57 protein-coding genes and 1 pseudogene (2 of these 58 cut by a window edge) are annotated in these 57,671 nt (G+C 44.2%); 5 read left to right on the top strand and 53 right to left on the bottom strand.

Annotated elements, in window-relative coordinates:
* The 33 genes and pseudogenes from atpD to FS608_RS13815 all read right to left on the bottom strand — a co-directional run.
* On the bottom strand, nucleotides 1-150 hold the beginning of the coding sequence (gene atpD / locus FS608_RS13655; RefSeq protein ID WP_144551631.1) for a F0F1 ATP synthase subunit beta. It extends 1,272 nt beyond the left edge of the window; the window shows 150 of its 1,422 coding nt (coding positions 1-150); its start codon is at nucleotides 148-150; the stop codon falls past the left edge of the window.
* Between the two features lie 196 nt (nucleotides 151-346).
* Complete coding sequence (gene atpG, locus FS608_RS13660; protein ID WP_144551634.1) at nucleotides 347-1,204, bottom strand: ATP synthase F1 subunit gamma; 858 nt, start codon at nucleotides 1,202-1,204, stop codon at nucleotides 347-349.
* Between the two features lie 101 nt (nucleotides 1,205-1,305).
* Nucleotides 1,306-2,817, bottom strand: a complete 1,512-nt coding sequence (atpA, locus tag FS608_RS13665; RefSeq protein WP_026568221.1) for a F0F1 ATP synthase subunit alpha — start codon at nucleotides 2,815-2,817, stop codon at nucleotides 1,306-1,308.
* 25 nt (nucleotides 2,818-2,842) lie between these two features.
* Nucleotides 2,843-3,379, bottom strand: coding sequence for a F0F1 ATP synthase subunit delta (locus FS608_RS13670; RefSeq protein WP_144551637.1), 537 nt, complete (start codon nucleotides 3,377-3,379; stop codon nucleotides 2,843-2,845).
* On the bottom strand, nucleotides 3,376-3,906 hold the full coding sequence (locus tag FS608_RS13675) for a F0F1 ATP synthase subunit B (RefSeq protein ID WP_144551640.1): 531 nt from the start codon (nucleotides 3,904-3,906) through the stop codon (nucleotides 3,376-3,378). Before FS608_RS13675 ends, FS608_RS13670 begins: the two co-directional genes overlap by 4 nt.
* Before the next feature lie 98 nt (nucleotides 3,907-4,004).
* Nucleotides 4,005-4,217, bottom strand: a complete 213-nt coding sequence (atpE, locus tag FS608_RS13680) for a F0F1 ATP synthase subunit C (protein ID WP_373561650.1) — start codon at nucleotides 4,215-4,217, stop codon at nucleotides 4,005-4,007.
* An 87-nt stretch (nucleotides 4,218-4,304) separates the two neighbouring features.
* Complete coding sequence (gene atpB, locus FS608_RS13685) at nucleotides 4,305-5,018, bottom strand: F0F1 ATP synthase subunit A (protein WP_026568217.1); 714 nt, start codon at nucleotides 5,016-5,018, stop codon at nucleotides 4,305-4,307.
* 22 nt (nucleotides 5,019-5,040) lie between these two features.
* The gene (locus FS608_RS13690; RefSeq protein WP_144551643.1) at nucleotides 5,041-5,415 is read right to left on the bottom strand and encodes an ATP synthase subunit I; all 375 of its coding nucleotides are present in this window, start codon (nucleotides 5,413-5,415) and stop codon (nucleotides 5,041-5,043) included.
* 2 nt (nucleotides 5,416-5,417) lie between these two features.
* Nucleotides 5,418-5,642, bottom strand: coding sequence for an AtpZ/AtpI family protein (locus tag FS608_RS13695; RefSeq protein WP_026568215.1), 225 nt, complete (start codon nucleotides 5,640-5,642; stop codon nucleotides 5,418-5,420).
* 361 nt (nucleotides 5,643-6,003) lie between these two features.
* Nucleotides 6,004-8,217 carry a S8 family serine peptidase gene (locus tag FS608_RS13700; RefSeq protein ID WP_144551646.1) on the bottom strand — a complete coding sequence of 738 codons (2,214 nt, stop codon included), beginning with the start codon at nucleotides 8,215-8,217 and terminating at the stop codon, nucleotides 6,004-6,006.
* A gap of 294 nt (nucleotides 8,218-8,511) precedes the next feature.
* Nucleotides 8,512-9,141, bottom strand: a complete 630-nt coding sequence (gene upp, locus FS608_RS13705; RefSeq protein WP_144551649.1) for a uracil phosphoribosyltransferase — start codon at nucleotides 9,139-9,141, stop codon at nucleotides 8,512-8,514.
* Between the two features lie 133 nt (nucleotides 9,142-9,274).
* Nucleotides 9,275-10,516, bottom strand: a complete 1,242-nt coding sequence (glyA, locus tag FS608_RS13710) for a serine hydroxymethyltransferase (RefSeq protein WP_144551652.1) — start codon at nucleotides 10,514-10,516, stop codon at nucleotides 9,275-9,277.
* Nucleotides 10,517-10,799: 283 nt separating this feature from the next.
* Nucleotides 10,800-11,366 (bottom strand): TIGR01440 family protein, encoded by a 567-nt coding sequence (locus FS608_RS13715; RefSeq protein ID WP_144551655.1) that lies wholly within the window; start codon nucleotides 11,364-11,366, stop codon nucleotides 10,800-10,802.
* Between the two features lie 53 nt (nucleotides 11,367-11,419).
* Nucleotides 11,420-11,866 carry a ribose 5-phosphate isomerase B gene (gene rpiB / locus FS608_RS13720; RefSeq protein WP_098571531.1) on the bottom strand — a complete coding sequence of 149 codons (447 nt, stop codon included), beginning with the start codon at nucleotides 11,864-11,866 and terminating at the stop codon, nucleotides 11,420-11,422.
* A gap of 172 nt (nucleotides 11,867-12,038) precedes the next feature.
* Nucleotides 12,039-12,476 carry a low molecular weight protein arginine phosphatase gene (locus FS608_RS13725; RefSeq protein WP_144551658.1) on the bottom strand — a complete coding sequence of 146 codons (438 nt, stop codon included), beginning with the start codon at nucleotides 12,474-12,476 and terminating at the stop codon, nucleotides 12,039-12,041.
* A 70-nt stretch (nucleotides 12,477-12,546) separates the two neighbouring features.
* Nucleotides 12,547-13,104 carry a manganese efflux pump MntP gene (locus FS608_RS13730; RefSeq protein ID WP_144551661.1) on the bottom strand — a complete coding sequence of 186 codons (558 nt, stop codon included), beginning with the start codon at nucleotides 13,102-13,104 and terminating at the stop codon, nucleotides 12,547-12,549.
* Between the two features lie 221 nt (nucleotides 13,105-13,325).
* Nucleotides 13,326-14,369 carry an L-threonylcarbamoyladenylate synthase gene (locus FS608_RS13735; protein ID WP_144551664.1) on the bottom strand — a complete coding sequence of 348 codons (1,044 nt, stop codon included), beginning with the start codon at nucleotides 14,367-14,369 and terminating at the stop codon, nucleotides 13,326-13,328.
* A gap of 184 nt (nucleotides 14,370-14,553) precedes the next feature.
* Complete coding sequence (locus FS608_RS13740) at nucleotides 14,554-15,000, bottom strand: GNAT family N-acetyltransferase (protein ID WP_144551667.1); 447 nt, start codon at nucleotides 14,998-15,000, stop codon at nucleotides 14,554-14,556.
* Between the two features lie 144 nt (nucleotides 15,001-15,144).
* Entirely contained in the window at nucleotides 15,145-16,131 is a 987-nt protein-coding gene (gene spoIIR, locus FS608_RS13745; RefSeq protein WP_260871683.1) for a stage II sporulation protein R, read from the bottom strand.
* Nucleotides 16,132-16,457: 326 nt separating this feature from the next.
* Nucleotides 16,458-17,405, bottom strand: a complete 948-nt coding sequence (gene prmC / locus FS608_RS13750) for a peptide chain release factor N(5)-glutamine methyltransferase (RefSeq protein ID WP_395947777.1) — start codon at nucleotides 17,403-17,405, stop codon at nucleotides 16,458-16,460.
* Nucleotides 17,365-18,438 carry a peptide chain release factor 1 gene (gene prfA, locus FS608_RS13755; protein ID WP_144551670.1) on the bottom strand — a complete coding sequence of 358 codons (1,074 nt, stop codon included), beginning with the start codon at nucleotides 18,436-18,438 and terminating at the stop codon, nucleotides 17,365-17,367. The genes prmC and prfA overlap by 41 nt, the downstream gene beginning before the upstream one ends.
* A gap of 169 nt (nucleotides 18,439-18,607) precedes the next feature.
* A pseudogene (locus FS608_RS13760) lies at nucleotides 18,608-20,121 on the bottom strand (DHA2 family efflux MFS transporter permease subunit).
* A gap of 20 nt (nucleotides 20,122-20,141) precedes the next feature.
* Nucleotides 20,142-20,765: a TetR/AcrR family transcriptional regulator gene (locus FS608_RS13765; protein WP_144551673.1), complete on the bottom strand. Its 624-nt coding sequence runs from the start codon at nucleotides 20,763-20,765 to the stop codon at nucleotides 20,142-20,144.
* 129 nt (nucleotides 20,766-20,894) lie between these two features.
* On the bottom strand, nucleotides 20,895-21,404 hold the full coding sequence (locus FS608_RS13770) for a hypothetical protein (RefSeq protein WP_144551676.1): 510 nt from the start codon (nucleotides 21,402-21,404) through the stop codon (nucleotides 20,895-20,897).
* Nucleotides 21,405-21,764: 360 nt separating this feature from the next.
* The gene (locus FS608_RS13775) at nucleotides 21,765-22,382 is read right to left on the bottom strand and encodes a thymidine kinase (protein WP_144552148.1); all 618 of its coding nucleotides are present in this window, start codon (nucleotides 22,380-22,382) and stop codon (nucleotides 21,765-21,767) included.
* A 107-nt stretch (nucleotides 22,383-22,489) separates the two neighbouring features.
* Complete coding sequence (gene rpmE, locus FS608_RS13780; RefSeq protein WP_144551679.1) at nucleotides 22,490-22,705, bottom strand: 50S ribosomal protein L31; 216 nt, start codon at nucleotides 22,703-22,705, stop codon at nucleotides 22,490-22,492.
* A gap of 238 nt (nucleotides 22,706-22,943) precedes the next feature.
* On the bottom strand, nucleotides 22,944-24,209 hold the full coding sequence (gene rho / locus FS608_RS13785) for a transcription termination factor Rho (protein ID WP_026568198.1): 1,266 nt from the start codon (nucleotides 24,207-24,209) through the stop codon (nucleotides 22,944-22,946).
* Nucleotides 24,210-24,416: 207 nt separating this feature from the next.
* Nucleotides 24,417-24,593 (bottom strand): hypothetical protein, encoded by a 177-nt coding sequence (locus tag FS608_RS30795; RefSeq protein WP_222127348.1) that lies wholly within the window; start codon nucleotides 24,591-24,593, stop codon nucleotides 24,417-24,419.
* 103 nt (nucleotides 24,594-24,696) lie between these two features.
* Entirely contained in the window at nucleotides 24,697-25,659 is a 963-nt protein-coding gene (gene glpX / locus FS608_RS13795) for a class II fructose-bisphosphatase (protein WP_144551682.1), read from the bottom strand.
* A 76-nt stretch (nucleotides 25,660-25,735) separates the two neighbouring features.
* Entirely contained in the window at nucleotides 25,736-27,022 is a 1,287-nt protein-coding gene (locus FS608_RS13800; RefSeq protein ID WP_026568196.1) for a UDP-N-acetylglucosamine 1-carboxyvinyltransferase, read from the bottom strand.
* Between the two features lie 182 nt (nucleotides 27,023-27,204).
* A complete protein-coding gene (gene fsa, locus FS608_RS13805; protein WP_144551685.1) occupies nucleotides 27,205-27,855 on the bottom strand; it encodes a fructose-6-phosphate aldolase in 651 nt (216 codons plus the stop codon).
* Nucleotides 27,856-27,996: 141 nt separating this feature from the next.
* On the bottom strand, nucleotides 27,997-28,854 hold the full coding sequence (locus FS608_RS13810) for a class II fructose-bisphosphate aldolase (RefSeq protein WP_144551688.1): 858 nt from the start codon (nucleotides 28,852-28,854) through the stop codon (nucleotides 27,997-27,999).
* Nucleotides 28,855-29,100: 246 nt separating this feature from the next.
* A complete protein-coding gene (locus tag FS608_RS13815) occupies nucleotides 29,101-29,472 on the bottom strand; it encodes a response regulator (protein WP_026568193.1) in 372 nt (123 codons plus the stop codon).
* Nucleotides 29,473-29,643: 171 nt separating this feature from the next.
* On the opposite strand from FS608_RS13815, the gene FS608_RS13820 reads away from it, so the two are divergent.
* A complete protein-coding gene (locus FS608_RS13820) occupies nucleotides 29,644-30,165 on the top strand; it encodes a DUF2529 domain-containing protein (RefSeq protein ID WP_144551692.1) in 522 nt (173 codons plus the stop codon).
* A gap of 248 nt (nucleotides 30,166-30,413) precedes the next feature.
* Here the strand turns inward: FS608_RS13820 and FS608_RS13825 are convergent, their stop codons facing one another.
* From FS608_RS13825 to FS608_RS13870, 10 genes are all read right to left on the bottom strand, one after another.
* The gene (locus tag FS608_RS13825; protein ID WP_144551695.1) at nucleotides 30,414-32,009 is read right to left on the bottom strand and encodes a CTP synthase; all 1,596 of its coding nucleotides are present in this window, start codon (nucleotides 32,007-32,009) and stop codon (nucleotides 30,414-30,416) included.
* Between the two features lie 241 nt (nucleotides 32,010-32,250).
* On the bottom strand, nucleotides 32,251-32,826 hold the full coding sequence (rpoE, locus tag FS608_RS13830; protein ID WP_144551698.1) for a DNA-directed RNA polymerase subunit delta: 576 nt from the start codon (nucleotides 32,824-32,826) through the stop codon (nucleotides 32,251-32,253).
* 226 nt (nucleotides 32,827-33,052) lie between these two features.
* Nucleotides 33,053-33,238, bottom strand: coding sequence for a hypothetical protein (locus tag FS608_RS13835; RefSeq protein WP_144551701.1), 186 nt, complete (start codon nucleotides 33,236-33,238; stop codon nucleotides 33,053-33,055).
* 394 nt (nucleotides 33,239-33,632) lie between these two features.
* Entirely contained in the window at nucleotides 33,633-36,878 is a 3,246-nt protein-coding gene (gene icmF / locus FS608_RS13840) for a fused isobutyryl-CoA mutase/GTPase IcmF (protein ID WP_144551704.1), read from the bottom strand.
* Between the two features lie 101 nt (nucleotides 36,879-36,979).
* Nucleotides 36,980-37,618: a TetR/AcrR family transcriptional regulator gene (locus FS608_RS13845; RefSeq protein ID WP_144552151.1), complete on the bottom strand. Its 639-nt coding sequence runs from the start codon at nucleotides 37,616-37,618 to the stop codon at nucleotides 36,980-36,982.
* Nucleotides 37,619-37,634: 16 nt separating this feature from the next.
* On the bottom strand, nucleotides 37,635-38,774 hold the full coding sequence (locus FS608_RS13850; protein ID WP_144551707.1) for an acyl-CoA dehydrogenase: 1,140 nt from the start codon (nucleotides 38,772-38,774) through the stop codon (nucleotides 37,635-37,637).
* 54 nt (nucleotides 38,775-38,828) lie between these two features.
* The gene (locus FS608_RS13855; protein WP_144551710.1) at nucleotides 38,829-39,959 is read right to left on the bottom strand and encodes an acyl-CoA dehydrogenase; all 1,131 of its coding nucleotides are present in this window, start codon (nucleotides 39,957-39,959) and stop codon (nucleotides 38,829-38,831) included.
* A gap of 78 nt (nucleotides 39,960-40,037) precedes the next feature.
* Entirely contained in the window at nucleotides 40,038-40,889 is an 852-nt protein-coding gene (locus FS608_RS13860; RefSeq protein ID WP_144551713.1) for a 3-hydroxybutyryl-CoA dehydrogenase, read from the bottom strand.
* Nucleotides 40,890-40,967: 78 nt separating this feature from the next.
* Nucleotides 40,968-42,155, bottom strand: a complete 1,188-nt coding sequence (locus FS608_RS13865) for an acetyl-CoA C-acetyltransferase (RefSeq protein ID WP_144551715.1) — start codon at nucleotides 42,153-42,155, stop codon at nucleotides 40,968-40,970.
* Nucleotides 42,156-42,403: 248 nt separating this feature from the next.
* Nucleotides 42,404-44,506 carry a 4Fe-4S dicluster domain-containing protein gene (locus tag FS608_RS13870; protein ID WP_144551718.1) on the bottom strand — a complete coding sequence of 701 codons (2,103 nt, stop codon included), beginning with the start codon at nucleotides 44,504-44,506 and terminating at the stop codon, nucleotides 42,404-42,406.
* Nucleotides 44,507-44,693: 187 nt separating this feature from the next.
* On the opposite strand from FS608_RS13870, the gene cls reads away from it, so the two are divergent.
* On the top strand, nucleotides 44,694-45,896 hold the full coding sequence (gene cls, locus FS608_RS13875; protein WP_144551720.1) for a cardiolipin synthase: 1,203 nt from the start codon (nucleotides 44,694-44,696) through the stop codon (nucleotides 45,894-45,896).
* 75 nt (nucleotides 45,897-45,971) lie between these two features.
* Nucleotides 45,972-46,931: a UV DNA damage repair endonuclease UvsE gene (gene uvsE, locus FS608_RS13880; RefSeq protein WP_144551723.1), complete on the top strand. Its 960-nt coding sequence runs from the start codon at nucleotides 45,972-45,974 to the stop codon at nucleotides 46,929-46,931.
* A 49-nt stretch (nucleotides 46,932-46,980) separates the two neighbouring features.
* Here the strand turns inward: uvsE and FS608_RS13885 are convergent, their stop codons facing one another.
* From FS608_RS13885 to speE, 5 genes are all read right to left on the bottom strand, one after another.
* Nucleotides 46,981-47,169, bottom strand: a complete 189-nt coding sequence (locus FS608_RS13885; protein ID WP_395947778.1) for an H-type small acid-soluble spore protein — start codon at nucleotides 47,167-47,169, stop codon at nucleotides 46,981-46,983.
* 114 nt (nucleotides 47,170-47,283) lie between these two features.
* Nucleotides 47,284-48,954, bottom strand: a complete 1,671-nt coding sequence (argS, locus tag FS608_RS13890; RefSeq protein ID WP_144551729.1) for an arginine--tRNA ligase — start codon at nucleotides 48,952-48,954, stop codon at nucleotides 47,284-47,286.
* Nucleotides 48,941-49,486 carry a YwiB family protein gene (locus FS608_RS13895; protein WP_144551732.1) on the bottom strand — a complete coding sequence of 182 codons (546 nt, stop codon included), beginning with the start codon at nucleotides 49,484-49,486 and terminating at the stop codon, nucleotides 48,941-48,943. The genes argS and FS608_RS13895 overlap by 14 nt, the downstream gene beginning before the upstream one ends.
* 92 nt (nucleotides 49,487-49,578) lie before the next feature.
* Nucleotides 49,579-50,451 carry an agmatinase gene (gene speB / locus FS608_RS13900; protein WP_144551735.1) on the bottom strand — a complete coding sequence of 291 codons (873 nt, stop codon included), beginning with the start codon at nucleotides 50,449-50,451 and terminating at the stop codon, nucleotides 49,579-49,581.
* Nucleotides 50,452-50,608: 157 nt separating this feature from the next.
* Nucleotides 50,609-51,436 carry a spermidine synthase gene (gene speE, locus FS608_RS13905; protein ID WP_098571562.1) on the bottom strand — a complete coding sequence of 276 codons (828 nt, stop codon included), beginning with the start codon at nucleotides 51,434-51,436 and terminating at the stop codon, nucleotides 50,609-50,611.
* A 199-nt stretch (nucleotides 51,437-51,635) separates the two neighbouring features.
* On the opposite strand from speE, the gene FS608_RS13910 reads away from it, so the two are divergent.
* Nucleotides 51,636-53,702, top strand: coding sequence for a transglycosylase domain-containing protein (locus FS608_RS13910; protein WP_144551738.1), 2,067 nt, complete (start codon nucleotides 51,636-51,638; stop codon nucleotides 53,700-53,702).
* Nucleotides 53,703-53,826: 124 nt separating this feature from the next.
* Here the strand turns inward: FS608_RS13910 and FS608_RS13915 are convergent, their stop codons facing one another.
* Together FS608_RS13915 and FS608_RS13920 are read right to left on the bottom strand one after the other, a co-directional pair.
* On the bottom strand, nucleotides 53,827-54,336 hold the full coding sequence (locus FS608_RS13915; RefSeq protein ID WP_144551740.1) for a YwhD family protein: 510 nt from the start codon (nucleotides 54,334-54,336) through the stop codon (nucleotides 53,827-53,829).
* Nucleotides 54,337-54,352: 16 nt separating this feature from the next.
* Nucleotides 54,353-55,015, bottom strand: coding sequence for a site-2 protease family protein (locus FS608_RS13920; protein WP_144552153.1), 663 nt, complete (start codon nucleotides 55,013-55,015; stop codon nucleotides 54,353-54,355).
* A gap of 233 nt (nucleotides 55,016-55,248) precedes the next feature.
* On the opposite strand from FS608_RS13920, the gene FS608_RS13925 reads away from it, so the two are divergent.
* A complete protein-coding gene (locus tag FS608_RS13925; RefSeq protein ID WP_144551743.1) occupies nucleotides 55,249-55,434 on the top strand; it encodes a 2-hydroxymuconate tautomerase in 186 nt (61 codons plus the stop codon).
* A 184-nt stretch (nucleotides 55,435-55,618) separates the two neighbouring features.
* Here the strand turns inward: FS608_RS13925 and FS608_RS13930 are convergent, their stop codons facing one another.
* The 3 genes from FS608_RS13930 to FS608_RS13940 all read right to left on the bottom strand — a co-directional run.
* A complete protein-coding gene (locus FS608_RS13930; RefSeq protein ID WP_026568171.1) occupies nucleotides 55,619-55,843 on the bottom strand; it encodes a hypothetical protein in 225 nt (74 codons plus the stop codon).
* Nucleotides 55,844-56,239: 396 nt separating this feature from the next.
* A complete protein-coding gene (locus FS608_RS13935) occupies nucleotides 56,240-56,743 on the bottom strand; it encodes a YwgA family protein (protein WP_144551746.1) in 504 nt (167 codons plus the stop codon).
* Between the two features lie 59 nt (nucleotides 56,744-56,802).
* Nucleotides 56,803-57,671, bottom strand: the 3' portion of a protein-coding gene (locus FS608_RS13940) for an HD domain-containing protein (protein ID WP_144551750.1). The gene runs 430 nt beyond the window's last position; only the last 869 of its 1,299 coding nucleotides appear in the window; its start codon lies off the right edge, out of view; it ends in the stop codon at nucleotides 56,803-56,805.

Here is a 57,671-nt window from a genome sequence, read left to right on the forward strand (position 1 = left end):
TACTTCAAGGGTAATGTTGATATCAACTTCGGATGCATTACTCGCTTTACTTGAAATTCTCAACGCATTATAAATCGCTGGAAGTTGACCGCTTTCGAACTTAACGTCAACAACCGGACCCATAATCTGAAGAACGCGTCCTTTGCTCATCGTTTTCCCTCCTAACTTACTCTTTCGCGAAAAACCACCCAAAAGCATTTTTAAAAAATGAACTCAGTGTGGCCACGCGCATTGTTCTATGCTGAACAAAATGAGTCGGGAACGGTATAATCGTTCCCTGCTCGAATCTAAATAGTTATACTGGTTCAGGCACCAGATTAGAATTATTTTAAAGAAACTACATTTCCTACTCTAGCGCTGCCGCACCGCCGACGATTTCTGTGATTTCTTGGGTAATCGACGCTTGACGGGCACGGTTGAAGACTAGTGTGTAGTGATTGATTAGTTCTTTTGCATTATCTGTTGCATTTCTCATTGCAGTCATCCGAGCAGCATGCTCACTCGCTTTGCTGTCTAGTAGAGCGCCAAAAATTAAGCTCTCAGCATATTGAGGCAGGAGAACTTCTAATATTTCTTCTGCAGACGGCTCAAATGTATAGGAAATAGGCTTGTTAGAAGCGGTTAAATCCGTTAGCGGAAGGAGCTTCTTCTCTTGAACTTCCTGTGAAATGGCACTCACATAATGGCTGTAATAGATATATAGTTCATCGAATGTGCCATCGGCAAACATTCCAACGGTTGCACGGGTAATGTCTTGAATGTCAGCAAAGTTCGGCTGAGCTGGAATCCCAATTGTTTCAAGGACTACATTCATGCCGCGCTTGACAAAAAAGTCACGTGCTACACGTCCGATTGCAATAATCGCAAATTCATCATTCGATTTATGTCGCTCTTTAATTGTTTGACTCACTCGACGCAGCACGTTGCTGTTAAATGCCCCAGCAAGTCCGCTGTCAGAAGTCATGACAACATAACCGGTTTTCTTAACAGGTCGACTTGTCAGCATGGGATGATTTACTCCGCCTGAGCCAAGCGCGATTGACGCCGTTACCTCTTGGATTTTTTCCATATAAGGAACAAATTGCTTTGCATTCACGACGGCACGATTCCACTTCGCAGCAGAGGTCATTTCCATTGCTTTCGTAATTTGACTCGTCTTTTTCGTTGAATTAATACGAGTTTTTATCTCACGTAATGAAGCCATAGGTTCTCACCACCCTTTTTCAAAGAATGTCTGGAAGGCGCGCGGCATCATGTGAAGTTTTCACACAGTGCCGCTCACCTCACCGTTCTAAATGTCAGACCCTATTGTTCGGAAACTGCAAACGTCTTTTTGAAGGCGTTGATTGCAGAAGCCATATCGTCATCAGAAGGAAGGTCCTTCGTTTTTGTAATATGGTCTAACAACTCTTTGCGGTTGTGGTCTAACCAATTAAGGTATTCTGATTCAAAACGACGTACGTCCTCTAATGGAATATCATCAAGGAAGCCGCGTGTTAATGCGTAAAGGATTGCAACTTGCTTTTCAACTGAAAGCGGCTTGTGCAGGTCTTGTTTAAGAACTTCAACCGTACGTGCCCCACGATTCAATTTCGCTTGAGTTGCTTTATCTAAGTCTGATCCAAACTGAGCAAATGCTTCTAATTCACGGTATGATGCAAGGTCAAGACGTAGGGTACCAGATACCTTTTTCATCGCCTTGATTTGTGCAGATCCACCTACACGTGATACGGATAAACCAGCGTTAATCGCCGGACGTACACCGGAGAAGAATAAGTCAGATTGTAAGAAAATTTGTCCATCAGTAATCGAAATAACGTTTGTTGGGATATAAGCTGAAACGTCACCCGCTTGTGTTTCAATGAACGGAAGCGCAGTGATTGAACCAGCACCAAGTGTATCGTTAATTTTCGCTGCACGCTCTAGTAAGCGGCTGTGCAAGTAGAATACATCCCCTGGATATGCTTCACGACCTGGAGGACGACGAAGCAGCAAGGAAAGCTCACGGTATGCAGCTGCTTGTTTAGAAAGATCATCATATACGATCAATACGTGTTTGCCAGCATACATAAACTCTTCAGCCATTGAAACTCCTGTATATGGAGCTAAGTAAAGCAATGGAGCAGGTTGTGATGCAGATGCAGTAACAACGATTGAGTATTCTAATGCGCCGTATTTACGAAGTGTTTCAACGGCGTTACGAACTGTAGATTCTTTCTGACCGATCGCAACATAGATACAGATCATGTTTTGACCTTTTTGGTTCAAGATGGTATCGATGGCAACAGATGTTTTACCTGTTTGACGGTCACCGATAACTAACTCACGTTGACCACGTCCGATTGGCACAAGTGCGTCAATCGCTTTGATACCTGTTTGTAATGGCTCATGAACGGATTTACGAGCCATAACGCCTGGAGCAACTGCTTCAACTGGGCGTGTTTTTGTAGTGTTGATTGGACCCATACCATCAACTGGTTGTCCAAGTGAGTTAACAACGCGTCCAATAAGTTCCTCACCAACCGGAACCTCCATGATGCGTCCTGTACGGCGAACCTCGTCACCTTCTTTGATTTCAGTGAAAGGTCCAAGAATGATAATACCGACGTTATTAGCTTCTAGGTTTTGTGCCATACCCATAACGCCATTTGAAAATTCAACAAGTTCTCCAGCCATTACATTGTCAAGGCCGTGAACACGTGCGATACCGTCACCGATTGAGATAACTGTACCAACATCAGTTACTTGAATTTCCGCCTGATAGTTTTCAATTTGCTTTTTTATCAGGGAACTAATTTCTTCAGCTTTGATGCTCATGAGTTTCACCCCTAATCTTTCGAATCTAGCTTAACAATTTACGTTCTAAACGATCGAGTTTACCTCTTAACGACCCGTCATATATACGATTTCCAATGCGAAGGCGGATGCCGCCAAGCAAGTTGGAATCAACGATATTTTCGATTTTTAGTGACTTTTTGCCAATTTTAGCAGCAAATACAGATGAAATGGCTTCGCGTTCCGCATCCGTTAATGCACGTGTGCTGTAAACTTCAGCTTCGGCAACGCCCATCTCTTCGTTTGCTAGCTCTAAAAATTCATCTGCCAAATCAATGATTTGGTCTTCACGGTGGCGGTCGATTAAGATCAACAGTGTATTGAGTACATTTACATTAACTGATGCGAAAGCAGTCTTAATAATTTCTTTTTTCTTTGCAAGTGAAAGCTTAGAAGAATTTAAGATGGCTTTTAATTCAGGATTGTATTGTACAACTTCTTTCACTACACGAAGTTCTTCTTCAATAACTCCGAGCGAATTCGTCTCTTTTGCAATATTTAGAAGAGCCAACGCATAGCGCTTAGCTACCATAGAGTTGCTCATCGCTCTTCTCCTGCCTCTTTAATATATTCGTTAATCAGTTGGTCTTGGTCTGCTGCAGTGATTTCTTTTTCAATAACTTTAGAAGCAATCAATACAGACAGGGACGCAACTTGCTCACGAATCGCGGCAACTGCTTTTTCTTTTTGCTGCTCAATTTCAAGCTTAGCTGATTCTTTAATACGTTCAGCTTCAGTGCGGGCCGCTGCGATAATTTCTTCACGCTGAATATCGCCTTGCTTTTTCGCACCTTCAATTAGGTTTTGAGCATCATTACGAGCTTCTTTTAAAAGATCGCGCTGCTCTTGTAAAATCTTTTGTGCTTCTAAACGGCTGTTTTCTGCCGCACTAATTTCGTTACCAATATGCTCTTCACGTTGTTTCATGATGCCCATTAATGGACCCCAAGCAAACTTTTTGAGCAAGGCTAACAAAACAATAAAAACGATGAGCTGGAAGAAGATATCTCCAGTATTAATGTGGCCGCCGCCTTCAGCAGCAGTCGCTAATACAAAACTGTTTGTTAACACCCTCGGTTCACTCCTTTCAAGAGTTGCTTAACGATAGAAAAAACGCATAAATGAATGGCGAGGATTTGTTGATCATCGCCAATGTGTATTTGCCTAAATTATTTGTTTAATACCATGAACGCGATAACTACCCCAATAATCGGTAATGCTTCAACTAACGCAACCCCGATAAACATTGTTGTTTGTAGTAAACCACGATGTTCTGGTTGACGAGCGATACCTTCTACTGTACGTCCTACGATAAGACCGTTACCAATACCTGCTCCTACTGCTGCTAAACCGATTGCGATTGCTGCTGCTAAAACACCAATTGATCCTGTCATTACTTTTTTTCCTCCTTAAATGTATGAAACATAAATTATTTTTTTATATTGTTCATAAAAATGAACGGTGTATTATTAATGGTCGTGACTCACTTTATGAGCCAAGTAAACCATTGTTAACATTGTGAAAATATAAGCTTGAATGGTACCAACGAAAATAGAGAACCCTTGCCATACCATTGTCAGCGGAATCGCTGCGATCGTACCGGCAATACCTTGATGCGCTAAACCTGCTGCTAATAGTGATAAAAGCAACTCACCAGCGTAAATGTTACCATATAGACGCAGACCAAGAGTCAGCGTATTGGCAAATTCCTCAATGATTTTCAAAGGGAATAAGAATTTCATCGGAGCGAAGAACCCTTCTCCATAACCCTTTGCACCTTTTAACTTGACGCCATAATAGTGGGATAGTCCCAATACCATAACTGCTAGTGTTAAAGTGATGATTGGATCGGCTGTTGGTGATTTCCACCAAAGCTTTTCATCAATCACGATTGCAAATGGAAGACCTAACATATTGGATACAAAAATATACATAATTAATGTAATACCAAGGATGTGGAATCTTCCGCCTTCTTTCCAGTCCATTGTACTGTTGATGATCCCTTTCACAAAGTCCATCACCCATTCAAAGAAGTTTTGCATCCCTGTAGGTTTCATTGCTAACTTCCGTGTAGAAAGGACTGCTATTAAGAAAACGATTAAACTAGCAACCGAAATCATCAGCATGTTTGCGCCATTAAACCAAAGACCCATAAATTCAAATTCTGGAGCCTCATGATGCATGTAAACTCACCTCGCTTCCGCTTCATTTATGTACATGCAAAGCATGGTAAAAATAATCTATCATAATGACAATATAGGATGTCATCAATCCTACCACTAAGGAAATCATATTGAATTGCTCTGGATATCTTAAGGCGATTAACGCGGCAATTCCAGCCATCGCCATTCTTGAGAGCGACCCTAAGGACTTAGGCTTTTTGCCCTCTGTAACCTTTTTATCAAAACTTTCCGTCTTTCTAACCATGATCCATATGTTTAGATAACCAAAGCATGTCCCAAGAATCAGTCCTGAAAATACGGTTTGATATGAAGTGAAGCCCCAGCCTAGAACATAAATGGACAACAAGTAAAAAATCCATTTGCGCTGTCTGTTGAACATGACTCTGAAATCTGGCATAGTTATTTTTCTCCTGAATAGAAATGGCGGATTGAAAGAAGCATGGAATAGGTGCCCGCTGCAAGACCGATGAGCAGTCCGATTATTAAGAAAATTGGCTCGGTGCCCCAATGGCGATCCAGCCATCTGCCTGAGAAAATACCTATTAGAATGGAACCTACTAACTGGGAGACAATTGCGGACATTAAAGCCATAGCTTGTAACGGATTGCGGTTGTTTTTACGCATTTAAACACATCCTCACTTTGGAGAGAATGCCAAGCGGGCAATGGTAAAAATTCATAGCCAAATACTATCTTTAAATAGATATTTTTACATGAAAACCCTATCATTTACACCCTTTGTTAGCATACAATAGCGCCCTGTCAATGTCAATGAATTTACGTGAATTATGCCACAAACTATTCGCTGAATTTTTTTCCATTTCAGAACTTTATCCAACATCCCTATTGTATTGTAAAATGTGAATGAAATTTGCCCATTTTGTGTCTATTTTGTGAACGTTTAGAATTATACTAATGGTACAATTTTATGAACTTTTATTATGGTTTATAAATATAGTGGACCATGCCCGGGAAAGGGCATGGTTTTAGTCTTGCGTTTTCTCAATTGTGATCATCCGCTCGAGAAAATCCTCTTTATCCGCTTTTTTTGCAAAAACCTTCACCAGATAGGATCCGTCCCGTGGAAGCTGATCGTTTGGAATGTCCCTGTGAATTAGTCCTTTTTTCACATTGGTAATTGTATCTAAAAACCCGACAAAGCGGTAATCCTCTGGGTTAAACAATGCAATTCCAAATTCCTCTGCCCCGCCTGGCAAATACACCTCATAACGATACTGCCCCGGTTTGTCACCATTCGTAAAATCAAAGCCCATCACGCGCGGATAGTTCGGCTCCTCCAACACATATAGATAAGGAATACGAACAGCTACTGCTCCTGCCTGGAGCTTGAGATAGCCGTCATGAATTTTCCCCTTAAACACGTTCGGGTCAACCGTTAACTCCACGGTGATGTCCTTCGTTTGCTTTGGTTCGAGCGTAAACGATAACGGCAGCCGCCAGTGGAGCCCATCGACGTGCGGCGGGATATCGAAGGAATAGCGTTGGGTGCGTGAACCGGTATTTTCTACATGGAGGTAGGCTTTCTGGACATCACTCTGCTCAGTAAATTTCCCAAAGCGGATACTGCTAGGCGATACGAGGGTGCTCGCTTTAACCGCTTCATCAACTTGAATGCGGCCGGCGCCCTGTTCAAAGGTGCGGTAATAGCTTTGGCCAGGATTCGCTGCTTTGCTTGATTTAGCCAGAGGAATTGCCGTATTCATCAGAGCCGCTTTGATCTGCACCGGTGTCCAATCCGGGTGGGCCTGCTTGATTAACGCACAAGCACCCGCGACATGCGGTGCGGCCATGCTCGTCCCCTGCAAAGACAAATACCCGCCCGGAATCGTTGAATTAATTGCCACCCCGGGGGCGACAATATCCGGCTTGATTTCCCATGACCCTGTCACTGGGCCGCGCGAGCTGAAGTCGGCGAGCTGGTCCCGCTCTTCACTGACTAAGACTCGTGCCGAGGTCGTTTGTTTTTTTATTTCTCTTAGTAAAATAACTCCGTCACCCTTCGCGAGTGCCCCGACAGGGATGGTCAGCTGAGAGTCCAGGTTTCCCATGAAGCGGCCCCCGCTGATATTATTGTAGATCAGCACCGCTTTTGCCCCCGCTTTTTGGGCATTTTCCGCTTTTTGTGTGAAAGTTAAGATACCCCGCTGGATGAGAGCAATTTTCCCATCGACATTTTTCAGTTCACCAGGCCGTCCAAGACCGCCATCGGCTATGTCTACGGAACGGTCGAGGTTCCATGTGGCTGAGCCTTCCATCGGCTCAATTTGGAATTGTTCCCGACTTCCTTCTATAGATATATATGGTGTCTCGAGGGTTGGCGTCGATGCCCCCACCGAGATCGCTTTCGAGGCCGTCCCTGGTGAACCGACGCTCCACACATCTGGCCCGGAATTCCCTGAGGCTGCCACTGCGACGATGCCGCGGTCGACCGCACGGTTAAGAGCAAGGCTGATCGGCAGGTCAGGTCCGTTAATATCATTTCCAAGGGAAAGATTAACAATGTCGACTTTATCTCTGATGGCCTGGTCTATCGCGGCAAGCACCTGCTCTGTCGTTCCGCCCCCGCCCGGCCCAAGCGCCCGATACGCTACAATTTTCGCCTCCGGTGCGACGCCTTTAATTTTTCCATTAGCCGCAATGATACCCGCGACATGGGTCCCGTGAATGGTCGCCTTACCGAGGGCAAGCGTCTCCATCGGGTCGCGGTCATTGTCCACCAAATCGCGGCCGCCAGCATAGTTGCGCTTAAGGTCAGGATGCGTATAGTCGAAACCCGTATCAATCACCCCCACCGTGACCCCTTTACCGGTAAGCCGTTGATTTTTTTTATCGAAAAGGCTGCGGACTTCCTCCCCGCCGATAATCTTCACACTCTCTTCAGTTTGGGCCTGATATTGGATGACTGGTGAAACGTTGATGATTTGTTTCTGGCTGCTGGCTGCAAGCTTGGCAAGTGTTCCAGCACTGCCTTGGATGGAGAATCCATCTAGGGCGTCGTGATAGACTCGGCGCAGCTTAATGTCTTTATATGGTTTAATGAGCTGCCGGATTTGCTGTTCAGTTTGTGGTTTGTCCAGAATAATAATCGCTGTGGTTTCCTGCGTGCTTTTGGTAATGGAAGGATGAATGAGTATTTTAGGAGTTTGAAAAGCTAGCAGTAATGCAAGTAGAAGTTTCATCAGCAGATTTCCCCTTTTTCCATATCGTTTTCATTGAAGAGGGAAAGTATGCAAAAGATGTTTTTTAAATTCGCTCATTGAATCACTAAATTCGCCCATTAAGTCATAAAATTCGCTCATTACACTCTAGAATTCGCCCGAAAGGTATCAAACTTCTTCCCATTGAAGAGCGTAGTCGTTTAATAATCCAAAGATGGCCAATCATTTCAAGCTGTAATTTTATACAATATGAGACTTTTAACGAAAAAACAAAAAAAGCCGAGGGTAAATTCTCGACTTTTTCAAAAAAGGACCCTATTTCGTACCAAACAATCGGTCCCCAGCGTCACCTAGACCTGGGACGATGTAGCCGTGGTCATTTAATTTCTCATCTAATGCAGCGATATAGATATCGACATCAGGGTGTGCTTCCTTGACTGCATCTACGCCTTCTGGTGCTGCGATTAAACACATAAATTTAATATGTTTTGCGCCGCGCTTCTTCAGGGAGCGAATTGCTTCTATCGCCGAACCGCCCGTTGCCAGCATTGGGTCCACCACGATGAAATCACGCTCTTCGACATCACTTGGCAGCTTAATATAATATTCAACAGGCATCAATGTTTCAGGATCGCGGTAAAGACCAACATGGCCTACTTTCGCAGCTGGGATCAATTTCAAAATACCGTCGACCATTCCAATTCCTGCACGCAAGATTGGTACAATCCCGATTTTCTTACCGGAAAGCACCTTGGATTTTGCTGGACAAACAGGTGTTTCGATATCGATATCCTCAAGCGGCATATCCCTTGTAATTTCAAACGCCATCAATGTGGCAACTTCATCAACAAGCTCGCGGAACTCCTTTGTTCCAGTGTTTTTATCACGTATGTAAGTTAGTTTATGTTGAATTAATGGATGGTCGAATACAAATACCTTGGCCACTATTATCGCCCCTTTTTTTTAATTAACGAACACTTCGTCTCATTTTACAGAAAAATAATCCATTGAGCAAATCAGAATAATTAGTTAGATTTTTCAAAAAAAATCGGCCCACTAGAGGCCGATTCTTAGATGTTTAATACTCTGGATATAGGGTAAATTTGCCTGTTAAAGCTTCGACGCGTCCTGCTGCTTCCTCAAGCTTCGCTTCATCTTCATGATTTTTCAAAGTAAACGCGATAATTGAAGCGATTTCGTCCATTTCCGCTTCAGCAAAGCCACGGCTTGTAACTGCCGCTGTTCCGATACGGATACCGCTTGTTACGAACGGGCTTTGTTGATCAAATGGAATTGTGTTTTTATTAACTGTGATGCCAATTTCATCAAGGACCTTTTCAGCAACCTTGCCAGTTAATCCAAGTGTCGTTACATCCACTAACAAGAGGTGGTTGTCCGTACCGCCGGATACTAACTGCAAGCCTTCCTTTTGAAGACTATCCGCTAGGCGCTTCGCATTCGCAATAATTTGGCCCGCGTAATCTTTAAAGCTGTCCTGCAATGCTTCACCAAAAGCAACGGCTTTCGCAGCGATGACATGCATTAATGGACCGCCTTGAATCCCAGGGAAGATGGATTTATCAATTTTCTTGCCAAATTCCTCTTTGCAAAGGATCATCCCGCCGCGTGGGCCGCGTAATGTTTTATGCGTTGTTGTAGTCACGAAATCTGCGTATGGAACTGGGTTTTGGTGCAAACCTGCTGCAACAAGGCCGGCGATGTGCGCCATATCAACCATTAAGTACGCGCCAACTTCATCGGCAATCTCACGGAACTTTGCAAAGTCAATCGCACGTGGGTAGGCACTCGCCCCAGCAACAATCATCTTTGGCTTGTGTTCAAGAGCTTTGGCACGGACATCATCATAATTGATGCGGTGAGTAGTTTCGTCTACACCGTACTCAACAAAGTTATACTGGACACCACTGAAGTTAACCGGGCTGCCGTGTGTTAAGTGGCCGCCATGGGATAAGTTCATCCCAAGCACAGTGTCGCCTTGCTCAAGAACTGTGAAGTATACTGCCATATTAGCTTGTGCACCTGAGTGAGGCTGCACGTTAACATATTCCGCTCCGAAAATTTCCTTCGCACGGTTGCGAGCTAAGTCTTCAACGATATCAACATATTCACAGCCGCCATAATAGCGACGGTTTGGATAGCCTTCTGCATATTTGTTCGTTAACACAGAGCCTTGTGCTTCCATGACTGCTTCACTAACAAAGTTTTCTGAGGCAATTAATTCAATCTTAGAGCGTTGACGACCTAATTCCTTTTGAATCGCTTGAAAAACCTGTTCATCCGCTTGAGGCAAATGCTTCATGACAAAAAATCCCCCTTATATTAAGTGACTACTATTAACAAGTTCGAAAATTCTTTTTTATTTTAGCACGAAACACTCATAAATTAAAAGAGAAACATTTTTCGGTTTTTAATTATTTTTTTACCAACGTTGAACCTTTTTATCTATACAGACTCTCAATTCCCGAACAAAACCAAAATTTTAAAAGATAATATTCGTGTTTTACATCAAAACCTTTTCTGTTCTATTAAAATTTACCAGCCTATCATGGTGCCTGACACCCAATTGTGAAGCACTATAAAATTTATGTACAGCTTAAATTGTCGGTTTCGCGCTCATATACAGCCCTCGCCCCGCCAATCAGTTTTGGACGTACTTTAGCAAGCGTTACATGTGCCTGGCCAATCTTTTTTTGCGTCACGCGGACAGGGACGGCAACATGTTTTAGATGCATGCCAATCAAGGTATTGCCTATGTCGATTCCGGCATCTGCCTTAACGAACTCCACTACGACTGCATCCTCCAGCGCTCCAAAGGCATAGGTTGCCATTGCCCCACCTGCTTTACGGACAGGGACAACCGAAACCTCATCAAAGCGCTTGGCCTCTGCCACCACACGTTCTACGACCAAGGCTCGATTTAAATGCTCACAGCATTGGAACGCCAGATCAATACCCGTGTCCGCTTGAAGTTTTTTTAGGCCGAGAAAAATCATTTCAGCGACTTCGACTGTCCCAGAGGTTCCGATTCGCTCCCCGATCACTTCACTGGTGCTGCAGCCGACCACGATCAGTTGTCCTGGCCTCAAATCGGCCTGTTCTTTGAATTCTGTTAAAATTGCTTCCAGCTCTTTGTCACTTTCTTGAATCATAAGCCTTACCCTCCCCTAACAGATTTCGCGTTCGACTCTTGATCTTAATTGAATTAAAGGTGCTTATCCTCGTATTCACCAATTTTACCAACCCGGCCTGCATGGCGGCCGCCTTCGAATTCCCCCGTCAACCAGACTTGGGCAATATCACGGGCCAAGCCAGGGCCAATGACGCGTTCGCCCATTGCTAAGATATTGGAATCATTATGGGCACGCGTTGCTTTGGCACTAAATGTATCATGAACCAGTGCACAGCGAATCCCTTTCACCTTATTGGCCGCAATGCTCATGCCAATGCCCGTCCCACAAATCAGGATACCACGGTCAAATTCGCCCTTCGCCACTTTTTCTGCAACAGGCAGTGCGTAATCTGGATAATCGACAGATGTTTCACACTCACAGCCAAAATCTTGGTATTCAATGCCAAGCTCTACGAGTAGGCTGGCGATTTCTTTGCGAAGATTAACCCCGCCATGGTCTGATGCTAAAGCTACTTTCATGAAAAAATCCCTCCTGTTTTCATTTTTCTACTATGTATGTCCCAGCGCAGCACCCGCAACAATTGGACGCTTCCGCTCTCCTGATTTATTTTGACATACCCTCGCCGAAATAGAAAGTTCCTGTTCAAAAATAAAAGCCCTCTTCTAAAGAAAGAGAGCATTCCAGCAAGTATTACTTTAGTTTTCCAATCGCCTTGTCAATTAATTCATCTAATTCACGAAAGGTTTGTTTATACATCGCAAGTGAGCCGCCATAAGGATCGACCACATCAGGGTTAAAGCTTTCTCCGCTGTATTCCTTTAAGGTAAAGACCTTCGTACCCACTTCCGGGTATTGCTGGAGAATCGCCATCTTGTGTGAAGATGTCATGGTGAGGATGAGGTCGGCCCAATCAACTTCGACTCGGGTTAGCAAGCTGGAACGGTGATTATGCGCGATCCCATTGTCATCGAGCACCTTTTTCGCATGTGCGGATGCCTCACTACCGTAAACTGCATAGATTCCTGCTGACCTCACTTCGATTTCGTCCATTTGTTTATTTTTCAAAATTGCTTCAGCCATCGGACTTCTGCAGGTATTTCCTGTGCATACAAATAAAATGCGCTGCAATGTGTGTGCCTCCTCATTGAAAGATTCTTATGTAAATGATTTTACCATAGGCAGGCCGAGGATTTCTTCCTTACAAGAACGGGGCGAGCAGCTTTATCCCAAACGCAAGGAGAATCGCGCCGCCAATTGCTTCACTATATGCCCCTACCCAGCCCTGCATCTTTCTGCCGAGCAGTAATCCTAACCACGTTTGCACGGTTGCCATGATACCAAAACAGATAATCACCATGATTGTTTTCGCACCATAAATACCTAAAGTAAGTCCAACAGAAAAACTATCCAGGCTTACGCTCAAGGCAAAGATCAACAAGCCAAAGCCAACCGGGGATATGACCTTCTCCTCCCCTTTTTTAAGAGTCGACCAGACCATTTGTATACCGAGCAAAATCAGCAGAAAACCGCCGATAAAGGTCGCAAACGCACCAAACTTATCTGATAAAAATTTTCCAGCGATCAAACCCAAAAGCGGCATCCAGACGTGGAATAGGCCGATTGTTATCCCGATATTGAATATTTTCTTAAGCCGAAGTTTGTACATTCCCATGCCAAGCCCGACTGAAAATGCATCCATCCCTAGCGCAAACGCCATTAACATCAAAGTTATTAATTCACTAATCATTTCAGACATTCGGACTTCGCCCCCTTGGACTAACTAACCTAAGCATATGCACGTCCAAACTATTTTAGAAGTCATATTGAAGAACTAGAATCGACCTCACTTACATCTATTATACCGCTTATCCCATCCTTCTAATTCCAAAATTTGTTATAAAAATACCGACTGGTGCCTGACACCACAAAAAAACCACCAGGCTTCCCTTTTTTATCGGGAGAACCTGGTGGCCGCGGCTATTCTGTAATCAATTTATTTCCAGCTGCCTTCTGAAGGCGGTTCATGATGGCATGTCCGACCCCTGTGTTCGGAAAGACCTCACTATAAATGATATCGACCTTCTCTAGATTAAATCTTCGTAACGTGTCATAAAGTGAGGCTGCCACTGTCTCAAGCTCAGCCCTTTTCCCGCACGGAAGCACCACATCGGCCTCGAACAACCCGGCATTCTCTTCCGTCGTCAGCACTCCGACCCGCAACCCTTCCTGCCGCTTTTCTACTACCAATCCTTGAAGAAATTTCGTGGTGCCTGATACCATAAAAAGCGGGGCATTTGGAGCGTAATGGCGGTATTTCATTCCCGGGGCTTTCGGCCGCGCCGCTTCATCGGTTAACGCGGCATCAACATGAACTTCACCAACAACGGATTCGAGCTGCTCTTTCGTTACCCCGCCCGGCCGCAAAATCACCGGAATCCCCTCCGTGCAATCAACCACCGTTGATTCCACGCCAATTCCAGTGGCGCCGCCGTCAATCACACCCGCAATTTTTCCATTTAAGTCGTCCAAAACATGATCGGCAGTTGTTGGACTCGGTTTGCCCGAACTGTTCGCACTCGGTGCCGCAATCGGCAATCCACAACTTTTCAACAATGCCAGCGCAACAGGGTGGTCCGGCATCCTAACCGCAACCGTCGCTAAACCTGCTGTTGCGGTTTCAGACAGAACACCTTCTATTCTTTTAAAAATAATCGTCAACGGTCCCGGCCAAAAAGCTTCTATCAATCGTTCCGCTTTCTCCGGAACTTCAGCCACAAATGCGTTCAACTGATTTTTATCCGCAATGTGGATAATCAGTGGATTATCACTCGGCCTGCCTTTCGCGGCAAAAATCTTTTCCACCGCCGCATCACTTTTCGCATTCCCGCCCAGTCCATAAACCGTCTCCGTCGGCAAGGCCACCACTTCGTTATCCCGTAAAAAATTTGCTGCATCCACAACTTGTGGATTATTTTCAAGTTTATCCACATACTTATCCACTTTCCAGACTTTCGTGTTCATAGTTATCCACCTTTATCTCAAACGAGTCTACTAGCGAAATTTGGCGAATTTAGTCACCTAGACTCATATTTTTCACTTAATATGTTTGAAAGTATAAAAGAAGGTGTGCATAAATACAAGTCTTATCCACAAATTGTGCACAACTTCCGTGAAAAAGTGGATAACTTTGTGGATATATCCACAATTATAATGAAAATTTTAAAAATAGTGAGTTATCCACATTTAAAACGTGTCGAATATGTTCTGACTGATAAAATTCGCTAGGTAATTCCTCCCGGCGGGCTCTCTGAAAGCCCATTAACTCAAAAAACGGTAAGGCCACGCTCTTATTAGTTGCCAAAAACAAACCTTTCATCCCTTTTTCTTTCGCCAATTGCACCATTTGATCAAAAAGAACAAAGATTTCCTTCTCAGCTTGTCCAGGTGACACCACGAGAGATCGCAACAAACCAAATTCCGTGAATGCCTCCATCCCCAGCGACCCCTTTAATGTCCCGCCTTCATCTTCTAACAACAAAAAATAGTCGATCGAGTCATCATTTAATCCATCCGTCCCCAGGTTCGCTCGTGATAAAAACGCTCGTAAATTGTCCAAGTCTTCTCTTTTAGCCCTGCGAATCAATGCCTGCATCCTATCATCCACCTCTTTTTCAGATTCTACTGTATGAATATGGATGACATAGAAAAAATAGAACCGCTAGATTCGGGAATCTAGTAAATTTTATTCAAAGTATGCGCAGCACAACAAAAAACCAGCTCCACGATTGGAACCGGCCTAGTTAAACAACTTCTCCCACATCTCTACCACGAAAAACTTCACTTCTACCGGCTTTTCATCCTCTGCCGTATAGACTGGTGCTTCATTTTTAGCCACTTTCACCGGCTCTTCTTCCTCTATCTCTAACACATTGAACACAGGCGCTGCTTTTTCAATTGGCCTCTCCGGCTTCTTCACGACTTGATCTTTTTTCTCAACAACTTTTTCTTTCTTCGCTGCAACTGGCTCGTGCTTCACAGCTTCTTTTTCTTCCGTTACTGCTGCCTGTTCATGCTTCACAGTTGCTTTTTCTTCCTTCACCACGGTTTCCTCGTTGACCCTAGCCACTTTTCTCTTAGACTCAGCCTTAACCTCTTTTTCTTCATCCTTCGCCGTCTCAGCCTCTTCTTTTACCTTTTTCACCTTTACCTGCTGCTTTTCCGGACTTACTGTTTTTGCCTTCGCCTTCTTCTCTTCAAACCCATCACTTACAGCCACACCATTTGAAAAATCCAGGAAGCATAATGGCGGATAAAGCACACACCACCAGTTCGCCCCTTCACCTGAACCTAAAGTAATCAAAATTGCTTGATATTCTCCTGCTGGATATAAAAATTGACCATATAATTTCGTTGGAAACTGAACTTTGCCAAATTCGACCTTCACGGATTGTGTTGACCCTTGGTCACGAACCACTTTTTCCGAAATCGCTTGAATCTCAGGAAGCTTCGCATTGATGACCTTTCTTGCCTCTTCCATCGAAGTTAAATCCTGTACCCACAATGTAATCTGCGCATTGACCGCATCGCGCACCTTCCGTTTAATCGCTTGATCCTTTTCAAAATCACTATTGGCAAGAATCCTAAGCCGAATCGCTTCCCCTGGAATCACAATCGATTCCTTCTGTGCTGCTTCCGTCTTCGGCATATATAAATTCAACATCGTTCCTAATGATAAAACGATAAGATATCCCCAAACAATCATTTTACTTTTCAATTCTAGCACCGTCCCTTCGATATCTTCATTTTGGACAAAATGCCAGAATCTTAAACTATTAAATTTTGATATATTTCAGAGATTCATGTTGGCAAATTTCATAGCGACCTGAACAAAAAGCGCAAGCGCCCGTTTAGCGGCGTATGGACTGGAGCGCTCCAGCCGAGATAAAGGAAACACGAAGAGCGACTGCGATTAAATGTTGACTTATCGTAGGGCGGAGAGCGAAGTACACTTAGCCGCTGGGCGCTTGAGCTGGATTCAGAGAACGAATCAAATTTATCCACAATTAATTAATTTTTAATTTCCTATACAATAAAAAAAGACCTCGGAAACTAATCTCCGAAGCCGATTTCAGCAAACACCATCCGGTCCCTGCCATTTATATCATTCACAATCTCCACTATAGAGCCTGCAAAAGCCTTTCGCAAAAGCTCCGCTACCGCTTCACCCTGACCGGCCCCAATCTCGAAACCAACCAGCGCGCGCGGCTCTAGCACCTGCGGCAGCTCGACCATAAAGCGGCGGTAAAAATCCAAGCCGTCCGTCCCCGCAAACAAGGCCCGGTGCGGCTCATGCTCCGTCACAACCTCCGACATCGTCGTGATATCCCCGAGCGGAATATAAGGCGGATTCGAGAGAATCACATCAAAACGAGCCCCACTCTCCAAAAACGGCCCCAGCAAATCCCCCTGCAAAAACTCCACCTCAGCCCCAAGCCGCACCGCATTCTCCCGCGCCACAGCCAAAGACGCTTCGGCAATATCGGTGCCTGACACCATTAACACTGGCTGCGCAGTACTATTGGTGCCTGACACCATCCTAAGTTCCGCTTCTTCCATTTTCATGGTGATGGCGATGGCGCCACTGCCGGTTCCGATATCTGCTAGTTTGATGACTTGTTTCGTGCCGCCAAACAGCCGCTTGATCCGTTGGAGGGCACCGTATACAAGTTCTTCCGTTTCCGGTCTCGGAATAAGCACCTCTTCATTGACAAGAAACGGCCGTCCATAAAACTCCTCCGTCCCGATGATATACTGGACTGGCACACCTTCCACATGGTCAAAAACCGCTTTTTCAAAGGCCTCCCACACACCTGGCGCTAACTCATCGCGCATATTCGCAAACAACTGCGCCCGGCTCATCTCCGTAAAATGGCGCAGCAAAAGCTCACCCGCATTGGCATCACGATTGGCTGGACCTAAAAAAGAAGAAGCCCATTGAAGAGCTTCGAATACTTTTTTACTCATTTGAGGAATCTTCCAGCCTGCGCGCTTGATCATCCATAATCAGCGCATCGATGATATCATCGAGCTTACCTTCCAAAATTTGATCAAGCTTTTGAATCGTTAAGCCAATGCGGTGGTCCGTCACCCGGTTTTGCGGGAAGTTGTAGGTACGAATCCGCTCCGAACGGTCCCCCGTACCAACTGCCGATTTACGGACAGAATCATACTCCGCCTGCGCTTCCTGCTGGTACTTATCATAAATGCGGGCACGTAATACCTTCATCGCTTTATCTTTGTTCTTATGCTGTGATTTCTCATCCTGAATTGAAACGACAATCCCTGTTGGAATATGCGTTAAACGAACCGCTGACATCGTCGTATTAACGGACTGTCCGCCGGCACCGCTCGATGCGAACGCATCAAAACGAATATCTTTATCGTTGATTTCCACGTCTACTTCTTCTGCTTCCGGCAAACAAACCACTGTCGCCGTTGACGTATGAATCCGGCCGCTTGATTCCGTCTCTGGAACACGCTGCACACGGTGTGCGCCGTTTTCAAACTTCAATTTCGAATAAGCACCCTGACCATTAATCATAAAGCTGATTTCCTTGTAGCCGCCAAGACCAGTCGGGCTTGCATCAAGAACATCAATTTTCCAGCCTTGCGCTTCCGCAAAACGGCTGTACATGCGATATAAATTCCCTGCAAACAAAGCGGCCTCGTCTCCGCCCGCTGCACCGCGAATTTCAAAGATAACGTTCTTGTCATCGTTTGGATCTTTCGGAATCAACAAGATTTTCATCTTTGCTTCTAATTCCACGATCTGCGCTTCGAGCTCGTTAACTTCTTCCTTGACCATTTCACGCATCTCGGCATCCAGCTTTTCATCCAGCATCGCTTTCGCATCCTGAAGCTGCGCACGCGCCTCTTTATATTCACGATATGTTTGTACTGTTTCTTGTATATCAGATTGTTCTTTTGAATAATCACGTAGTTTTTTTGAATCATTAATGATTTCTGGATCGCTCAAAAGTTCATTCAACTTATCATAGCGATCTTCCACCGATTGAAGACGATCAAACACAGTCTATTCACCTCAATTTTTTGTCCATAACATTCTAATTATAGTATAGGTGAAAACAACCGTCAAAACCAAATTCTAGGGGGGATATTTTTTCACAACTGATTTTTCAATTAAAACACAAAAGGCTGGCTTACCGTCATCACGATAAGCCAGCCTAAAAGATCAATATTTATTGAATGGCTGCAGGCTTCATTTGTTTGTTCCCTTGCTGCTCTAACTGTCTAACCACTTCTTCACTTGTATCCACACGTTTAACGAATAAGGCTAATACAAGTGCGACAATATTAATGGCAAGTGCGACATAAAATGAATATTGAATACCTGCTAATAAAGCTTGCTTGGTTAATAGAGCAGTAGAAGCTTCTGTCAAAGTTGTTGGATCAACCCCAGCCATTAGGCTTGTAGCTTCTGTTTTTGTCACTGAATTCATGATCGTAATAAGAATAGCTGTACCAATCGAACCAGACACTTGCTGCGCTGTATTGTTAATAGCTGTACCGTGTGGATTTAGGCGAGTTGGTAATTGATTTAGCCCATTTGTCATGATTGGCATCATCACCATTGACATACCAAACATCCTTAATGTGTAAACAAGAACAATATAGGTGTAACTAGAATCGATTTGTAAGTTTGCTAGCATGTAAGTTGAAATCGCTGTAACCACAAGTCCGACTACCGCTAGAATACGTGGACCAAATTTATCAAATAATTTACCCGTAATTGGCATCATAATTCCCATCACAATCGCACCAGGCAGCATCATTAAACCTGAATCAAGTGGTGAAATCCCCCGTACATTTTGAACATAAGCTGGCGTTAAAATCATACCAGAAAACATAGCAACTGCGTTCACAATCGCAATAACCGATCCAAGCGCAAACATTGGGTACTTGTATACACGCAAATCTAATAATGGCTCTTTCATTTTTAATTGACGAACAATGAAGGCAACGAGCGCGATACCACCCACGATTAATGTTGTTAAGACGATTGTATCTGTCCATCCATCTGAACTCGCCGAACTAAAGCCGTATAGCAATCCACCAAATCCAATACTAGATAATACAACAGAAAAATAATCAAGTTTTGCACTTTTGTTTTGTTCCATTACATTTTCAAGTTTCCAAACAGCTAATAATAAACTAATTACAGCTAACGGTAAAATCATTTCGAAAAGGACGCGCCAGTCATAGTACTCTACAATGTAACCTGATAATGTAGGGCCAATTGCTGGGGCTGTAATCATAACTAATCCAAAAATACCCATTGCCGTCCCACGCTGTTCACGTGGAAAACTTACTAACATAATATTCATTAATAAAGGTCCCATGACCGAAGAACCGGCTGCTTGAATCATTCGCCCTGTGAGTAACAATCCAAAGTTTGGAGCAAAGGCTGCAACGGCAGTCCCTAAGGTGAAAATCGCCATCGATGTAATAAATAAGCGACGATTTGAAAAACGTGTTAATAAAAAGGCTGATGCGGGAATTAATATCCCACTGACTAGCATATAGCCTGTCGATAACCACTGAACCGTTGAATAATCTTTAATTCCTAAATCCACCATGATTGATGGCAGTGCAACATTTAAAAGCGAGTTATTAAGAAAAGAAACCATTGCCCCTATAAATAAGATGCAATCATTAAATATGGCGGTTTTCTTTGTTGTAATGTTGAATCCATTTATCATATCTCCTTATCCTTTATTTTGAATTTTCTTTATAAAATCCTCTTTTTAGCAAGTCGATTTGCACTCTATAATTCATAAGCGCTTCCTCATCCGTCCAATCCTTTACAATCATTTGGATCAAATTCTGAAAGGTTACAGCCCCCATAATTTTTAAAATATGGTGCAATTCTTGGTCACTTTTGATGTTTAAATTTTCTCTATCAATGAGGCTGATCATATTTAAGAACTGCGTTTTTTGATTTTGCTCGTAAACATGGTTAGCGAATGTATTCTCTACTTTATAATTCATATTTAAAAAAGCATGTTTAAAAAAGTTTTGGTGTTCTTGATTTCTATGGAACGTTATCAAATATTGAAATGACTCAATAAATGTCTCAAATAAATCCCCATTCTTTTCTTTAAGAAGACCAATAAATCGTTCATTATTTTTTTGCGCAAGTTGATTTAACAAGAAATAATAAATATCCTCTTTATCGTCAAAATATTGGTAAAAGCTCCCCCTTGGAATTCCCGCACTTTTGATGATATTTGCAATAGATGCTTCATGTAATGGGACTCTGGAGAATTCCCCTTTAGCAGCTTCAATTAATTTGTCCTGTTTATCTTTCGGTAAGTGAAAATACGTTTGTTTTGGCATTATTTTTCTCCAATCTGCATGTGACATCTTGTCATAAACCAATTATATATGACACCTTGTCATACGTCAATAAAAAAGTGACAGTGCGTCATAAAAATAAAAAAAACATGCCCTGAAATTCAGAGCATGTTACCTGCGATCCTCTTTTACGCGCACCTCAATTTTATAGCGCGGCAAAGCCTGAATTAGTTTCCGGTGAAGCCGGGCTTCTGCCTTAACTTTTTCTTGTTCAGACTGCATTCCTTTTTTATAAACAGATACCCACATCCGGTCACCATTGATCCAGACCGAATCAACCGTAAATTCATTTGAATCAGCAATCACTTGTTTTGCCTTGTTGATATCTTCGCCTGTGTCTTTTCCGCCGCCCGTTTCAGAACCGCTCCCCGTCCGATTCAGGTTAAGGAAATTAGGATTTTGGTTGGTAATATCATCTTCAACCATCCGCTGCTTATTTTCACCGCGATTGGACATATTTGCAGGCGTATTGCCATCACGGTTCGACATATAATTCGGTGCCGAACGGTCATTCTTAAGATCATAGGCCTCTTCATTCCCATGATTTCCACCTTGATTCCCATTACAGCCGCTGATTAATAACATCATACATAATGAGAGAAACAACATAAATTTCTGCATCTTACACCTCCCATTACTATCATGCCCGGAGTCTGCCGGAACAGAGCGAGAGAATTCTTTCCAAGAAGCAAAATCTAGCCACTCAGAATGAGATTTCGCCAAAACTGTGCTGGATTTCGCTAAACTCCACCCGGATTTCGCCGAACTCACCTGATATTTCGCCAAACTCCAAGGCTTTTTCGCCAAACCGTCCAATTATTTCGCTTACACCCAAAAATCCACGCCAAAACCACAAAGCCAACCCTAACCAAACAAAAAAACTGCCCGAGAATCTCCTTCTCAGACAGTTGTAGTTAATCATAGTGTTAAAATCATTTTCGGTGTCAGGCACTAATTATGTAAACTGACGACACCCTTATATTAATTTGTTGCTTCCTGCTCGATGCTTGTCCGGTACGACGCCGTCCTTGGGACTTCGTGATGATGGCGGCAGCGAGGCTCGTACGCTTCCGAGGCGCCCACTAAGATGATTGGGTCATGGTAAGATGCTGGATGACCATCAATCAAGCGCTGCGTCCGGCTTGATGGTGAACCACATACCGAACAAACCGCCTGCAACTTTGTCACCGATTCAGCAATCGCCATTAACGCTGGCATCTGACCAAACGGCTCGCCGCGGAAATCCATATCCAGACCCGCACAAACCACACGATGGCCGCTGTCAGCCAACTGCTGCACAATCCGCACAATTCCTTCATCAAAAAACTGAACCTCATCAATCGCAATAATATCGATATCGGCTTCCACATGGTGGAGAATCTCCATCGAATGAGCAATCGGCTTCGCATGAAAAGAAGAACCATTATGGGACACAACCTGTTGATCGTGATAGCGATTATCAATTTTCGGCTTAAACACAGCAATCTTTTGTTTAGCGAACTGAGCCCGTCTTACACGTCGGATCAATTCCTCCGATTTTCCAGAAAACATACTGCCACAGATAACCTCAACCCAACCGCTCTGCTTCATTAAATACATAAAACGGCGTCTCCTTCCTAGCAAATCCATAAAATCTATATCAAAAAGTGAATTTATTAAATAAAAAACAGGCAAGTAAGTTGCTTCTTGCCTGTACTGTTTTACAATTATTGTTGCTGTTGAGTTTTGATGCCATATTTCTTGTTGAAACGGTCAACACGTCCGCCAGCTTCAGCGAATTTTTGACGACCAGTGTAGAATGGATGACATTCTGAACAAGTCTCAACACGAATTTCTTTTTTAACAGAACCAGTTTCAAATGTATTACCACATGCACATGACACCGTTACTGTTTTATAATTTGGATGAATTCCTGCTTTCATTCTTTTCATCTCCTTCCGCCCTGAATCTTTCGAAACAGAGTTATATAAAGCACCTGTCCAAAAACAAGCACTGAAATACTAAAAACACACTGCACCCATTATAACAAGGGCAACCTATTTTTGCAAGTTGGGATTTGTTGGTTCTTTTTTTTGAAAAGGAACCTATCGAAGCCTCTCTACCAGACTTGTCCCTTACTAAGACCAGGTCCGGCTTGTTTCCAGTACTCCGTCAAGCAGACTACGAGCGTCTCGTTTTCAGCTCTTCCCCTAATTGGGCAAAGAACTCTTCATTCGACTTTGTCTGGCGTAATTTTTTCAAGAAACGCTCCGCAAAATCGGGTGAATCGGACATCGATTTTCGGATCGCCCATAATTTATCCAAATGATCCTTCGGAATAAGAAGCTCTTCCTTACGAGTACCAGAACGGCGGATATCAAGCGCAGGGAAAATACGGCGCTCTGCAAGTGAACGATCGAGATGCAGTTCCATATTACCTGTCCCTTTAAATTCCTCATAAATCACGTCATCCATCCGTGAACCGGTATCGACAAGTGCTGTCGCCAGAATCGTTAAACTGCCGCCCTCTTCGATATTACGAGCGGCCCCAAAGAAACGCTTTGGACGGTGGAAAGCTGCCGGGTCAATCCCCCCGGAAAGTGTACGGCCGCTTGGCGGAATCACTAAGTTATAGGCACGAGCAAGACGCGTAATACTATCCATCAGGATGACCACATCACGCTTATGTTCGACTAAACGCATTGCGCGGTCGAGCACAAGTTCCGCCACTTTAATATGGTTTTCCGGCACTTCATCAAACGTCGAACTAACAACGTCACCTGCAACCGAACGCTCAATGTCGGTTACTTCCTCTGGACGTTCATCAATCAACAGCATAATTAATTCAACTTCCGGATGGTTCGTGGTAATACTGTTGGCGATTTCTTTTAACAGCATCGTTTTACCGGCCTTAGGAGGTGCAACGATCAACCCACGCTGCCCAAAACCAACTGGTGCAATGACATCCATAATCCTTGTCGAAAGATATTTTGGAGTGGTCTCCAATTTCATCTGGCGGTTAGGATAAAGCGGTGTCAGGCCTGGGAAGTATACCCGTTCCTTCGCCGATTCCGGGTCTTCCCCATTTACGGCTTCTACGTGCAATAGTCCATAATAACGCTCATTTTCTTTTGGAGGTCGTACCTTACCGGAAACTTTATCCCCATTACGAAGGTCGAAGCGGCGGATTTGCGATGCAGAAATGTAGATATCTTCTGAGCTTGGCGAGTAATTGATTGGTCGTAAGAATCCAAATCCCTCTGACTGGATAATTTCTAAGACGCCTTCCATGAAAAAGTATCCTTGTTGTTCTGCGCGGGATTTCAGGATAGCAAAAATTAATTCTTTTTTCGTTAATTTGCTGTAGTAGGTCACTTTATATTCGCGTGCCAGCTCATAAAGTTCCTTCAGCTTCATATTTTCTAAACTTGAAATTGTTAATTCCATTTGTGCACCACACTTTTATTTTTTTCAATCAGATGTTGTTAAGAGAGTTGAGGAATAATGATAGAAGTAGAAATGAAATGAATAGAATTGCAGATATAATGCATAATAAAACAATTACTATTGTACCCTCTATGCAAAAAATTAATCAACTTATTTTTTTATTTTGATTCATTGGAAATTTCTTCTTGTAGGAGTTATTCCAAATTCCTAATGGAATGTAATAGGAGTTTTAGCTGTTTTAAAATTTGTATTTCCGTTCCAGGCACTTCGCTTTCCGCGGGCGTTGCGGGGAGCCTCCTCGGCGCTTTCAGCGCCTGTGGGGTCTCCCCTGCCCCGTACTCCCGCAGGAGTCTTCGCGCCTTCCACTTCAATCAAAGAGTTCAAAAATCAACATTAACCTTTAACACAGCCTGTAATTTTAAGTGACGATGCCATGAAGGGTGCCTGACACTAAATTGGTGTCAGGCACCCTTACTTTCGGCACCGTTTATTTAATTACTAGGTTTGGTTTTTTCTTTAAGCTGTGACGGCCTTCGACGAAGCGGACGGTGCCTGATTTGGCACGCATAACGATTGAGTGTGTTGAGCCGTATGAGCCTTTGAATTGAACACCGCGCAGCAATTCTCCGTCTGTGACCCCAGTTGCAGCAAAAATAGCGTCATCGCCTTTTACCAGGTCTTCCATCCGGAGGATACGATTGACATCGAGGCCCATTTTGATGCAGCGCTCTAGCTCCGCATCACTTTGCGGCAGCAATTTGCCAATGATTTCGCCGCCAAGGCATTTTAACGCCACCGCTGAAAGAACGCCTTCAGGGGCACCGCCAGAACCAAAGAGAATATCAACGCCGGTATTATCAAAGGCGGTATTAATCGCACCTGCGACGTCTCCATCATTAATCAATTTAATCCGAGCACCAGCCTCACGAAGCTGGGCAATGATATGCTCATGACGCGGACGATTTAAGACAGTCGCCACAACATCTTCAATATCTTTATTTTTTGCTTTGGCAACGGCTTTCAAGTTATCAAGAACAGATGCATTGATATCGACATGGCCGACTGCTTCGGGGCCAACTGCGATTTTTTCCATATACATATCGGGAGCATGGAGAAGATTTCCGTGATCGGCAACCGCCAGAACTGCTAAGGCATTCCAGCCGCCTGATGCTAAAATATTGGTTCCCTCGAGTGGGTCTACGGCAACGTCAACACGCGGACCATAGCCTGTCCCCAATTTTTCGCCAATATAAAGCATCGGTGCTTCATCCATTTCCCCTTCACCGATTACCACAGTTCCCTTCATAGGCACAGTGTCAAAAACATCGCGCATCGCCGAGGTAGCTGCACCGTCGGCCTCATCTTTTTTCCCACGGCCCATCCAGCGGGCTGAAGCAAGTGCAGCGGCTTCTGTGACACGGACAAGCTCCATCGTTAAACTTCTTTCCATCGTCTCCATCTCCCTTAAGTCTCTTTAGCTGTCTTTTTATGGTCAACGCCTAAGCTTTATCTATTTGGCTATAAAATCAATTGTTCTTCATTTGTTCGACTTCTTCCTTCGTTAACGCTTCCCGCCAAACCGTGGCGCCGAGGCCATTAAGTTTTCCGACAAGGTCGCTGTAACCGCGGTCAATGTGCTCGAGTCCGGTTACTTCAGTAATTCCTTCCGCCATCAGGCCGGCAATGAACAGTGCGGCGCCTGCCCGGAGGTCACTCGCCTTCACTTTCGCCCCCTGCAATTGCACCGGACCATTAATGATTGCGGAACGACCTTCGACTTTAATGTTGGCGTTCATTCTACGCAGTTCATCAATATGTTTGAAACGGGCACCGTAAATCGTGTCTGTTACAACACTTGAGCCGGTCGCTCTCGTCAAAAGAGTGGTAAATGGCTGCTGAAGGTCAGTCGGAAATCCTGGATAGACGAGTGTTTTGATATCGACGGCCTTCAACTTGGACGATCCATCCACAAACACTTGGTCATCGCCAGATTCCACTCGGACACCCATTTCACGTAATTTGGCAATCAATGATTCTAAATGCTGCGGGATGACGTTGTCGATAAGTACGCCTTCACCCACCGCGGCACCCAAAATCATATACGTGCCAGCTTCAATCCGGTCTGGAATAATCGTGTGGCGGCAACCGTGAAGCGCTTCCACACCATCGATACGAATAACGTCCGTTCCAGCCCCTTTAATCTTTGCACCCATACTTGTTAACAATGTCGCCACATCAATGATTTCCGGCTCTTTCGCCGCATTTTCAATGACTGTCCGCCCTTTAGCGCGAACTGCCGCCAGCATGATATTAATCGTTGCACCCACACTGACCACATCAAGGTATATACGTGCACCGCGAAGCTCGTCCGCCCGTAAATAAATCGCACCTTGTTCATTGGTAATTTGAGCCCCGAGTGCTTCGAAGCCTTTGATATGCTGATCAATCGGTCTTGGACCTAAATAGCATCCGCCAGGCAGGCCAATGACCGCCTTTTTAAAACGGCCGAGCATAGCACCCATTAAGTAATAAGAAGCACGGAGCTTTTTTACTTTCCCGTTTGGCAGGGGCATGGAAATCATGGTCGATGGGTCAACCGTCATCTCGTTATCAGAAAGCTGAACGTTACCGCCGATTTCTTCAAGGAGGTCCTTCAAGATTTCAACGTCTGAAATGTCCGGCAATCCCTCAATTGTCACTGGTGATTCCGCTAAAATGGTTGCAGGAATTAACGCAACGGCACTATTTTTCGCCCCGCTGATCCGAACCGTTCCCTTTAACGGATAGCCACCCGCAATTTTAAGTTTTTCCATATTCGACTCCCTTCTAAGCCCTATAAGTCAAACGGTACAATCCGCTTATTACGAAATGAGGCTCTAGGTATATTTTTCCATCATTTAAAGTCAAAATCCGACAACTTGTCTATCCTTTAGTTTACACCAAATTTTTATTTTCATGTATGGCAATTAAAAAAATTTACACGATATGGGAATATTTATGCTTCTTGACGGGAATTCCAATCTTTTAAGAAGCCTTCAATGCCTTTATCTGTTAATGGGTGATGGAATAATCCCATTAATACTTTGTATGGAATGGTTGCAATATGAGCGCCTCGTAACGCTGCTTCTGTGACGTGAATTGGATTACGAATGGATGCTGCAATGATTTCTGATTCAATGCCATGCACGTTGAAGATGTCTGAAATAGTTGAAATTAGGTCTAAACCGTTTTGGCCGATATCATCTAATCTGCCTAAGAATGGAGAAACATAGGTTGCCCCAGCTCTTGCCGCAAGTAAGGCCTGGTTCGCACTAAAAATGAGGGTTACGTTTGTTTTGATTCCTTCTTGTGAAAAAGCATGAGTTGCTTTTAACCCATCTGGAGTCATCGGAACTTTTACGGTAATATTCGGAGCGATTGCTGCAAGCTCTCTGCCTTCTCTAATCATGCCTTCTGCATCAAGTGCAATAACTTCTGCACTAACTGAACCAGGGACAAGTGCAGTAATATCTCTTAAACGGTCATGAAAAGAAACACCTTTTTCTCTAGCAACTAATGATGGATTAGTAGTTACACCTGCTAGTAATCCAAGGTCATGGGCTTCGCGGATCTCGTCTAAATTTGCTGTATCAATAAAGAATTTCATAGTTAATCTCCTCCATTTTCCCGACTAAATATTCAAATTTCTTTTAACAGACTGAAACCGTCCTAAAGTACGAGGACGGTTTACATTTTATCATATTTCAGAACAAATATGAAATGTGGTTAGACATTTGCCATTGTTCGATTAAGCTTTACCTGAAGAACCGAATTCGCGGATTTTGCCAATAACTGTTGTTTTGATCGCTTCGCGAGCTGGTCCTAAATATTTACGTGGATCATATTCTTCCGTTAATGCCGCTAATGTTTCACGTACTGCTTTTGCAGATGCGATTTGGTTTTCTGTGTTCACGTTGATTTTCGCTGTTCCAAGAGAAACAGATTTTTGGATATCTTTTAATGGGATACCAGTTCCGCCGTGAAGGACTAATGGAAGGCCAGTAATGTTTCCGATTTCTTCCATTTCAGCAAAACCAAGGTTTGGTTCACCTTTGTAAGGACCATGAACAGAACCTAAAGCAGGTGCAAGACAGTCGATGCCTGTGCGTTTTACTAACTCTTCACATTCTTTAGGGTCCGCGTAGATAACGCCATCAGCAACAACGTCGTCTTCCTGACCGCCAACAGTTCCTAATTCCGCTTCAACTGATACACCTTTTGAATGTGCATAATCAACTACTTTTGAAGTAATTTCAATATTTTCTTCAAATGGGTGGTGGGAAGCATCAATCATTACAGATGTGAAACCTGCATCAATTGCTTCTTTACACTTATCGAAGCTTGAACCGTGGTCAAGGTGAATTGCTACAGGAACGGTAATTTTCAAATCTTCCATTAAGCCTTCAACCATTTTTACAACTGTTTTGAAGCCGGACATATAACGAGCTGCCCCTTCAGAAACACCAAGAATTACAGGTGAATTCTCAGCTTGAGCAGCTTGAAGAATCGCTTGTGTAAATTCTAAGTTATTTAAGTTAAATTGCCCAACCGCATAGCCTTCAGTTTTGGCTTTAATGAGCATTTCTTTCATGGAAACTAATGGCATTTCTATTCCTCCTTAAATTAGGCAGATATCTTTTCAATTTGGTCTTCCATATTAAGGTTTTCCCTCAATTTTACGGATTATGTATACCTTGAAAAGATAAACAACCAGTAAAAAGTTCATATGTATCATATCAAAACAGGGGTCGAAATGCCATTAATTAAACGCAGTTTTGTAAACTGTCATAATGAAAGCGTGCCCATTTTTACTGTAAGCACTTTCTTTATATTTCAGGCCAAAAAACGAAGATTAATTCATTTTTTGGGGAATGTGTTTCCTGACAGCTGCTCGAATATCATCGATATCAAACGGCTTGGCAAAATGAGTAATGGCACCAAGATCCTTAGCTTCTTGAATCATATCAAGTTCACCATAAGCTGTCATAATAATGACGCGGATATCTGGGTCGATTACCTTCATTCGTTTTAAAATTTCAATTCCATCCATTCCAGGGATTTTCATATCCAATAGGACAAGGTCGGGGTCATGTTTTGTCACAATTTCAAGGGCCTGAATGCCATTGGCTGCCTGATATGTTTGATACCCCTCTTTTTGAAACACTTCATTTAGTAAAATTCTAATGCCAAACTGATCATCAACGATTAAAATTTTCTCTTTCATAACTCCACCTCTTCCTTGTGTACTTGATGCATTTTTTATTATCCCATATATCTATCACTTGTTATATTTCTCTATTAGGAAATAATCTCCTGCAAATTTTCTTAGATTTTGTTATTATTTTTGCAATATCGAAAAAATGCCTATAATAAAAGGGTGAAAAGGAGGGTTTTTATGTTAAAAATGTTTACTACTCAATTAACAGGATTGTTTAAACGGCTTGAGGAAAAGGAAGAATATTCGTTTGAGGACGGAGCACGTTTGCTTGCCCAGGCACCAGTTGGGGACGGGTCTATATATATTTTTACCACAAAGGAAATGAAAGCGGTCGAGTTGGAGGCTTTAGATGGGGCGGAACCGTTTAAGGGCGTGAAGATATTAGCGGAGATGGAGGAATTAACGGATTCCGATCGTGTGTTGCTGTTCACGCGATATTCAAGTGATGCTGCAGCTCTTGAGGTGGCCGAGCCGCTTCACGAAAAAGGAATTCCATTTGTCACGGTGGCGACGGCTGTTCCGGGTGGTGAACAATTGCAGGAATTAGCCGATCTCCTAATTGATTTGCGGCTGACCAAAGGACTGCTCCCGGATGATGAGGGAAATCGGTATGGATATCCTTCTTCGATGGCAGCTTTGTTCGTTTATTACGGCCTGAAATTTACCATTGAAGAGATTTTGGCAGAATATGAGGAGTAAAAGCGGGTTTAGGACCCGTTTTTTTATTGCCCTTTAATATTTCCCGGGGGGTAAACTTGGGATTGTTCGACTTTCAGAAGCTTTTGTGCAATTTTAGGATCCCTTTGTGCAATTTCCGTAAGGTTTTGTACAAGTTTTCCAACTTTTGTACAAATTTTGAGTGGTTTTATACAATTAGACAATATATGGAAAACACGAGTGCCTGACACCAAAAAAATAGGACCAGAAAACTGGTCCTGAATACTAACTTATTTTTGCAAAGAGGCTTTAATAAAGTCACGGAACAATGGCTGTGGACGATTTGGTCTTGAGACAAACTCCGGATGGAACTGTGATGCCACGAACCACGGATGGTCCTTCAACTCAACAATTTCCACTAAGCGTCCGTCTGGGCTCGTGCCTGAGAAAATAAAGCCTGCTGCTTCCATGTCTTGACGGAAATGATTGTTAAATTCATAGCGGTGACGATGACGCTCATAAACAACCTCATCCTCATACGCTTCAAACGCCTTCGTACCCTCAACAATACGAGCTGGATATAGACCTAGACGCAATGTTCCGCCCAAATCCTCCACATCTTTCTGTTCAGGGAGTAAATCAATAATTGGATAAGCTGTTTCCGGTACAAACTCAGCGGAATGCGCCCCTTCCAAGCCAAGGACATTACGGGCAAATTCAATCGTTGCTAGCTGCATTCCTAAACAAATACCAAGAAACGGCTTCTTCTGCTCACGAGCATAACGAGTCGCTTCAATTTTCCCTTCAATCCCGCGATCACCAAAACCGCCTGGAACAAGAACTCCATCCACATCTTCCAAAAGTTCTGCTACATTTTCACGAGTCACTTCTTCTGAATTAATCCATTTGATTTCCACATCGGCATCAAACGCATAGCCTGCATGTTTCATTGCTTCAACCACAGAAATATAGGCATCTTGAAGTTCCACATATTTTCCGACAAGACCAATGCGCGTCTTGCTTGAAAGATGGGTTACGCGGTCTACGAGTGCTTTCCACTCGGTCATATCCGCTTCTTTCGCCGATAATTTCAAATGGTCACACACGATTTGATCCATGTTTTGCTCTTGAAGGGCAAGTGGAATCGAATACAGTGTGTCTGCGTCCATACATTCAATAACTGCTTTTGAGTCAATGTCACAGAACAAGGCAATTTTATCCTTCATGTCCTGTGAAACCGGCATTTCCGTACGCACAACAATAATATTTGGCTGAATACCAAGGCTGCGCAGTTCTTTAACGCTGTGCTGAGTCGGCTTTGTTTTCATTTCGCCCGCTGCCTTGATATACGGAATTAATGTACAGTGAATGTACATCACATTTTCCGAACCGATATCGCTCTTGATTTGGCGAATCGCTTCTAGGAATGGGAGGGATTCAATGTCCCCTACCGTTCCGCCGATTTCCGTGATCACGACATCGGCATTTGTTTCTTTCCCAGCACGGAAGCAACGTTCCTTAATTTCATTGGTGATATGCGGAATAACCTGAACCGTTGCCCCTAAATAATCACCGCGGCGCTCTTTACGTAAAACCGTTGAATAAATTTTTCCTGTTGTTACGTTTGAATACTTGTTTAAGTTGATGTCGATAAAACGCTCATAGTGGCCTAAGTCCAAATCTGTTTCAGCGCCATCTCCTGTTACGAACACTTCACCGTGCTGATAAGGACTCATCGTTCCCGGGTCGACGTTAATGTATGGGTCGAATTTTTGAATGGTTACATTCACGCCCCGATTTTTCAATAAACGACCTAATGAAGCTGCCGTGATTCCTTTTCCTAGTGATGACACCACACCACCAGTTACAAAAATATATTTTGTCATAAATATTTCCCCCTCTTATACAGTTTGTACATTATTCAGTTTGTTTAAGGGTTTTTGTAAAAAAATATTTTCCTTACGCCCGTAAAAAATGAAAAAACTCAGTAAAACATGAGTTTTTTGAACAATAAAAAACGCCCGCCTACTTGTGGTAGGGAGCGTATTATAAGTAAATAATATATCGTCCTCTTTTTAAGGAGCCCAAAAAAGATAATACAAGGGCGTGAAAAAAAAGTCAAGTGGATTAATCTTCTTCGACTTCTTCCTCATCATCAAATTCTTCTTCTTCATCCTCAAGGTCCTCGTCAAGATCATCTTCTTCATCCAATTCAATGTCAAGATCATCTTCAATGGCATCATCATCGTCGTCAAGATCAAGATCATCATCTTCATCGATATCAAGATCTTCTTCATCATCAAGAAGATCATCTTCATCGTCAAAGTCATCAAAGTCATCTTCAATCTCATCAACTTCATCGAAATCTTCGAGATCGTCTTCATCGACAACCTTCTTCGCCTTCTTCTTCTTCGGTTTCACGACTGCAACCACTTCTTCTTCAGCTGTATCGACTGGATACCAGACACGAAGTCCCCAGCGGTTACTTCCTAATGAAAGGAAACGGCCATCCACGTTAATGTCGGTATAAAATTGAGCAAGTCTGGTACGAACTTCCTCATCTGAGATTCCTGATGCTTTTTTAATTTCTTCTACTAGTTCATTAAAGGCAATCGGCTGCTTACTATTTTTCAAGTATTCATAAGCCATTTCCATAAGGGAAAACTCTTGTAATTCCTCTTTTGAGTATTGTGCTAAACTCAATATCGGCACTTCCTTTCTCTATTTAACACTCTTAAATGAGTGAATAACGGACTATCGTAATAATAAAATATGAGAACTGTCTAGCTGCAGCGCCTAGGAAAAAATGAACTGCTTTTTTCCCTAATCAAGGCACCATCCGCTTGTCTCTCAATTTTTGCATATTCTTCATTATAAACAAATTCTTCCGGTTTATGCTAGTGCTAGTGAGTTGTTTGACCCTGAATTTTTATGGACGAGGTTTTTTACCATCATTTTTCTCTGCCTGTTTTTGCTTTTTCATCTCTTTCAGCGAAATCACTAGAAAGAAGATTGCTAGCAGAAAGAACGAGACAGCGCCCAACTGACGTTGATAGAGATAATTTAATGGCCAGGCAAACACAATTAATATGATTAAAATATAACCGAACTTCATATGCTCCACCTGCCCAAATTCCTCGAAGTATGTACGCTAAATAATTATATTAGATAACCGCAAATAATAATATCTCATAAAAGAAGTTTTATTACAAAAATTGGTGTCAGGCACCATGTGAATATCACTTCACATGGTGCCTGACACCCTATATGATAAGAAATAAACTTTGACTTTGAGAATTGTCCAGCTCCAGTGCTCTAGCGGCTAGTGTCCTTCGCTCTCCGCCCTACGATAAGTCAAGCACGAATGCGCCTCCGGCTCTTCGTGTTTCCTTTATCTCAGTTGGAGCGCTCCACAAGGAAGGCTTCGTGAGCATTTACATCGCACGAAGAAAAAGCGTTAGCTTTTTCGAGGAGGCCATACGCCGCTGAACAGGGCACTTGCGCATTTCTTACATATTCCTTCGATACTGCCCGCCGACTTCGTAAAGAGCTCGGGTGATTTGGCCGAGGCTGGCGACTTTGACGGTTTCCATTAACTCGGCAAAGATGTTGCCATTTTTGACGGCAGCTTCTTTCAATCGTTGCAACGCTTCTCCCGCCACCGTAGCATGGCTTTCCTGGAAAGCACGCAGATTTTGAATCTGCAGTTCTTTCTCTTCGTACGATGCCCGTGCTATTTCCATATTATTGACGTCTTCCTCGGACGGAGGATTTGGGTTCAAATACGTATTAACGCCAATAATCGGTAATTCCCCGGTATGCTTTTTCATTTCATAATACATCGATTCATCCTGAATTTTGCCGCGCTGGTACTGGGTTTCCATTGATCCAAGCACACCGCCGCGGTCATTCAAGCATTCAAACTCTTGGAGCACCGCTTCTTCAACTAGATCCGTTAACTCCTCCACAATAAACGAACCTTGGAGTGGATTTTCATTTTTGGACAAGCCATGCTCTTTCGTAATAATCATCTGAATCGCCATCGCGCGGCGCACCGATTCTTCAGTTGGCGTGGTAATTGCCTCATCATAAGCATTCGTATGAAGGGAATTACAGTTATCCTGCAGGGCCATTAACGCCTGCAGTGTCGTCCGAATATCATTAAAGTCAATTTCCTGCGCATGTAGCGAACGACCAGACGTCTGGACATGGTATTTCAATTTTTGGCTCCGTTCGTTGGCGCCATATTTATCGCGCATCACCGTTGCCCAAATACGGCGGGCCACTCGGCCAATCACGGTATACTCCGGATCCAAGCCATTCGAGAAGAAGAAGGACAAATTCGGCGCAAAATCATCAATCTTCATGCCGCGGCTCAAATAGTATTCAACATAGGTAAAACCATTGGACAAAGTAAACGCTAGCTGCGAAATCGGATTAGCTCCTGCTTCGGCAATATGATAGCCCGAAATTGAGACGGAATAATAGTTGCGCACTTGATGGTCAATGAAATATTGCTGAATATCGCCCATCATCCGCAGCGCAAATTCCGTTGAGAAGATACATGTATTTTGACCTTGGTCTTCTTTTAAAATATCAGCTTGCACCGTACCGCGTACCGTCCGCAATGTATAGGCACGAACTTCCGCGAATTCCTCTACCGTTAACACCCGTCCAAGCTCGGCTTCCTTCCGCTGCACCTGCTGATCAATCGCTGTATTCATAAACATCGCTAAAATAATCGGTGCTGGACCGTTAATCGTCATTGATACTGATGTTGAAGGATGACATAAATCAAAGCCGTCATACAACTTTTTCATATCATCTAAGGTACAAACACTGACACCGCTTTCGCCGACTTTCCCGAAAATATCCGGGCGGTGATCCGGGTCTTCACCATACAGCGTTACCGAGTCAAACGCCGTACTTAAGCGTTTCGCATCATCATCCTTCGATAAATAATGGAAGCGGCGGTTCGTGCGTTCCGGCGTCCCTTCCCCTGCAAACTGGCGTTTCGGATCCTCGCCTTCGCGCTTGAATGGAAATACCCCTGCCGTATACGGGAACGAACCTGGGACATTTTCCTGGTAAACCCAGCGAAGGATTTCTCCGTAATCCTTATACTTCGGCAGCACCACTTTCGGAATATCGAGCCCTGATAAACTTTTCGATTTCAACACTGTAATAATCTCTTTATCACGGATTCTCGTCACGAACTTGTCGCCGGAATAAGCTTCCCGTGTTTTTGCCCAGCCATTAAGAATTTTCCTAGACTCTGGCGTCAGTTTTGTCTCTGTCTCTTGCTTAACCGCTTCTAACGCCGCAATCACTGCCGCATCGCTGACCGCTTCAATTGCCCCTTCTAACTGGAATAACTTCCGGGCAATCCCAGCTTGTTCTTCCGCTCTCCTGTGATAACCGCGCACCGTTTCGGAAATTTCCCGTAAATAATAACGGCGGTCGGTTGGGATAATCACATTTTGCTTTTCAACTAAGGCATCTTTAGTAAAAGAGGTTCCCCAGCCTGTGCCCATTTTGTCATTAATTTTTTCAATCAGCGCCGCAAACAATCCATTTGTACCTGGATCATTAAACTGGCTCGCAATTGTTCCATATACTGGCATGTCATCGATATCTTTTTCAAACAGCATATGGCTGCGCTGGTACTGCTTTTGCACCTGGCGCTTCGCATCCTCCGAGCCCTTACGCTCAAACTTATTGATGACAATCAGGTCTGCAAAATCAATCATATCAATCTTCTCAAGCTGTGACGGCGCCCCAAACTCACTCGTCATCACATATAAAGAAACATCGCAAATCTCGGTAATTCCCGCATCGCCCTGACCAATTCCGCTTGTCTCGACGATTACAAGGTCAAAGCCAGCCGCCTTCGTAACGGCAACCGCATCCTTAATTGCCAGTGAAAGTTCACTTTTCGAATGCCGCGTCGCGAGCGAGCGCATGTACACATTCGGTGAAAAAATCGCATTCATACGGATTCGGTCCCCAAGCAGGGCACCGCCCGTCTTTTGCTTCGTTGGGTCAACCGACAGAATCGCTACCTTTTTGTCCGGCAGTTCATTAATAAAGCGGCGAATCAATTCATCGGTCAATGAACTTTTCCCGGCACCGCCCGTCCCCGTGATCCCAACGACCGGAATCTCTTTCTCGAGTGACTTCACTTGATCGAGCACTCGCTCAGCGGTCGCCGCCGCTTCATTCTTTCCATCGACATGAAGCTCAGCGATCGTGATCAGCTTCGCCACTGCATTCACATCCCCGCTCGGCAGCTTCTCAATTTGATCCGCTACATCGACAGGGACTGTCGCAAAATCACACTCCTCGAGCATCCGATCGATCATGCCCTGAAGTCCCAACCTGCGGCCATCCTCAGGGGAGAAAATCCACGAAATCCCGTACTCATGTAGCTCATCGATTTCGCGCGGGATAATCACCCCGCCGCCGCCGCCAAAAATACGGATATTCGGCGCACCCTTCTCTTTCAACAAATCATACATATATTTGAAGTACTCAACATGACCGCCTTGATAGGAAGAAATTGCAATTCCCTGCACATCCTCCTGAATGGCCGCGTTCACAACCTCCTCAACCGAGCGGTTATGGCCAAGATGAATGACCTCCGCCCCGCTCGCCTGCAGAATCCGCCTCATAATATTGATGGAAGCATCATGCCCGTCAAACAAGCTCGAAGCTGTGACAAAGCGAATATGATGCTTCGGCTGATAATTCCCCATCGTTCTCCCCCTTTTTATAGGCTGTATTAAACTTGGATGGTGATTTTCGCTCCAGGTGCTTCGCGCCCTCCGCTCCAATCAACATCGCCATCCGTTTAACATTACGACCTAGCTTGTGTTGACGAATGAATCCCGTGAAATAATTGCTCCGTTTGCAGTTCAATATATTCATCTAGTGTATATAATTTTTGGAGTGCCCAACGGCGGAACGCCCACATTTGTCCCTCGACAATAATGTTATGGGAAATTAGTTCGATCTGTTTTTCCGACAACTCCAGTTCGCCGTTTTCAACACAGCGGACAATCAGGCTCTCAAACATCGCCGCCATTTCGATTTCTTTTTTCAGCACATAGGGAAGCGCATCTTTCGTCAGCGATTTTGCTTCTTGATACATGACTAGTACTTCATCCTGCATTTCATCCACTACCCGGAAATAATGCCCGACCCCTAGCTTCAGACTTGCTAGGGTTCCTTTTTTCTGTTCAAGGTCCTGCTCGAGGCGCTCGCTCACATGTTCATAAATGCTGTCACAGACGAGATACAGGACATCTTCCTTTGAACGGATGTATTCGTAAAGGGTCCCAATACTGAATCCTGCAGCTTTGGCGATTTCCCTCGTCGTCGTCCGGTGAAAGCCTTTTTCCTTAAAAAGGCTGACAGCCCCTTTAATCATTTGGTCCCGCCGTTTCTGAACAAGACGTTCATCCTTTACAGAAGCCAGTACTTCTCGTTTTTTTATCATGTTCTAACCCGCCTTACTTCGTGATCATCCGCGAGATCACAAGTCGTTGAATTTCTTGTGTGCCTTCATAGATTTGGGTAATTTTCGCATCGCGCATGAAGCGTTCAACTGGATAATCCTTTGTATAGCCATAGCCGCCAAAGACCTGAACAGCCTCAGTTGTCACCTTCATCGCGGTATCGCCCGCAAATAACTTCGACATCGCCGATTCCTTGCCGTACGGCAGGCCTTGCGACTCGAGCCATGCGGCTTGGTATGTTAATAGTCGGGAAGCCTCAATACCTGTGGCCATATCTGCGAGTTTAAAGGCAATCCCTTGATTTGCGACGATTGGTTTACCGAATTGATGACGTTCCTTGGCATAGTCCGCGGCTGCGTCAAGCGCACCTTGAGCAATCCCCACAGCTTGAGCGGCAATACCGTTGCGGCCGCCATCAAGGGTCATCATTGCAATTTTAAATCCTTCACCTTCTTCGCCAAGGCGATTAGCAACCGGTACCTTGCAATCTTCAAAAATAATTTCGGTAGTCGGTGAGGATCGGATCCCGAGTTTCTTTTCTTTTTTCCCAACCGAGAAGCCTGGGAAGTCGCTCTCGATAATAAATGCAGTTGTTCCTTTTTGTCTGCTTGACGGGTCGGTTAACGCAAACACCACATAAATGTCCGCTACACCACCATTAGTAATGAAAATCTTCGATCCATTGAGGACATAATGATCACCTTCGAGACGGGCTGTCGTTCTCATTCCGCCCGCATCCGAACCGCTGCCAGGCTCTGTTAAGCCGTATGCGCCAATTTTCGTACCTTCTGCCATTGGGCGAAGGTAGGTTTGCTTTTGCTCCTCGCTGCCAAATTTATAAATCGGCCAGCCCGCTAGAGAAGTGTGGGCTGAGAGCATAACGCCTGTTGATGCGTCAACGCGGGAAAGCTCTTCTACTGCGATACAGTAAGCAAGATAGTCACTGCCAATGCCGCCGTACTCTTCCGGCCAAGGAATTCCGGTTAAACCCAACTCCGCCATTTTTTCAAAAATCTCGCGGTCAAAGCGTTCTTCCTCATCGCGCTCCGCTGCTGATGGGGCCACTTCATTCCGGGCAAAATCACGAACCATTTTCCGAATCATTTCATGTTCTTCAGAGAGTTTAAAGTTCATTTCAAGTCCTCCTAGTGGGTATGTTTAAGGCTGATTTCGCATAAAGAGCCATAATTACAAATGCTTACTAATCACAATTCGTTGAATCTCGCTCGTGCCTTCATAAATTTCAGTAATTTTTGCATCACGGAAATAGCGTTCGACCGGATAATCTTCGGTATAGCCGTAACCGCCGAATACTTGAATCGCTTCAGTGGTCACTTCGACCGCTGTTTTAGTTGCGAATAATTTCGCCATTGACGCTTCCAACGTACATTTTTTGCCGTGTGTCCGTAAATACGCTGCGCGATAGACCAATAGTTTCGCTGCTTCCACACTGGTCGCCATGTCAGCTAACTTAAAGCCAATCCCTTGTTGAGCGGCAATCGGCTTTCCGAATTGGTGACGGTCCCCAGCATAGGCGGTTGCGGCTGACAGTGCGGCCTCAGCAATCCCAAGTGCCTGGGTCGCAATCCCAATGCGGCCGACATCAAGGTTGGCCATCGCAATCTTAAAGCCTTCCCCCTCGGCACCCAGCAGGTTTTCAGCCGGAACATGCATATCTTCGAACGTGAGTTGGACCGTTCTCGAGCCATGTAAGCCCATTTTCTTCTCGTCTTTGCCGACGATAAAGCCAGGGGTATTTTTTTCAACAATGAATGCGGAAATCCCCTTGCTGCCTAGTTCCGGATTTGTTTTTGCAAAAACAATATAGACATCCGCCTCACCACCGTTCGTAATGAACACCTTCGATCCGTTGATAACGTAATGGTCGCCCTTCTTGACGGCCCGGGACTTTAAGCTGGCGGCATCCGAACCAGAACTCGGTTCCGTTAAGCAAAACGCACCGAGATACTCCCCTGAAGCCAGCTTCGGCACGTATTTCTCTTTCTGTTGTTCGGTTCCAAAATAAAGGATCGGGTTCGTGCAGACGGAGGTATGGACAGAAAGAATCACCCCAATGGTTGCACTTACCTTGGAAAGCTCATGGATTGCTAAAATATAAGAGGTGAAGTCCATCGCCGCACCGCCGTATTTTTCAGGGACAGGAATCCCCATTAAGCCTAAGGCTCCCATTTTGCGGAGGATTTCGCGCGGAAATTCCCCTCTCTCCATATTTTCAATAAATGGGACAATTTCGCTGTTAGCAAAGTCGCGGACCATTTTTCGCATCATTTCTTGTTCTTCGGTGAATGTAAGATTCATGTTGGTCTCCCCTTTGGAAGAATGTACTATCGTGGTACTCATCATTATCACGACCCCTTTTTCGAAGAAATGCTGTGTTTATTCGTACGTATAAAAACCGCGCCCTGATTTCTTGCCAAGCCAGCCTGCTTTCACATATTTGCGCAGGAGCGGACATGGACGGTATTTGTCATCACCAAAGCCTTGGTGAAGCGTTTCCATAATATAGAGACACGTATCCAAGCCGATAAAATCAGCCAAGGTTAACGGCCCCATCGGATGGTTCATGCCGAGTTTCATCACTTCATCAATGGCTTCCTTCGTGGCCACACCCTCATAAAGTGTATAAATCGCTTCGTTGATCATTGGCATCAAAATGCGATTGGAAACAAACCCTGGGAAGTCGTTCACTTCAACCGGTACCTTGCTCAAGGTTTTTGTCATATCTTCAATCACTTGGTAGACTTCATCGGATGTTGCAAGACCGCGAATGATTTCAACGAGCTTCATGACTGGAACCGGGTTCATGAAGTGCATACCAATCACTTTTTCCGGACGCTTGGTAGCTGCAGCAATTTCAGTGATAGGTAAGGATGAGGTATTGCTCGCGAGTATCGCGTGTGCTGGGGTAATTTCATCAAGTTGGGCAAAGATGCTGGTTTTAATATCCATGTTTTCAACGGCAGCTTCGATGACGAGGTCGACGTCACGGGCATCGTTCAGGTCAGTAGACACGGTAATGTTGCTGAGAATTTCTTGTTTTTGCTCTTCAGTGAGGCGCCCTTTATCAACGTTGCGTGTAAGTATTTTATTGATTCCGGCTAGGCCGCGTTCCACAAACTCCGGTTTTAAATCATTAAGTACAACCTTGTACCCTGCCTGTGCACAAACTTGGGCAATCCCGGAGCCCATTTGTCCTGCACCAATGACCATTAGTTTTGAAATCTTCATTCTTTCCCCTCCAAGAAGGCCGGAAGTGAATCCGACCTAGAATTTTTTATATTTGGTATCTACTAATCTTAAAAACTATTATCCGCGCGGAACCTCAATCATCACCGCATCGCCCTGACCGCCGCCGCTGCAGATCGCGGCAATTCCAATTCCGCCGCCGCGGCGCTTTAATTCATGCATTAATGTAAGAATAATCCGTGCTCCGCTCGCCCCAATCGGGTGACCATATGCGACCGCACCGCCATTGACATTGACCTTTTCTGGATCCAAATTGGCAATTTTCCCGCTGACTAAAGCCACCGCCGCAAAGGCTTCATTAATTTCAAATAAATCGACTTCGTCTACCGTTTTGCCTGTTTTTCGTAACAGCTCATTAATCACAATTCCCGGTGTTTTCGGAAAATCCTTTGCTTCCACTGCAACCGCTGCATGACCAACAATCACTGCTTCGGCAACACGGCCTTCGCGAACCGCTCGCTCTTCACTCATTAACACGAGGGCTGCCGCACCGTCATTGACACCTGGTGCATTTCCAGCAGTAATCGTTCCCGTTGAATTAAATACCGGTGCTAATTTAGCCAGACGCTCTAGCGACGTATCTTTTCGTGGTGCTTCATCTGTCGCAACCACGACCGGAGCTCCTTTGCGCTGTGGAACCTCTACCACGACGATTTCTTCCGCTAACTTCCCACTCTCAATCGCCGCAAGCGCGCGCAAATGACTTCTAAGTGCCCACTCATCCTGTGCCTCACGGCTGATTTCCATATCTTTGGCCGCTTCATTTCCGTAAGTCCCCATGTGAACACCAGTAAAACTGCAGGTTAAACCGTCATGAATCATTAAATCCTTCACTTGTGCGTCTCCCATGCGGAAGCCCCAGCGTGCTTTTGGAAGTACATATGGGGCGTTGCTCATCGATTCCATCCCGCCGGCCACAATCACTTCCTCATCGCCAGCACGGATGATTTGATCGGCTAATGTGACACTGCGCATCCCGGACGCACATACTTTATTAACCGTTTCTGTTTTCACTTCCCATGGCAATCCTGCGAGACGTGCCGCCTGGCGCGATGGAATCTGTCCCTGTCCCCCTTGTAAGACCGTTCCAAGAATGACTTCCTCGACCTCTTCTGGCTTCACGCCCGCACGAACTAATGCCTCTTTTACCGCGATTCCCCCTAACTGTGATGCAGTAAAGCTGCTCAAACCTCCTCCTAATTTTCCAAAAGGTGTTCTAACCCCGCTTAAAATAACCGTTCTACCCATCTTACACACACTCCCTATTCATAATATTCAGATTAACTTTCATAAAAAAATAGATCCGGTGACTGAACGCTCGCTCGGACACAAGCCAAAAAAGAAACGCAGCCCTCTGCTTTTTTAAATGGTAATGTAAGCGTTTTATTTATATATATATTTTACATAAAAAAGCGTAGAAGTTGAAATATTTTATACGTAATTTTAAAAATTTTACGAATTAAATAAACAAATCAATTTCTACACTTCATCAAAACCTAAGCGACTTCTCCACAAACGGCCTTTTCAAGCAGTTCCGCTACATCGTATGTCGATACCTTTTCTTCGACCTCTTTGGCCTTCGTTCCATCCGAGAGCATTGTTAAGCAGTACGGACAGCCAGAGCTGATGACCGACGGATTAACAGCAAGTGCCTGTTCGGTTCGTGCCACGTTAATGCGGTGTCCGGTTTCTTCTTCCATCCACATCAAGCCGCCGCCTGCACCACAACACATCGCTTTCTCGCGGTTCCGCTCCATTTCAAGGAGTTTCACACCTGGAATCGATTTTAGAATCTCGCGCGGGGCATCATAGACATCATTGTAGCGCCCTAAATAACAGGAATCATGGAAAGTAATCGTCTCATTTACCGAATGTTTCGGTACGAGCTTCCCATCACGAACCAGCTCATAAAGGACCTCAGTATGATGGAACACCTCGACATCTGTTAAGCCGAAGTCAGGATATTCATTTTTGAAAATATTATAAGCATGCGGATCAATCGTGACGATTTTCTTGACTTCCGCTTTTTCAAACTCCTCAATATTTTTCGCTGCCAGCTCTTGGAACAAGAATTCATTGCCGAGACGGCGCGGTGTATCGCCAGAGTTCTTCTCTTTATTTCCGAGGATGGCAAATTTGATTCCAGCTTCATTGAGCAGTTTCGCAAACGATAAGGCAATCTTTTGGCTGCGGTTATCGTAAGAGCCCATTGCCCCTACCCAGAAGAGGTATTCAAATTCCTCGCCTGCTTTGTTCATTTCCTTCACGGTTGGTACATGAACATCCTCGCGGGCTTCACGCCATGTTTCACGTTCTTTTCTGTTCAAGCCCCACGGATTGCCTTGGCGTTCGATATTGGTCATCGCACGCTGTGCATCGGCGTCCAATTTTCCTTCTGTTAACACTAAATAACGGCGTAGATCGATAATTTTATCTACATGCTCGTTCATGACTGGGCATTGATCCTCACAATTTCGGCAGGTCGTACAAGCCCAGATTTCTTCCTCGGTGATTACGTCACCAATCAAGCTAGGATTGTAGACTGCAGCGGCCGCAGATTCTTGTGCACCTTGACCTGCTGACGCAAGGGCAAGCTGATTCCCCGTCGTGTTCCCAAAGGCAAAGGTTGGCACCCACGGCTGTTTCGAGGTAACAACGGCACCATGATTGGTTAAGTGATCACGCAGTTTAACGATTAAGTCCATTGGTGACAGCATTTTCCCTGTCCCCGTAGCCGGACACATATTCGTGCAGCGGCCGCATTCCACGCAGGCATAAAAATCGATCATTTGGTGCTGCGTGAAATCTTCTAATTTTCCAACCCCAAACGATTCCTGGGTTTCATCTTCAAAATCAACCTTTTTCAGTTTTCCTGGTTTATCTAAACGGTTAAAATACACATTCGCAGGTCCCGCAATTAAGTGGGCATGCTTGGATTGCGGTACGTACACTAAGAAGGTTAACAAGAATAATAAGTGCGCCCACCAGGCAATGTAGAAGATTACAATGGAGGCAGTTTCACCAATCCCTGAAAAAATAACGGAAATCAACGATGCGATCGGCTCGGTCCATGACGTCTCTTCCCCATGCCAGATGAGACTCATCCCATTGCCTAGTAACACAGAGAGCATTAAGCCGCCAATGAAAATAAGAACCAGACCTGATTTAAAGTTGCGCTTTAAGCGGACTAATTTTTCGACATACCGGCGGTAAAAGGCCCAGATGACTGCTACTAAGATCATTAATGTGACAAGCTCTTGGAAAAATGTAAACCCTGCATAAAGCGGTCCAAGCGGAAGGTGTGCTCCGGGTTTAATTCCTTTGATAATAAAATCAATGGCGCCAAATTGGACGAGGATAAAGCCATAGAAGAACATGACGTGCATGATCCCGCTTTTTTTATCCTTGAGCAATTTCTTTTGGCCGAACACATTGACCCAAATTTTGCGGAGCCGCTCTTTGACATTGTCATCGAACTCAACCTTTTTCCCGAGCTTAATAAATTCGATCCGGGTCTTGACCACATACACGAACAAGCTGATTGCGTAAGCGGTTACAATAAGAAACGCAATCAAGTTAACCCAAAGTAATCCATTCATAGTTATGCCCCTTTCTTTGTTATCCACTGATACAACTTTGAAAATAATTAATTTTCAGAATCTATACTTAACTCTATTATATTATGAATGAGCGTTCAGTCAAATGAATTTTTGTAAAGTTGCATTAACTTATAGAAAAAGGTGCTTTCGGAAAAACTAATGAAACTGATTGGAGGAAAGAACCCATATGAAAGTGGCACTCATGTTGAGCGTACTCCTTATTCTCATCATTATATGGCTCGTTTTGGATTTTCATTTAGGTAGAAAGAAGCATCTTTCCATTGTCAGTAGAAGGGAAACGGCCATTATTCATGGTGACATTGATATTTTTACGCACGGAAAAAAATTGTTTGCCGACTATTTTCATGAACTGCGGAATGCGGACAAGCATATTCATGTGCTCTTTTATATTGTCAAAGACGATGCGATCAGTCAGGAATTTTTATCTATTTTAAAAGAAAAGGCCCGTGCAGGGGTGGAAGTTAGGCTGCTCATCGACCGGCTCGGCAGCTGGAAGGTGAAGAAAGCGGTGATTCAGTCGCTCCGGGAGGCGGGTGTTCGCTTTGCTTTTAGCAATCATATTAAGCTTCCCTTTCTGTTTTATTCTTCTCAGGTCAGGAATCACCGAAAAATCACAATTATTGACGGGGAAATTGGCTACCTCGGTGGTTTTAATGTCGGCAAGGAATATATCGACGAGGAGCCATCCTTAGGGATTTGGCGCGATTACCATATGAAAATTACCGGCCGGAGCGTTAATTTTTTGCAAACGGAGTTTTTGATCGATTGGCGTGAATACGCCGGCGAGGATATCATGGATTATCCGTCCTATTTCCCAGTCCTAACTGATGGTCAGGTCCGGCACCGATTTGTTCCGACAGAGGCTCACCAGTTAGAACAGAATTATCTTACGCTTATTCACCAAGCTGACAACTCCATCATTATTGGTTCGCCCTATTTTATCCCCTGTCAAAAAATCTTAGCGGCGTTACTAGCTGCCTTAGAGCGCGGAGTTCATCTTTCGGTGATTGTCCCCTATGCAGCAGACCATCCACTGGTCCAAGAGGGCTCGTTCCGCTATTTACGTAAATTGATTCGAGCAGGTGCTGATGTTTTTCAATATAAAAAGGGGTTTTACCATGCAAAGACACTCGTGATTGATGACAAAATCTGCGATATCGGCACAGCTAATTTTGATAAAAGAAGTATGTATTTAAACAAGGAAATTAATTGTTATATATATGACCCGGCCTTTATTCAACGTTTGATGGAGATTTTAAAAAAGGATATTGCGGACTCTGTGCCGCTGACATTAGCTGTCCTTAACAAACCGAACCCAATTCGTACCTTCAAAGAAGGCTTCGCCGCTGTAATCTCTTACTTTTTATAAACCATTATTGTCCACGGATGGTGTCAGGCACCATCATTAGGCACAATTTAAAAAAGCACCTAAGGAGTTATTGTCATGAAGATTCGGTTTGGTTATGTTTCACATGCGATTAGTTTGTGGGATGCTTCGCCGGCGAAGGCGCTGACGTTTACTCGGTATCAGCAGCTAAGCCCTGAAGAGCGTGTGGAAAAGCTGCTTGAGGTGACGAAGCAGAATTTGAATCATACCCTGCGTATGCTCTACTACAATCTTGCTCACGAACTTGAACTCTATAGGATGTCCAGTTCGATTGTTCCGCTCGCAACCCATCCGGAGGTGAATTGGGACTTTGTGACTCCTTTTCGTACGGAATGGCTAGAGATTGGCGAGCTGGTGAAAAAAAAGAAATTAAGGGTCAGTTTTCACCCGAATCAATTCACCTTGTTCACCTCACCGCAAACAAAGATTACCGAAAACGCCGTGGTTGATATGCAATACCATTATCGTATGTTTGAAGCGATGGGGCTCGAGCAGGAAGGGCTGATTAATATCCATATTGGTGGTGCCTATGGTGATAAACAAAAAACTCTACCGCGATTTCATCAAAATTTAACGACACTGCCCGCGCCTATTAAAAAGGTGATGACATTGGAAAATGACGATAAAACGTACAACGCTGAAGAAACGTTAGCAGCCTGTGAAAAGGAATCAATTCCGCTTGTGTTCGACTATCACCACCATATGGCCAACTTGTCCGAGACAGCGCTCGAGGAACTGCTGCCGCGGATATTCCGAACTTGGGAGCATAGGCCGCATCTCATTCCGAAGGTCCATATTTCCTCTCCTAAAAACGAGAAGGAGTTCCGCTCCCATGCTGATTTTGTTGATCCGGAATTTATCATGCCGTTTTTGAAAATGGTGCGCGAAATCGGGGCTGATGTTGATTTTATGATCGAGGCCAAAGCAAAGGATCAAGCGGCACTGAAATTAATTGAAGATCTAAGCAAGCTTAGGGGTTATAAGCGGATTAGCGGCGGTACGGTGGAGGTTAAATAAATAAGCCTTGTAAAAAAAAGAGTCTTCGAACCCTCTCGAAGACTCTTCACTATTCCTCAATTAAATTTAAGACCGGAACATCACGCTCATTATCCGGGTCATTCCTTGAATAAATTCTCGCTACTTTTGCTGCCTCATCCACATGTTGAATAATCACTGGCGTTCCTTCGTAGGTAACATGAATCATTTCGGCAGATTCAACAATTTCCTTAGCTCGTCCCACATTCATCGGTTTCATCCACTCCTAGCTTTAATGTCCCTATTAGTATTTGCCATTATTTAGTTACTATTCATTTATATGGACAAGCCCATAAAAAAAGCCCCCTTACCGAAGTAAGAGAGCCATCAACCATTACATTTTTTCCGGAGCGGAAACCCCAATCAACGCCAGCGCATTGCGGAGCGTAATTTGCACAGACCGCACCAACCCGAGGCGGGCCTTAGTGCGCTCGACATGATCAAGGTCAAGCACCTTTTCTGCATTATAAAAACTGTGGAATGTCGACGCCAATTCTACGATATAGTTCGTAATCCGGTGTGGGACACGCTTTATTGCGGCCTCTCCTACAGCTGCCGGGAACTCCCCAATCTTCTTCAATAAATCCATTTCCTTCTCCGACGTTACCAATGAAAAATCAGCATCCGCTGATACTTGAACACCCTGCTCGTCTCCAGAACGCAAGATACTAGAAATCCGCGCATGGGCATAGTGGGCATAATAAACTGGATTCTCATTCGACTCCGATACCGCTAAATCCAAGTCAAAATCCATATGCGTATCCGAACTGCGCATCGCAAAGAAATAACGTGTCGCATCGAGGCCGACCTCATCGACCAAATCACGCATCGTTACCGCTTTACCGGTCCGCTTACTCATCTTCATTTTCTCGCCATTTTTATAAAGATGAACGAGCTGTATAATTTCCACCTCTAGAGTTTCACGGTCATAACCTAACGCCTGAAGTGCTGCCTTCATCCGCGGAATATAGCCGTGATGATCCGCACCCCAAATGTTAATCAACTTTTCAAAACCGCGGTCCAACTTGTCCTTGTGATATGCGATATCCGGTGTTAAATACGTATATGAACCATCTTGCTTAATCAACACCCGGTCCTTGTCATCGCCAAATTCCGTCGAACGGAGCCACGTCGCACCGTCTTCCTCATACACATAACCGCTCGCACGCAGCGCAGCCAAAGCCTCATCAATTTTTCCATTCTTATAAAGCGAAGTCTCCGAGTACCAAACATCAAAGCCAACACGGAAATCCTCTAGATCCTGCTTCAGCTTCGCCATTTCATATTTCAGGCCGTACTCACGGAAAAACTCTTGGCGCTCGTCTTCGGACACATGCACATACTTGTCCCCAAACTCCTCTGCCATGGTTTTCCCAATGCCAATAATGTCCGCACCATGGTAGCCGCCCTCCGGCATCTCTTTTTCCAAACCTAGTGCCTGAAAATAACGCGCCTCCACCGACAATGCAAGATTATTAATCTGATTACCCGCATCATTAATATAATACTCACGCGAAACATCAAAGCCCGCCTTCGCTAAAATATTGCAAAGCGAGTCACCCACCGCCGCACCGCGGGCATGTCCAAGGTGCAAGTCACCCGTAGGATTCGCCGATACAAACTCGACCTGAATCTTTTGGCCGCCGCCAACTGTGGTCTCCCCGTACTTTTCCCCAGCATTCAGTACCGTCGGAATCAGCTCGGTTAAATAACTATTATTCATATAAAAATTAATAAATCCTGGCCCCGCGATCTCAATTTTTTCAATCGAAGCTTTGGAACGGTCAATATTCGCAACCAGCGCTTCCGCGATCACCCGCGGCGCCTTTTTCGCGACCCGAGCCAGCTGCATCGCCATATTTGTGGCATAATCGCCGTGCGCCTTCTCCTTCGGTGTTTCCAGAACCACATCGAGAATCTGCTCCTCCGCCGCCAGTTCAGCCTTCAGCACTGCCGCCCGAATCTCTTCTTTTAACTTACTTTGCACTTGTTCAACTATGTTCATTGTTATCCTCCTGAAAGGTAATTTCCAAATGGTATGTACCAGCAGGTGAGCCCTGCATTGAAAAATCATAAAGAATGTCAATCAAACCAGCAGTATGCTCGATCCGTTTGGCCAGCGTGATCGTCTCAAAGGACCCAAACGGCATTTCATAACTGCCGCGGAGCTTCTTGTGCAAACGAAACGGCAAGCGCATCTTCACCGCACCACCGCGCAAAATCAGCGCCTCATCACCAGCCACCTTGACAATCGTCCGAACGGTGCCCTCATCCTGCACCTCTTCATACTTAAGAAACGAAGCACCATCTTTTTCAAGATAGCGGCCAAACACCGCCAGCTCGTAAACTTCCTTGCCGCCTTGCTGATGAATCGTTGTTTTTACATTAATTTTCATCGGAATTTCAGTCGTAGACAAACCTAATGGCACTTCCCTTTTTTCTTTTTTAAAAAGGAACTCAGTTTCATTCTTTGGAATGGTTCTAGTCCTAGTAATTGACGTTTCTACTTTAATGCATACTTTTTCTATTATAAACATTGCTGGTGAACAAATCAAAAAATGCCTGACCATAAAAGTGTCAGGCACTAAAATTTAGAATTGTCTAGCTCCAGGCGCTTCCGCTTTTCTAATTATTTCACCCAGCCAAGAAGCATTTCACGGATTAATTTACTAGCGGTGTTCGCTGTTTGCTCGGAAGGATCATAAATTGGCGCTACCTCAACAAGGTCACCGCCGACTACGTTCACTTCGGAACGGGCAATCGCATGAATAGAAGCAAGCAGCTCTTTTGAAGTGATACCGCCGCAATCCACCGTACCTGTACCCGGTGCATGCGCTGGATCAAGGACATCAATATCAATTGTCACATAGACCGGACGGCCAGCAAGAGTCGGGAGGATTTCTTTTAACGGCTCTAGCACCTCAAATTTGGAAATATGCATTCCGTTTTGCTTCGCCCACTCGAACTCTTCCTTCATTCCAGAACGGATCCCGAATGAATAGACATTGCTCGGCCCAATGTGTTCCGCTATCTTGCGGATTGGAGTCGAGTGCGATAACGGTTCTCCTTCATAGTGCTCACGCAAATCTGTGTGGGCATCAAAATGGATAATTGCTAAATCCGGATATTTTTTATACATAGCTTTCATTACCGGCCACGAAACAAGATGCTCACCGCCCATGCCAAGCGGGAACTTGCCGGCAGCAAGGATTTGATCAACAAAGTCTTCAATCATGTCGATGCTCTTTTGCGGATTTCCAAATGGAAGCGGAATATCGCCAGCATCATAGTATTTTACCTCTTCTAACTCGCGGTCAAGGTAGGCGCTGTACTCCTCTAAACCGATCGACACCTCGCGGATGCGGGCCGGACCAAAGCGTGAACCTGGGCGGTAACTAACCGTCCAATCCATCGGCATCCCGTATAATACAACCTGACTCTCCTCAAAATTCGGATGACTCTTAATAAACACATTCCCTGAATACGCCTCATCAAAACGCATCTATGTATCCCTCACTCTCTATCTAGTACCTATTACGGTCCCTTAAATGATTTATTGTCGACCGTAGGACTTCTTTTTTCTCAAGTTGAGTCGTCAAGAAGCCCTATTGTCGACTAAGACCCCTTTTTTTCTCAAGTTCGGTCGTCAAGACCACCAATTACTTCACCAAATCCCCAACAAACTTCGGCAGCACGAATGCTGCTTTGTGCAGTTCTTTAGTATAGTACTTTGTTTCAATCTCATGGAAGCGGTCTTCGCTTACTTCTAATGGATCATATTTCTTTGAACCGATCGTGAATGCCCACAAGCCGCTTGGATACGTTGGGATATTCGCAACGTACAAACGAGTAATCGGGAAGATCTCACGAACATCGCGTTGGACGTTACGAATCAAATCCGCTTTGAACCACGGGTTATCCGACTGCGCCACAAAGATGCCGTCTTCTTTCAATGCCTTTGAAATTCCGGCATAGAACCCTTTAGTAAATAAGTTTACAGCAGGACCGACTGGCTCGGTAGAATCCACCATAATCACATCATATTGATTATCACTGTTCGCAATATGCATAAAACCGTCGTCCACTTGGACATCGACACGCGGGTCATCGAGCATGCCTGCAATCTCCGGCAAAAATTTCTTTGAGTACTCAATTACTTTGCCATCAATGTCAACAAGCGTCGCTTTTTTCACGCTTGGGTGCTTTAACACTTCACGAATGACACCGCCATCTCCGCCGCCGACAACTAGGACATTCTCAGGATTCGGGTGCGTAAATAACGGAACATGCGCCACCATTTCATGGTATACAAACTCATCGCGGACCGATGTCATCACCATGTCATCTAAAAGAAGCATGTTGCCCCACTCTTCAGTTTCAATCATATCTAGTTTCTGAAACTCAGTTTGTTCTGTATGTAAGGTTTTATTTACTCTCATCGTGATTCCAAAATGTTCGGTTTGTTTCTCTGTAAACCAAATTGACATGCTTACCGCTTCCTTTCAACTGATCTCAGTTTTATACATACCACGTAATCATTCAATTTTATAGTACCCAAACCATTGAATTACAAACACAAGAAAAAGTCTAGCAAAATTTAAATAAATACACCAATAAATGTTTAAAAAAACTCTATTTTTTCAATACTATTACTATCTATTTTTTTAAAAAGGGGTGGTGAACATCGTGGAAATCATGACTGATCAAGGGTTTCGGAAGACAATTAAATATTTACGGGCAGTTATAATCATCAGTTTGATAGGTATGGTTTGTATGCTTATACTCTTCCTCGGGGTTCTTGCCTATGCAAAAATTTTAGGGCCGCCACCGCTCGCCGTTCCGCAATCAACGCTATTCTTCGCTGACGACGGAAAGCTGATTGGCGAGAGTAATAGCGGACAAAAACGGTATTGGACCAATTTAAAGGATGTTTCACCGGATCTGGTTCATGCGACCATCTCCATTGAAGATAAAAATTTTTACGAGCACCATGGCTTTGACTTCAAACGGATTGCTGGTGCGGTGTTAGCCGATGTTCAAGCTTTCTCAAAGGTACAGGGCGCAAGCACGATCACCCAGCAGTACGCGCGAAATCTATTTCTTGAACACGACAAAACCTGGACGCGGAAGCTGCACGAGGCTTTTTATACCATCCGCATCGAGATGAATTATTCCAAAAAAGAAATTCTTGAAGGCTATTTAAATACGATTTATTATGGCAACGGTGCCTATGGGGTAGAGGCAGCCAGCCAATATTATTTTGGAAAAAAAGCAAACGACCTAACACTTGCCGAAGCAAGTATGCTGGCGGGAATTCCAAAGGGCCCGGGTATCTACTCTCCGCTGGCCTCGATGGAACATGCGAAAAGCCGCCAAGCGATTATTTTGAAAAGCATGGTGACCAATCATTACATCAGTAAAAAGGTCGCCACCGATGCGGCTATGCAGCCTGTGACGATCGTGGGCACGCACAATACGCAAAAAGTGAAGATCGCCCCTTATTTTCAGGATGCCGTCAAAAATGCCTTGAAAAATCAATTGCATTTAGATGACCGCACGATTGCCCTCGGCGGTTTAAAAGTCTACACCACGCTTAACCGCAAGCAGCAGGAAGCAGCAGAAAGCCAAATTCATAAATATGTAGCGAATCTATCAGAAATTCAAGTCGGTCTTGTTGCGATGGACCCGAAAAACGGCTATGTCAAAGCGATGGTCGGCGGCCGGGACTATGAAAAAAGTTCCTTTAACCGTGCCGTTCAGGCCATCAGGCAGCCTGGTTCAACGATTAAACCGCTTCTATACTACGCAGCCCTTGAACAAGGCTTTACGCCATCTTCAACGATGCGCAGTGAGTTTACGACTTTCCATTTTGATGATGGCCAGCCTGACTATACACCGCATAACTTTAACAATAAGTATGCCAATGGGGAAATCACCCTCGCCCAGGCGCTTGCTGTCTCCGATAATATTTTTGCTGTCAAAACGCATTTATTTTTAGGAGAAGAGACCTTAATCGAAACGGCGAAGAAATTCGGCCTTTCTTCAAAAATGGCTCACGTTCCGTCCCTGGCATTGGGGACTTCTGGTGTCCGCGTTATCGAAATGGCGAATGCCTATAGTTTATTTGCTAATGGTGGAAAAAAGGTTAGTCCAACCTTGATTACGAGAGTGGAAGACTACAACGGCAACGTGATTTATGAAAAAGAAGAGGAAACAGAAAGGGTATTAGACCCAGCTAAAGCGTATGTGATGACGCAAATGTTGACAGGGATTTTCGATTCAAAGCTTAATGGATATGCGAAGGTCACAGGCAGCACAGTCATCAACGATATTACCCGGCCTTATGCAGGGAAATCAGGCTCAACTGAAACCGACAGCTGGATGATTGGCTACTCTCCACAGCTTGTGACGGCCGTCTGGGCTGGCTATGACATGGGAAAACCAATCGAATTGGTTGCTGAAAAGACGTATGCGAAAAATATTTGGGCCAATTTTATGGAAGAAGCCCTAAAAGGCAAGCCCGTCAAGGCATTTAAGGCGCCGAAGGAAGGTGTCACAGGGGTATATGTCAACCCGGAGAATGGCAAATTGGCAACCAAGGACTGTCCGGTGCGCCGCTTTACCTATTTCGTCAGCGGCACCGAACCAACGGAATATTGCACCGAACATCTAGACAATCATGAGGCCTTACCAGAGAAACATAAGAGCACAAAGAAAGTTCCTTGGTACAAGAAAATCATGCCTTGGACTTAGCCGAATACTTTATTGAAATAGAAAAGCTCCGGAAAATTCCGGAGCTTTTCTTGTCCTAGTATTACATTGTTTTTACACTCAATATGATACTATAATTTTCAAAAAAATTACAAGCATTAATTTCCTACTTTTCCAATAATCCTTGCTTGAGTTCATCTGTTGAGTTGTTCCACAAAACTTCATTATGATTACGTAAGAACTCCGCTAATACCTTTTTCGAATTCACATCCATATCATCGACAATGATATGGCGCTTCAGCGACTTATCCATGCGGTTGACGTGTTCAGGCAAGGATTTGTAGCCGCGCCGGATTTCGCGGTCAACGGTCATGAAGCAGGCCGTCACACCCGCATAGTATGGGCCTTCTTCGTTGCGGTCAATCGTTACCCAGACAAGCCAATACGGTTTTCCGTTCGGAACCTCATCTTGATTTTTCAAAAATTTAATACCCTTTTCCACGACACTGCGGGCATGCATGGCGCCAACATCGATCTCCGCTTCGCCAGCGTCGACATCAATAATGACAGGTGACACATTATCAAGACTCAAAGCGCCTTTTCCATAGCCTTTATGGCCATCGGTCGGATCACTCTTGATAATATTAAATCCAAGTTTCTTTTTATTTTCTTCCATGAAAACTCAAAACCTCCTAAAAAAACAACATTCTGAAGAATTGACTTAACCCATCCAAAACCCACGGAAGGACAACCGCGAAAATGGGTTCGATCGTAAAGCGATCAAGCGGGGTAAACACTAAAATTAGAAAAATCAATCCGCCGTACTGTTCATATTGCGTCATTTTTGCCCGTATATGATTGGGGGCTAAGTCCTCAATAATCCGGTATCCATCGAGCGGCGGGAATGGCAGCAGATTAAAGATAAACAGAACAATATTAAGCCGGATAAAGATTTCCAGAAAATCATAAAAACTTTCAGGCGGGGCTGCACCAAAACGGTTTAACCCAAACGCGATAACAAAGCCGAGTGAAGCTAAAACCAGATTGCTGAGCGGCCCGGCAACCGAAACGAGAATTCCAGCTAGACGGGGCTTTTTAAAGAAAAAGCGATTAACTGGTACAGGACGAGCCCAGCCGAAGCCGGCAATAAATATTAAGATCGTGCCGATCGGATCAAGGTGTTTGAGCGGATTTAACGTCAACCGGCCTTGTTTTTGTGCGGTCATGTCACCAAATTTATAGGCAACGAACGCATGGGCAAATTCATGAAACGTAAAGGCAATCATTAGGGTAATCGCCAAATAGGGAATCATGCTTAACGGATAGGCAAGAAAATTAAAATTTTCCAACACCATATCTCCTTCCATCTCAAACGGATGTCACACTTAGAACAAGCTCCGTGCGCAAACTCCGTTTTCTATCTATCTATATTCCTTTTAGTATACATGAAACCGTTTAAAAAAAGAAAATCAAAAGTGTCATCGATTATTGCACTTTTCGTCAAATTATGGAACACTAACATAGAAAAGCCTAGCAATCGTTAGCGGCTTATTGACTGACCATACATATAACAGAGGAGGAAAAAAACATGCCATATGTGACAGTAAAAATGCTTGAAGGACGTACCGACGAGCAAAAGCGTGACCTAGTTACAAAAGTAACCGATGCAGTCAGCGAAACAACAGGCGCACCAAAAGAAGCCATCCACGTAATGATCGAAGAAATGAGCAAAAGCAACCTAGGAATCGCCGGCGTACGAAAAAGCGACCAGTAAATAGAAAAACGGAAGCGCCTTGCACAGGGGCGACAGGCATAAGACGAGCCAGCGTGAAGGTTGCTCTTTAACCTTCATGACGGATTGGCTGTAGACCTGCGGGCCCCTAGGCGCTGTAGCTAGTCAGATTGGGTGTCAGGCACCATGTGAAAATTTCACATGGTATCTGACACCTTTTTAGTTCCTACAAAAACTTAATCTCGTCTTTTGGGCTTCCAATCTTTAGTTTCTCAAGTTCAAGTTTCATTTTTTCGGTTTCGGCTAAGTAATTTATGTGTTTGAGTTTTTCGAGCTCGAGTTCATCCTTCAGCATACCTGCCTTGATTTTTGACTGTTTCTGAAAATGGGTAGTTATAATGGCCGTAATCGGAATGCCAAATACCATAATGACTGCTATCGTTCCTGTCATAGCGGGCGCCTCCCTTAAATGTTATGATTTTTACCTTATTATCCAAATCATAACAAATCCGCTTTCAAAAGAGTATTAATTTATCAGATTATCTGGATACAACAGGGCTTACCATGAAAAGGACAACGGTTCACATGGAACTAGGTAAAATACCTTTCGAACAGGTGCCGATGGACAAAATCACACATGGCATCGGTGAAAATGTCCTTCGAAACTTATCCGATGGACAAAATCACTCAGAACAACAGAAAAAATGTCCTTCGGTTCTCCTCCGATGGACAAAAACCCTCATAACAACAGAAAAAATGTTCTTCGGAAAAAGCTCCTTAAAAGAACAAAAAAACACCACCTGAACCTTCACGCACGCAGCTAGTCCAAGCAGTGTTTCCCCCTACATTATTGAGTTTTCGCCTTTAACGATTCGATATATTGGTAGGCCTCATCGATTTCCGCCTCTGTATAGCGCTGGCTTGCCTTTAACGTAAACACCTTATCCGTCACTTCTTCTTTTGAAAGATTATCAAAATATAAAACCGTTGAAACCAATTCCAAGAATCTAGCATTCTGCTCATTCATATCAACGAGGCAATCCTGCAAAAACGGCATGTCCACTTCATTTAAACTTAAAAACTCTTTCCCCGGCTCCGTCAATGTATAGCGATATTGAAAATAGCCGCCCTTTTTCTCCTTCACCTCATTGAGAAAGCCCATATTGCAAAGCTCCTCCACCCGTAACGTCAACTCCTCTGAGTAGGGGCCATAAAAATGAAACTGGAACCGCTCTTGAAAGGGAAATGCCACCTTTTTCGCAATATATATCATCTTTTGCAGCTTCTTACGGCCGATAATCTCACCGGAAACCATAACCGCCTGCATCAGTTTCGCATGATCATTTAACAACGTTCGTCATCTCCTACTCCATTTGGGTGTCAGGCACCAATCACCAATCACTAATCGTTCTATAACTCTAAAAGGGCGCGGATTTGCTTTTTGACATTCTTTTTAGTGGAATCGTCAAGAATAAAATCAGCCGGGTAATAGAGCTTATGGTCGGTCCTTCTTTTCCCTGAAATTGCATCAACAATCTCCGATTCGCGTGAAAGTTCCTTCAATTCCCCATTATGCATCAACAAATGAATCGGGAGCCGCTCCTCCTCCTCACCGGGACGATAGAAATCATACGGCAAATCTGATGAGGAATCGACCACCAAGTAATACTCAGGGTCCAATCCTGCCTTTTTGAATAATGAACCTAATTCAGCGAGCTTTTTGTATTCTTTCGCTGGGTCAAATTCAGCAAACTTAAAGAGATTGCGATTGACAAACCGACGGCAGAGGTCGCTTAACACAGGGTCAGACTCTTCCTGCCAAATTTGAAAATAGTATAAAATCACTGATTCATCTAATTTTAGATAGTCTTCTAAAGTTACTTTTTCATTGAAAATCGACGTAAAATGGATGGGGTCGTATTTAAAAGTATAGTTTTCTTCAAACAATTGCTTGGCGCGGTGGAGAATTTTTGTCAATATAACCTCTGCACTGCGTGATACCGGGTGAAAATAGACCTGCCAATACATCTGGTAACGGCTCATAATATAATCTTCGACTGCATGCATGCCGCTCTTTTTAATGACCACCTGGTCTTCGCGCGGCCGCATTACCCTCAAAATACGTTCCATATCAAATTGACCATAGCTGACGCCGGTAAAGTAGGCATCCCGCTGTAAATAATCCATCCGGTCGGCATCAATTTGACTCGAAATCATGCTGACTACTAGTTTTTTCTCCGATGTTTTCGCGATCACTTCGGCAACTTTTTTAGGGAAAT

It is taken from the genome of Bacillus sp. X1(2014) (genome assembly GCF_007678255.1).

Excerpts from the sequence above, each read along its gene's own strand:
- atpG (WP_144551634.1), bottom strand. The coding sequence starts at position 1,204 with ATGGCTTCATTACGTGAGATAAAAACTCGTATTAATTCAACGAAAAAG.
- atpA (WP_026568221.1), bottom strand. The coding sequence starts at position 2,817 with ATGAGCATCAAAGCTGAAGAAATTAGTTCCCTGATAAAAAAGCAAATT.
- FS608_RS13670 (WP_144551637.1), bottom strand. The coding sequence starts at position 3,379 with ATGAGCAACTCTATGGTAGCTAAGCGCTATGCGTTGGCTCTTCTAAAT.
- atpB (WP_026568217.1), bottom strand. The coding sequence starts at position 5,018 with ATGCATCATGAGGCTCCAGAATTTGAATTTATGGGTCTTTGGTTTAAT.
- FS608_RS13690 (WP_144551643.1), bottom strand. The coding sequence starts at position 5,415 with ATGCCAGATTTCAGAGTCATGTTCAACAGACAGCGCAAATGGATTTTT.
- FS608_RS13695 (WP_026568215.1), bottom strand. The coding sequence starts at position 5,642 with ATGCGTAAAAACAACCGCAATCCGTTACAAGCTATGGCTTTAATGTCC.
- FS608_RS13700 (WP_144551646.1), bottom strand. The coding sequence starts at position 8,217 with ATGAAACTTCTACTTGCATTACTGCTAGCTTTTCAAACTCCTAAAATA.
- glyA (WP_144551652.1), bottom strand. The coding sequence starts at position 10,516 with ATGAAGCATTTGCCTCAAGCGGATGAACAGGTTTTTCAAGCGATTCAA.
- FS608_RS13715 (WP_144551655.1), bottom strand. The coding sequence starts at position 11,366 with ATGATTCAAGAAAGTGACAAAGAGCTGGAAGCAATTTTAACAGAATTC.
- rpiB (WP_098571531.1), bottom strand. The coding sequence starts at position 11,866 with ATGAAAGTAGCTTTAGCATCAGACCATGGCGGGGTTAATCTTCGCAAA.
- FS608_RS13730 (WP_144551661.1), bottom strand. The coding sequence starts at position 13,104 with ATGTCTGAAATGATTAGTGAATTAATAACTTTGATGTTAATGGCGTTT.
- FS608_RS13735 (WP_144551664.1), bottom strand. The coding sequence starts at position 14,369 with ATGAACACGAAAGTCTGGAAAGTGGATAAGTATGTGGATAAACTTGAA.
- FS608_RS13740 (WP_144551667.1), bottom strand. The coding sequence starts at position 15,000 with ATGCAGGCATTGATTCGCAGGGCTAAAAGAGAAGACTTGGACAATTTA.
- prmC (WP_395947777.1), bottom strand. The coding sequence starts at position 17,405 with ATGATCAAGCGCGCAGGCTGGAAGATTCCTCAAATGAGTAAAAAAGTA.
- FS608_RS13765 (WP_144551673.1), bottom strand. The coding sequence starts at position 20,765 with ATGCCAAAACAAACGTATTTTCACTTACCGAAAGATAAACAGGACAAA.
- FS608_RS13770 (WP_144551676.1), bottom strand. The coding sequence starts at position 21,404 with ATGCAGAAATTTATGTTGTTTCTCTCATTATGTATGATGTTATTAATC.
- FS608_RS13775 (WP_144552148.1), bottom strand. The coding sequence starts at position 22,382 with ATGTATTTAATGAAGCAGAGCGGTTGGGTTGAGGTTATCTGTGGCAGT.
- rpmE (WP_144551679.1), bottom strand. The coding sequence starts at position 22,705 with ATGAAAGCAGGAATTCATCCAAATTATAAAACAGTAACGGTGTCATGT.
- rho (WP_026568198.1), bottom strand. The coding sequence starts at position 24,209 with ATGGAATTAACAATTTCAAGTTTAGAAAATATGAAGCTGAAGGAACTT.
- glpX (WP_144551682.1), bottom strand. The coding sequence starts at position 25,659 with ATGGAAAGAAGTTTAACGATGGAGCTTGTCCGTGTCACAGAAGCCGCT.
- FS608_RS13800 (WP_026568196.1), bottom strand. The coding sequence starts at position 27,022 with ATGGAAAAACTTAAAATTGCGGGTGGCTATCCGTTAAAGGGAACGGTT.
- fsa (WP_144551685.1), bottom strand. The coding sequence starts at position 27,855 with ATGAAATTCTTTATTGATACAGCAAATTTAGACGAGATCCGCGAAGCC.
- FS608_RS13810 (WP_144551688.1), bottom strand. The coding sequence starts at position 28,854 with ATGCCATTAGTTTCCATGAAAGAAATGCTCATTAAAGCCAAAACTGAA.
- FS608_RS13815 (WP_026568193.1), bottom strand. The coding sequence starts at position 29,472 with ATGAAAGAGAAAATTTTAATCGTTGATGATCAGTTTGGCATTAGAATT.
- FS608_RS13820 (WP_144551692.1), top strand. The coding sequence starts at position 29,644 with ATGTTAAAAATGTTTACTACTCAATTAACAGGATTGTTTAAACGGCTT.
- FS608_RS13825 (WP_144551695.1), bottom strand. The coding sequence starts at position 32,009 with ATGACAAAATATATTTTTGTAACTGGTGGTGTGGTGTCATCACTAGGA.
- FS608_RS13835 (WP_144551701.1), bottom strand. The coding sequence starts at position 33,238 with ATGAAGTTCGGTTATATTTTAATCATATTAATTGTGTTTGCCTGGCCA.
- icmF (WP_144551704.1), bottom strand. The coding sequence starts at position 36,878 with ATGGGGAATTATCAGCCGAAGCATCATATTCGCTTTGTCACAGCTTCG.
- FS608_RS13850 (WP_144551707.1), bottom strand. The coding sequence starts at position 38,774 with ATGAACTTTAAACTCTCTGAAGAACATGAAATGATTCGGAAAATGGTT.
- FS608_RS13855 (WP_144551710.1), bottom strand. The coding sequence starts at position 39,959 with ATGAATCTTACATTCACCGAAGAACAAGAAATGATGCGAAAAATGGTC.
- FS608_RS13860 (WP_144551713.1), bottom strand. The coding sequence starts at position 40,889 with ATGAAGATTTCAAAACTAATGGTCATTGGTGCAGGACAAATGGGCTCC.
- FS608_RS13865 (WP_144551715.1), bottom strand. The coding sequence starts at position 42,155 with ATGGGTAGAACGGTTATTTTAAGCGGGGTTAGAACACCTTTTGGAAAA.
- FS608_RS13870 (WP_144551718.1), bottom strand. The coding sequence starts at position 44,506 with ATGAATGGATTACTTTGGGTTAACTTGATTGCGTTTCTTATTGTAACC.
- cls (WP_144551720.1), top strand. The coding sequence starts at position 44,694 with ATGAAAGTGGCACTCATGTTGAGCGTACTCCTTATTCTCATCATTATA.
- uvsE (WP_144551723.1), top strand. The coding sequence starts at position 45,972 with ATGAAGATTCGGTTTGGTTATGTTTCACATGCGATTAGTTTGTGGGAT.
- FS608_RS13885 (WP_395947778.1), bottom strand. The coding sequence starts at position 47,169 with ATGAAACCGATGAATGTGGGACGAGCTAAGGAAATTGTTGAATCTGCC.
- argS (WP_144551729.1), bottom strand. The coding sequence starts at position 48,954 with ATGAACATAGTTGAACAAGTGCAAAGTAAGTTAAAAGAAGAGATTCGG.
- FS608_RS13895 (WP_144551732.1), bottom strand. The coding sequence starts at position 49,486 with ATGTTTATAATAGAAAAAGTATGCATTAAAGTAGAAACGTCAATTACT.
- speB (WP_144551735.1), bottom strand. The coding sequence starts at position 50,451 with ATGCGTTTTGATGAGGCGTATTCAGGGAATGTGTTTATTAAGAGTCAT.
- speE (WP_098571562.1), bottom strand. The coding sequence starts at position 51,436 with ATGTCAATTTGGTTTACAGAGAAACAAACCGAACATTTTGGAATCACG.
- FS608_RS13915 (WP_144551740.1), bottom strand. The coding sequence starts at position 54,336 with ATGGAAGAAAATAAAAAGAAACTTGGATTTAATATTATCAAGAGTGAT.
- FS608_RS13920 (WP_144552153.1), bottom strand. The coding sequence starts at position 55,015 with ATGGTGTTGGAAAATTTTAATTTTCTTGCCTATCCGTTAAGCATGATT.
- FS608_RS13925 (WP_144551743.1), top strand. The coding sequence starts at position 55,249 with ATGCCATATGTGACAGTAAAAATGCTTGAAGGACGTACCGACGAGCAA.
- FS608_RS13930 (WP_026568171.1), bottom strand. The coding sequence starts at position 55,843 with ATGACAGGAACGATAGCAGTCATTATGGTATTTGGCATTCCGATTACG.